Origin of the sequence: Streptomyces cyaneus (assembly GCF_004028635.1) — a bacterium.
Lineage (GTDB): Bacteria > Actinomycetota > Actinomycetes > Streptomycetales > Streptomycetaceae > Streptomyces > Streptomyces cyaneus.
This window is the reverse complement of record NZ_RQJW01000006.1, coordinates 109049-165453: the sequence shown is the minus strand read 5'-3', so window position 1 is coordinate 165453 and position 56405 is coordinate 109049. Positions and strand designations below refer to the sequence as shown.

General features: G+C 69.6%; 51 protein-coding genes, 3 pseudogenes and 1 riboswitch (2 of these 55 running past the window's edge). Of the genes and pseudogenes, 20 read left to right on the top strand and 34 right to left on the bottom strand.

All coding sequences use genetic code 11. The features are described 5' to 3' along the window. The 3 genes from EHO50_RS22845 to EHO50_RS22835 form a co-directional block, all read right to left on the bottom strand. Window positions 1-11 carry the beginning of a LolA family protein gene (locus EHO50_RS22845; RefSeq protein WP_128432996.1) on the bottom strand. 1285 nt of this gene lie to the left of the window's left edge, so the window shows 11 of its 1296 coding nt (coding positions 1-11); it begins with the start codon at window positions 9-11; the stop codon falls past the left edge of the window. Between the two features lie 372 nt (window positions 12-383). Further along, window positions 384-1442: a CHRD domain-containing protein gene (locus EHO50_RS22840; protein ID WP_246101345.1), complete on the bottom strand. Its 1059-nt coding sequence runs from the start codon at window positions 1440-1442 to the stop codon at window positions 384-386. 413 nt (window positions 1443-1855) lie between these two features. Then, on the bottom strand, window positions 1856-2866 hold the full coding sequence (locus tag EHO50_RS22835; RefSeq protein WP_128432990.1) for a polyprenyl synthetase family protein: 1011 nt from the start codon (window positions 2864-2866) through the stop codon (window positions 1856-1858). 228 nt (window positions 2867-3094) lie between these two features. Here EHO50_RS22835 and EHO50_RS22830 point away from each other — a divergent pair. After that, a pseudogene (locus tag EHO50_RS22830) lies at window positions 3095-4251 on the top strand (peptide MFS transporter); the annotation flags it as partial. A 320-nt stretch (window positions 4252-4571) separates the two neighbouring features. After that, window positions 4572-5084: pseudogene (locus EHO50_RS46100) on the top strand (CocE/NonD family hydrolase); the annotation flags it as partial. Here EHO50_RS46100 and EHO50_RS46095 read toward each other — a convergent pair. After that, complete coding sequence (locus EHO50_RS46095) at window positions 4980-5240, bottom strand: hypothetical protein (protein WP_246101344.1); 261 nt, start codon at window positions 5238-5240, stop codon at window positions 4980-4982. The pseudogene EHO50_RS46100 and the gene EHO50_RS46095 overlap by 105 nt on opposite strands. On the opposite strand from EHO50_RS46095, the gene EHO50_RS46090 reads away from it, so the two are divergent. From EHO50_RS46090 to EHO50_RS22820, 3 genes are all read left to right on the top strand, one after another. Further along, entirely contained in the window at window positions 5239-5403 is a 165-nt protein-coding gene (locus EHO50_RS46090; protein ID WP_246101342.1) for a hypothetical protein, read from the top strand. The two genes, EHO50_RS46095 and EHO50_RS46090, sit on opposite strands and share 2 nt — an antisense overlap. Before the next feature lie 13 nt (window positions 5404-5416). Then, entirely contained in the window at window positions 5417-6004 is a 588-nt protein-coding gene (locus EHO50_RS46085; RefSeq protein ID WP_425472248.1) for a CocE/NonD family hydrolase C-terminal non-catalytic domain-containing protein, read from the top strand. Window positions 6005-6157: 153 nt separating this feature from the next. Next, a riboswitch (cyclic di-AMP (ydaO/yuaA leader) is annotated at window positions 6158-6337 on the top strand. Window positions 6338-6342: 5 nt separating this feature from the next. Continuing rightward, entirely contained in the window at window positions 6343-7113 is a 771-nt protein-coding gene (locus tag EHO50_RS22820) for a LysM peptidoglycan-binding domain-containing protein (RefSeq protein ID WP_128432987.1), read from the top strand. A gap of 34 nt (window positions 7114-7147) precedes the next feature. On the opposite strand, the gene EHO50_RS22815 is transcribed toward EHO50_RS22820, so the two are convergent. Continuing rightward, window positions 7148-7978 (bottom strand): HAD family hydrolase, encoded by an 831-nt coding sequence (locus EHO50_RS22815; protein ID WP_128432984.1) that lies wholly within the window; start codon window positions 7976-7978, stop codon window positions 7148-7150. Between the two features lie 144 nt (window positions 7979-8122). Continuing rightward, window positions 8123-8584 (bottom strand): carboxymuconolactone decarboxylase family protein, encoded by a 462-nt coding sequence (locus EHO50_RS22810; protein ID WP_128432981.1) that lies wholly within the window; start codon window positions 8582-8584, stop codon window positions 8123-8125. A gap of 251 nt (window positions 8585-8835) precedes the next feature. Between EHO50_RS22810 and fahA the strand changes: the two genes are divergently transcribed. The 4 genes from fahA to EHO50_RS22790 all read left to right on the top strand — a co-directional run bounded on the left by fahA (window position 8836) and on the right by EHO50_RS22790 (window position 12501). Then, window positions 8836-10059, top strand: a complete 1224-nt coding sequence (gene fahA, locus EHO50_RS22805) for a fumarylacetoacetase (RefSeq protein ID WP_128432978.1) — start codon at window positions 8836-8838, stop codon at window positions 10057-10059. A gap of 123 nt (window positions 10060-10182) precedes the next feature. After that, on the top strand, window positions 10183-10977 hold the full coding sequence (locus EHO50_RS22800) for a hypothetical protein (protein ID WP_128432975.1): 795 nt from the start codon (window positions 10183-10185) through the stop codon (window positions 10975-10977). Continuing rightward, window positions 10974-11351, top strand: a complete 378-nt coding sequence (locus tag EHO50_RS22795) for a GntR family transcriptional regulator (protein WP_128432972.1) — start codon at window positions 10974-10976, stop codon at window positions 11349-11351. Before EHO50_RS22800 ends, EHO50_RS22795 begins: the two co-directional genes overlap by 4 nt. A gap of 211 nt (window positions 11352-11562) precedes the next feature. Further along, on the top strand, window positions 11563-12501 hold the full coding sequence (locus EHO50_RS22790) for a M56 family metallopeptidase (protein WP_128432970.1): 939 nt from the start codon (window positions 11563-11565) through the stop codon (window positions 12499-12501). A 121-nt stretch (window positions 12502-12622) separates the two neighbouring features. On the opposite strand, the gene recQ is transcribed toward EHO50_RS22790, so the two are convergent. Next, window positions 12623-14629: a DNA helicase RecQ gene (gene recQ / locus EHO50_RS22785; protein ID WP_128433474.1), complete on the bottom strand. Its 2007-nt coding sequence runs from the start codon at window positions 14627-14629 to the stop codon at window positions 12623-12625. Between the two features lie 151 nt (window positions 14630-14780). Between recQ and EHO50_RS22780 the strand changes: the two are divergent. Further along, window positions 14781-15299: pseudogene (locus tag EHO50_RS22780) on the top strand (Uma2 family endonuclease). Between the two features lie 79 nt (window positions 15300-15378). Here the strand turns inward: EHO50_RS22780 and nuoN are convergent. The 14 genes from nuoN to EHO50_RS22710 are packed head-to-tail and all read right to left on the bottom strand — an operon-like array spanning window position 15379 to window position 31437. Then, on the bottom strand, window positions 15379-17028 hold the full coding sequence (gene nuoN / locus EHO50_RS22775) for an NADH-quinone oxidoreductase subunit NuoN (RefSeq protein ID WP_128432968.1): 1650 nt from the start codon (window positions 17026-17028) through the stop codon (window positions 15379-15381). Beyond that, window positions 17025-18596, bottom strand: a complete 1572-nt coding sequence (locus EHO50_RS22770; protein WP_128432965.1) for an NADH-quinone oxidoreductase subunit M — start codon at window positions 18594-18596, stop codon at window positions 17025-17027. Before EHO50_RS22770 ends, nuoN begins: the two co-directional genes overlap by 4 nt. A gap of 5 nt (window positions 18597-18601) precedes the next feature. Continuing rightward, window positions 18602-20566 carry an NADH-quinone oxidoreductase subunit L gene (nuoL, locus tag EHO50_RS22765; RefSeq protein ID WP_128432962.1) on the bottom strand — a complete coding sequence of 655 codons (1965 nt, stop codon included), beginning with the start codon at window positions 20564-20566 and terminating at the stop codon, window positions 18602-18604. Between the two features lie 15 nt (window positions 20567-20581). Continuing rightward, window positions 20582-20881 (bottom strand): NADH-quinone oxidoreductase subunit NuoK, encoded by a 300-nt coding sequence (gene nuoK, locus EHO50_RS22760; protein WP_003998919.1) that lies wholly within the window; start codon window positions 20879-20881, stop codon window positions 20582-20584. After that, window positions 20878-21720: an NADH-quinone oxidoreductase subunit J gene (locus EHO50_RS22755; protein ID WP_128432959.1), complete on the bottom strand. Its 843-nt coding sequence runs from the start codon at window positions 21718-21720 to the stop codon at window positions 20878-20880. Before EHO50_RS22755 ends, nuoK begins: the two co-directional genes overlap by 4 nt. Beyond that, window positions 21717-22358: an NADH-quinone oxidoreductase subunit NuoI gene (nuoI, locus tag EHO50_RS22750; RefSeq protein ID WP_128432956.1), complete on the bottom strand. Its 642-nt coding sequence runs from the start codon at window positions 22356-22358 to the stop codon at window positions 21717-21719. The genes EHO50_RS22755 and nuoI overlap by 4 nt, the downstream gene beginning before the upstream one ends. After that, window positions 22351-23715, bottom strand: a complete 1365-nt coding sequence (gene nuoH, locus EHO50_RS22745; RefSeq protein ID WP_128432953.1) for an NADH-quinone oxidoreductase subunit NuoH — start codon at window positions 23713-23715, stop codon at window positions 22351-22353. Before nuoH ends, nuoI begins: the two co-directional genes overlap by 8 nt. Further along, window positions 23712-26216 carry an NADH-quinone oxidoreductase subunit G gene (locus tag EHO50_RS22740; RefSeq protein ID WP_128432950.1) on the bottom strand — a complete coding sequence of 835 codons (2505 nt, stop codon included), beginning with the start codon at window positions 26214-26216 and terminating at the stop codon, window positions 23712-23714. The genes nuoH and EHO50_RS22740 overlap by 4 nt, the downstream gene beginning before the upstream one ends. Continuing rightward, window positions 26213-27562, bottom strand: coding sequence for an NADH-quinone oxidoreductase subunit NuoF (gene nuoF, locus EHO50_RS22735; RefSeq protein ID WP_128432947.1), 1350 nt, complete (start codon window positions 27560-27562; stop codon window positions 26213-26215). The genes EHO50_RS22740 and nuoF overlap by 4 nt, the downstream gene beginning before the upstream one ends. Next, the gene (gene nuoE, locus EHO50_RS22730) at window positions 27562-28434 is read right to left on the bottom strand and encodes an NADH-quinone oxidoreductase subunit NuoE (protein WP_128432944.1); all 873 of its coding nucleotides are present in this window, start codon (window positions 28432-28434) and stop codon (window positions 27562-27564) included. Before nuoE ends, nuoF begins: the two co-directional genes overlap by 1 nt. Beyond that, window positions 28431-29753 carry an NADH-quinone oxidoreductase subunit D gene (locus EHO50_RS22725; protein ID WP_128432941.1) on the bottom strand — a complete coding sequence of 441 codons (1323 nt, stop codon included), beginning with the start codon at window positions 29751-29753 and terminating at the stop codon, window positions 28431-28433. The genes nuoE and EHO50_RS22725 overlap by 4 nt, the downstream gene beginning before the upstream one ends. Continuing rightward, window positions 29750-30511, bottom strand: a complete 762-nt coding sequence (locus EHO50_RS22720) for an NADH-quinone oxidoreductase subunit C (RefSeq protein WP_128432938.1) — start codon at window positions 30509-30511, stop codon at window positions 29750-29752. Before EHO50_RS22720 ends, EHO50_RS22725 begins: the two co-directional genes overlap by 4 nt. Next, window positions 30508-31062: a NuoB/complex I 20 kDa subunit family protein gene (locus tag EHO50_RS22715; RefSeq protein WP_003998928.1), complete on the bottom strand. Its 555-nt coding sequence runs from the start codon at window positions 31060-31062 to the stop codon at window positions 30508-30510. The genes EHO50_RS22720 and EHO50_RS22715 overlap by 4 nt, the downstream gene beginning before the upstream one ends. A 15-nt stretch (window positions 31063-31077) precedes the next feature. Next, window positions 31078-31437, bottom strand: a complete 360-nt coding sequence (locus EHO50_RS22710; RefSeq protein ID WP_033319564.1) for an NADH-quinone oxidoreductase subunit A — start codon at window positions 31435-31437, stop codon at window positions 31078-31080. A gap of 713 nt (window positions 31438-32150) precedes the next feature. Here EHO50_RS22710 and EHO50_RS22705 point away from each other — a divergent pair. Next, the gene (locus EHO50_RS22705) at window positions 32151-32984 is read left to right on the top strand and encodes a C40 family peptidase (RefSeq protein WP_128432935.1); all 834 of its coding nucleotides are present in this window, start codon (window positions 32151-32153) and stop codon (window positions 32982-32984) included. Between the two features lie 125 nt (window positions 32985-33109). Here EHO50_RS22705 and EHO50_RS22700 read toward each other — a convergent pair whose 3' ends face one another. After that, window positions 33110-34936, bottom strand: coding sequence for a hydroxysqualene dehydroxylase (locus tag EHO50_RS22700; protein ID WP_128432931.1), 1827 nt, complete (start codon window positions 34934-34936; stop codon window positions 33110-33112). A 108-nt stretch (window positions 34937-35044) separates the two neighbouring features. Between EHO50_RS22700 and def the strand changes: the two genes are divergently transcribed. Then, complete coding sequence (gene def, locus EHO50_RS22695; RefSeq protein ID WP_128432927.1) at window positions 35045-35671, top strand: peptide deformylase; 627 nt, start codon at window positions 35045-35047, stop codon at window positions 35669-35671. Window positions 35672-35682: 11 nt separating this feature from the next. Here the strand turns inward: def and EHO50_RS22690 are convergent, their stop codons facing one another. Further along, window positions 35683-37005, bottom strand: a complete 1323-nt coding sequence (locus EHO50_RS22690) for a geranylgeranyl reductase family protein (protein ID WP_128433473.1) — start codon at window positions 37003-37005, stop codon at window positions 35683-35685. A gap of 107 nt (window positions 37006-37112) precedes the next feature. Here EHO50_RS22690 and EHO50_RS22685 point away from each other — a divergent pair, with 107 nt between their 5' ends. Both EHO50_RS22685 and EHO50_RS22680 read left to right on the top strand, forming a co-directional pair. Then, on the top strand, window positions 37113-37619 hold the full coding sequence (locus EHO50_RS22685) for a GNAT family N-acetyltransferase (RefSeq protein WP_128432924.1): 507 nt from the start codon (window positions 37113-37115) through the stop codon (window positions 37617-37619). Window positions 37620-37746: 127 nt separating this feature from the next. Continuing rightward, window positions 37747-38085: a PASTA domain-containing protein gene (locus EHO50_RS22680; protein ID WP_281288232.1), complete on the top strand. Its 339-nt coding sequence runs from the start codon at window positions 37747-37749 to the stop codon at window positions 38083-38085. On the opposite strand, the gene EHO50_RS22675 is transcribed toward EHO50_RS22680, so the two are convergent. Genes EHO50_RS22675 through EHO50_RS22660 form a run of 4 tightly spaced genes read right to left on the bottom strand, consistent with a single transcriptional unit; the run spans window position 38072 to window position 42734 of the window. Next, on the bottom strand, window positions 38072-38767 hold the full coding sequence (locus EHO50_RS22675) for a demethylmenaquinone methyltransferase (RefSeq protein ID WP_128432922.1): 696 nt from the start codon (window positions 38765-38767) through the stop codon (window positions 38072-38074). The two genes, EHO50_RS22680 and EHO50_RS22675, sit on opposite strands and share 14 nt — an antisense overlap. A 43-nt stretch (window positions 38768-38810) precedes the next feature. Beyond that, window positions 38811-39986: an acyltransferase family protein gene (locus tag EHO50_RS22670; protein WP_128432919.1), complete on the bottom strand. Its 1176-nt coding sequence runs from the start codon at window positions 39984-39986 to the stop codon at window positions 38811-38813. Next, window positions 39986-42301, bottom strand: coding sequence for a bifunctional polysaccharide deacetylase/glycosyltransferase family 2 protein (locus tag EHO50_RS22665; protein WP_128432916.1), 2316 nt, complete (start codon window positions 42299-42301; stop codon window positions 39986-39988). The genes EHO50_RS22670 and EHO50_RS22665 overlap by 1 nt, the downstream gene beginning before the upstream one ends. Window positions 42302-42320: 19 nt before the next feature. Beyond that, window positions 42321-42734 (bottom strand): hypothetical protein, encoded by a 414-nt coding sequence (locus tag EHO50_RS22660; RefSeq protein ID WP_128432913.1) that lies wholly within the window; start codon window positions 42732-42734, stop codon window positions 42321-42323. A 133-nt stretch (window positions 42735-42867) separates the two neighbouring features. Here EHO50_RS22660 and EHO50_RS22655 point away from each other — a divergent pair, with 133 nt between their 5' ends. Beyond that, the gene (locus tag EHO50_RS22655) at window positions 42868-43857 is read left to right on the top strand and encodes a chitinase (protein WP_128432911.1); all 990 of its coding nucleotides are present in this window, start codon (window positions 42868-42870) and stop codon (window positions 43855-43857) included. 109 nt (window positions 43858-43966) lie between these two features. Here EHO50_RS22655 and EHO50_RS22650 read toward each other — a convergent pair whose 3' ends face one another. The 3 genes from EHO50_RS22650 to EHO50_RS22640 form a co-directional block, all read right to left on the bottom strand. Next, window positions 43967-44572: an imidazolonepropionase-like domain-containing protein gene (locus EHO50_RS22650; protein WP_128432908.1), complete on the bottom strand. Its 606-nt coding sequence runs from the start codon at window positions 44570-44572 to the stop codon at window positions 43967-43969. Between the two features lie 7 nt (window positions 44573-44579). After that, complete coding sequence (gene mqnC / locus EHO50_RS22645; protein ID WP_128432905.1) at window positions 44580-45779, bottom strand: cyclic dehypoxanthinyl futalosine synthase; 1200 nt, start codon at window positions 45777-45779, stop codon at window positions 44580-44582. Between the two features lie 109 nt (window positions 45780-45888). Then, the gene (locus tag EHO50_RS22640; RefSeq protein WP_128432903.1) at window positions 45889-46620 is read right to left on the bottom strand and encodes a prepilin peptidase; all 732 of its coding nucleotides are present in this window, start codon (window positions 46618-46620) and stop codon (window positions 45889-45891) included. A 168-nt stretch (window positions 46621-46788) separates the two neighbouring features. On the opposite strand from EHO50_RS22640, the gene EHO50_RS22635 reads away from it, so the two are divergent. Further along, the gene (locus tag EHO50_RS22635; protein ID WP_128432900.1) at window positions 46789-48303 is read left to right on the top strand and encodes a hypothetical protein; all 1515 of its coding nucleotides are present in this window, start codon (window positions 46789-46791) and stop codon (window positions 48301-48303) included. A 45-nt stretch (window positions 48304-48348) separates the two neighbouring features. Here EHO50_RS22635 and EHO50_RS22630 read toward each other — a convergent pair whose 3' ends face one another. The 3 genes from EHO50_RS22630 to EHO50_RS22620 form a co-directional block, all read right to left on the bottom strand. Then, window positions 48349-50754, bottom strand: coding sequence for a protein kinase domain-containing protein (locus EHO50_RS22630; RefSeq protein ID WP_128432897.1), 2406 nt, complete (start codon window positions 50752-50754; stop codon window positions 48349-48351). Between the two features lie 59 nt (window positions 50755-50813). Next, window positions 50814-52508 (bottom strand): serine/threonine-protein kinase, encoded by a 1695-nt coding sequence (locus EHO50_RS22625; protein WP_128432894.1) that lies wholly within the window; start codon window positions 52506-52508, stop codon window positions 50814-50816. Between the two features lie 73 nt (window positions 52509-52581). Beyond that, on the bottom strand, window positions 52582-53430 hold the full coding sequence (locus EHO50_RS22620) for a menaquinone biosynthetic enzyme MqnA/MqnD family protein (RefSeq protein ID WP_128432891.1): 849 nt from the start codon (window positions 53428-53430) through the stop codon (window positions 52582-52584). A 310-nt stretch (window positions 53431-53740) separates the two neighbouring features. Here EHO50_RS22620 and EHO50_RS22615 point away from each other — a divergent pair, with 310 nt between their 5' ends. After that, complete coding sequence (locus EHO50_RS22615) at window positions 53741-53944, top strand: cold-shock protein (RefSeq protein WP_003992177.1); 204 nt, start codon at window positions 53741-53743, stop codon at window positions 53942-53944. Window positions 53945-54040: 96 nt separating this feature from the next. On the opposite strand, the gene EHO50_RS22610 is transcribed toward EHO50_RS22615, so the two are convergent. Beyond that, complete coding sequence (locus EHO50_RS22610; RefSeq protein ID WP_128432888.1) at window positions 54041-54589, bottom strand: helix-turn-helix domain-containing protein; 549 nt, start codon at window positions 54587-54589, stop codon at window positions 54041-54043. Window positions 54590-54695: 106 nt separating this feature from the next. Between EHO50_RS22610 and EHO50_RS22605 the strand changes: the two genes are divergently transcribed. The 3 genes from EHO50_RS22605 to EHO50_RS22595 form a co-directional block, all read left to right on the top strand. Beyond that, the gene (locus EHO50_RS22605; protein WP_342786972.1) at window positions 54696-55397 is read left to right on the top strand and encodes an AzlC family ABC transporter permease; all 702 of its coding nucleotides are present in this window, start codon (window positions 54696-54698) and stop codon (window positions 55395-55397) included. Then, window positions 55394-55708: an AzlD domain-containing protein gene (locus EHO50_RS22600; RefSeq protein ID WP_128432885.1), complete on the top strand. Its 315-nt coding sequence runs from the start codon at window positions 55394-55396 to the stop codon at window positions 55706-55708. The genes EHO50_RS22605 and EHO50_RS22600 overlap by 4 nt, the downstream gene beginning before the upstream one ends. Window positions 55709-55779: 71 nt before the next feature. After that, a protein-coding gene (locus tag EHO50_RS22595; protein WP_128432882.1) for a class I SAM-dependent DNA methyltransferase crosses the window boundary here: on the top strand, window positions 55780-56405 show its 5' portion. The gene runs 40 nt beyond the window's last position; 626 of the gene's 666 nt are visible here — the first part of the coding sequence; the start codon lies at window positions 55780-55782; its stop codon lies beyond the right edge, outside the window.

Genomic DNA, 56405 nt, shown 5'->3' with positions numbered 1-56405 from the left:
TACGGTGCCATGTGTGCCTTACCTCCGTCGTCGGCGGCGGCTGCTCGTCTCGTTTCCTCGCCCGCGAGTCTCTCGACCCCGCACTCGTCCACCCCTGAGCCGCCATTCTCACCCGAATCGGTGAGGAGTGGTGATTTCCGTGGTTTCCATCTGACCAAATCCGCCACGGAGATTCGTCAGCCTTCGGAGCCAACTCCGCGTACACCTGCGGTATGACACACAACGGCGGCACCTCCCCCGACCCGTAAGGGTTGGGCGGGGAAGACGCCGCCGTGGGTACGCGCCACCGCGCGGATCGGCTGTTGCGGACCGAGCCGCTGCGGATGGAACTGTGGCGGATGAAGCCGTTACAGACGAAGCCGTCGCGGATCAGGCGTGGCAGATCAGCCGTTGATGAACACGTAGTCGGCCTGGTACGGCACGCCGACGATGGCGCCGGGCGCGCAGGATCCGGTCGGTGCGACGCCGCCGACGGTGTTCAAGCGCAGGATCTCGGCGGTGTCGGCGAGGAGGCCGTGGTGCTTGCCGGACTGAGTGGCCTTCAGGTCGAGCTCGGGGATGTTCCCGTCGCCGTTGGGCGTCCTGGACAGGACGGCCCCGGTCACGGCACTGCCGTCACGCGCGATCCATTGCGGCGTACCGGAGTTGGGGGCGACGAAGGAGTGCGCGATACGGCCACCGAGTACGGCGCTGACGTCCCGCTGGGCGAAGGCGTACCCGCCGCCCTCGGCCGGCTTGCACTCGTAGATCTGCTTGCCCTTGATGACGGACGCCTGGAAGTTGTCGAGCGCGTCCCGGAAGTCGAACTCGGCGACGGTGACCTTGTGCAGCTGACCTCGCACGGCGCCGCCCGGGAACTCGGCGGTGTGGAGGTTGGCGTAGAACGAACTCGGGTCGGTCTTGAGGGCGTTGAGCAGGACGGGGTCCTTCACAGTGACGGTGCCGGTGAGGCTGTGGCCCTTGCTCTGCCCCTTGCTCTGCCCCTTGCTCTGGCCCTGGCCCTGCCCCTGGCCCTGACCGAGGAGGCCGCCGAAGTCGACCTTGATGCCGCCGTTGGTGCCTTTGGCACCCTGGTGGATGTGGAGGGCGGTCGGCTTCCCGGTCCCGCGCCAGGTGAGCGCGACGGACACCCGGTCACCCTTGACCTTCACGAACTGCAGGGCGGCACCGTCCTTGTCCCCGACAGCGGGCCCACCCTCGACCGGGACCTCGTTCGCGCCGCGAAGACTGGCGGCGAGGACAGTACCCCCGGCGCCCCCACCCAGGGCCCCGCTCTGGCTCACGATCCCCTGAGCATCGCCTCCGGCGTGCCCCGCGTGGTCAGCGCGGTCACCTCCGGCGGCAAAGGCGGGAATCACCGCGGCGGCGACACCACCGGCGGCGGCCACCGCGACAGCGGTGACGATCAGGCTCTTACGGCGCTTAGAGAACGTCGTCTTCATGCCCATGATTCTGTTTTCTCCCCGTAGTGCAGCTGACGCCCCCTGCGTCAGCTTCTGGGCATTCATACGGAGGCGATCTTAGTTTGGACTCAGTCCAGCTTTGTGATGTGAGTCACAGGACCTACCGGTAAGTCCGGCTGTGCGAGTCGACGCCGTCCCGTGCATCTCAGCCCGTCCGGCGCTTCAGGACGAGTACGACCATCCCGAACCCCCACCCACCCGCTGAGGGCTCTGCCTCGCGGCGCTGCCGGTCACTTCCCGACGCCGGTCCAGGCATTTCAGCCCGTCCGGCGTTTGAGGACGAGGCCCGTTCAGGGCCGATGGGGGTCCAGGGGGCGGAGCCCCCTGGCGGGGTCGAAGGGGCGGAGCCCCTTCAAGGACGGGAAGGGTAGGGGCGGCGGGGGCGAGAAAACCTACCCGGCCCGATGCACCACGGCGTCGCACAACTCCATCAACGCAGCCCTGGCATCAATGTCCCGCAACGGCGCCAACGCAGCCCGCGCATCCTCCGCATACCGCACAGTGTCCCGACGAGCCTGCTCCAACGCCGGATGCACCCGAAGCGCAGCCAACGCCTCCGCATGCCGCCCGTCATCACTCAGATCGGAGTCCAGCAGCTCGCACAACGCGAGATCCTCCGCCAGCCCCAACCGCTCGGCCCGCTCCCGCAACCGCAGCACCGGCAGCGTGGGAATCCCCTCACGAAGATCCGTCCCCGGCGTCTTCCCGGACTCATGGGAGTCACTCGCGATGTCCAGCACGTCGTCCGCCAGCTGGAAGGCGACCCCCAGCCGCTCCCCGTACTGGGTCAGCACATCGACCACCGTCTCGTCGGCGCCCGACATCATCGCCCCGAACCGGCACGACACCGCCACCAGCGACCCGGTCTTCCCGCTCAGCACATCCAGATAGTGCTCAACCGGGTCCCGCCCGTCCTGCGGCCCCGCGGTCTCCAGGATCTGCCCGGTGACCAGCCGCTCGAACGCCTCGGCCTGCACCCGCACCGCCTCGGGCCCGAGGTCGGCCAGGATGTGCGAGGCGCGCGCGAACAGGAAGTCGCCGGTCAGCACGGCGACCGAGTTCCCCCAGCGGGTGTTCGCACTGTCGACACCCCGCCGTACCGCCGCCTCGTCCATCACGTCGTCGTGGTACAGCGTCGCCAGATGGGTCAGCTCCACCACCACCGCCGACGGCACGACCCCCGGCGCGTACGGGTCCCCGAACTGGGCAGCGAGCATCACGAGCAACGGGCGGAACCGCTTTCCACCCGCCCGCACCAGATGCTGGGCGGCCTCCGTGATGAAGGGGACCTCACTCTTTGTGGCTTCGAGCAATCCCTCCTCGACAGCCGCCAATCCGGCCTGGACATCGGCTTCCAGAGCCTGGTCCCGCACGCTCAGCCCGAACGGCCCGACGACGGTCACGAGGGGTCTCCTGTCTGCTGGTGTCTTCTGGCGGTTACACGGTTTGTCGATAGGTCGCTGCCATCACTCAAGTCAGCGTATCCGGTCACGTTTCGATCACCGATGCCGCCCACCCGTCCACCATGGGCGGTATTGGATCACGACCGGTATGTTTTTGATCACGTGATAAGGCCGGATATCCATCGACTTATAGGGAAGTAGCGGCCTGTATCCCGAACCGAAGGCGACATCGAGCCCGAGAGCGGCCCCCCGGCCCGCGATGACCAGGCCTTCTTCGGCCAGCCCAGAGGCCTGCTCACGCTCTCCGGCCTCGAGGTCTGGGAACGCATCTCGTTCCTCGGCACGCAGGCCATCCTCGTGCGGCGCTTCGCCGACACGGTCGCCCACGGCGGCATGGGCATGTCGCCGAAACCGCCGCCTCCGTCTCCGCCTCCGCCGCTTCCCTCTCCGCCACCTACGGCACCCTCATCCATCTGGCCTCCGTCCTGGTCTCCGTCGCCGGCGGCTGACTCGCCGACCGCATCCTCGGCTCGTCCCGCGCGGTGCTGTGTGGCGGCATCCTGATCGCTTGCGGCCACTACGCCACGTCGGTGCCGACCGCCGGTATGACCCGGGTGGGCCTCGGCCTGATCAGCGCGAGCACGGGCCTGCTCAAGCCCGACGTCGCCACCATGGTCGACAAGCTCTGCCGCACCGACGACGACCGCCGTGACGCCGGCTTCGCGCACTACTACATGGCCATCAACATCGGCGCCTTCACGGGCCCGCTGATCACCGGCCGGCTCTGCGACCACAGGGGCTGGCACTGGGGTTCCTCGGCGGCCGCGATCGGCATGACGTTCGGTCTGGGCCAGTACGCAGGCGGCCGCCGTCACCTGGCCGGACGGAAGCACGCCGCCGAGTTCGCGCCGGCCCCGGCCTCCCCCACGCTCGAACAGGCTCGCGCGGGGCGCCCCCCATCGCGCCGGGCGAGCCGCCTGATGATCGCGGGCCTCGCGGCCACCGCCGCGGTCACCGTCCTCCTCACCACCGCCGACCGGCTCACCATGGACCGCGGACGCCTGCACCCATACCTCGTCCTCTTCCTCGCCTTGACGGTCTTCAACGCCTCGACCGTCTTCAACTTCATCCTCGTCCAGGCGTACTCGACGATGATGCTGCCGGCCTCGACGAACGCCGAGACGTCGATCCTCGGCTTCGGCTTCCCCGCCGACTGGTACGCCTCCGCCCTGGCAGCCTTCGAGGTCGCCCTCGCCCCGGTCGTCGCCGCGCCGTAGGTCCGGATGGGGCACAGACAGCCACACGCGTCCAACAAGATCGCGACCGGGGTCGTACTCAACGGCCTGTCCTTCCTGCTCACGGCGCTGCCGACCGCCGGGCACTCCTCCGCCGACCCAGTGCACTGACCGGGCGCGTTGCACCCGAGGCACCGACCGGACGGGGATCCCGCTCATGCACATCCGTACGCCCTTCCCCCACGAGACGACTCACGAGGACTCTGGATCCCGCTCCCGGACGGGACTCTGCTGTACGCGCGCGTGTGGCGCCCGCTGACGAACGAGCCCATACCAGCGCTCCTCGAATACCCGCCGTACCGCCTGACCGACTGGACCGCCCCGCGACCACCAACGCCACCCCTGGTACGCCGGCCACGGCTACGCCTCCGCCCGCGTGGACATCCGGCGGGCACGGCGACAGCGGGGGCATGCCGACGGACGAGTATTGGGCGGCGGAGCTCGCAGACGGGGTCGCGGTGGTCAACTGGCCGGCGGCCCAGCTCTGGTGCAACGGCAGGGTCGGCATGTTCGGCATGTTCGGCATCTCCTGGGGCGGCTTCAGCTCCCTCCAGATCGCGGCCCTCGCGCCCGAGCCGCTCAAGGCGATCGTCACGGTCTGTTCAACGGACGATCACTATGACAACGACGTGCACTACACAGGAGGTTCCGTCCTCGCCGTAGACATGCACGCCCGGCCGTCGACCATGCTCACCTTCGCCTCCCGCCCACCGGATCCGCGGTACGTCGGACGAGGCCTGGCGGGACATACGGCCGGGGCGGCTGGAGGCCCTCGCCCCGTTCATCCATACCCGGCTCGACCACCAGAGTCGCGACGCCTACTGGCGCCCCGGCAGCCTCTGCGAGGCTACGGCGCGATCGACGCCACCGTCCTCGCGGTGGGCGGCCGGCAGGACCCGTACCGCGACACGGTCCTGCGCCTGATCGAGCACCTGCCCGCCGACCGCGTCCTCGGCCTGATCGGCCCCTGGTCGCACCAGTACCCGGACCGGGGCCTGCCGCGGTCCGGCGCTCGGCTTCCTCCAGGAGACGCTGCGCTGGTGGGACCGCTGGCTGAAGAACGAGGACACCGGCGTCATGTCCGAGCCCCTGCTGCCCGCCTACGTCAGCGACTCCCACCGCCCGGCCACGGTGTACCCCACGCCGCCGGGCCGCTGGGTCGGCGAGCCGGCCGGGCCCTCTCCCCACGTGCGCAGCATGACGTACGCCTGCTTCGAGTCCGAAGTGGGCGAGGAGACCTGAGTCTTGGGCCTGAGTGTTGGGGCGGCCGAAGGTGCGGCTACGGCTGGCCTCGGAGGTGCCGCGCGGGCAGGTCGTCGCCCGGCTCTGCGACGTGGCACCCGACGGCTCCTCGACCCTGGTCACGCGGGGCGTGCTGAACATGTCGGCGCGCCATGGGCGGGACCGCGCGCTGCCGTGGCCCTTTAGCTGGCGGGGAGCGCACTGGAACTCCCGGTACGCGCGCGTGCGTTGGACGAATCAGCGGACTAGCGGACTACACATCGATCACTTTCGAGGAACCGGAGCAGGCGGAGCCGCTCGGCGTGAACTCGGCACGCGCGCGTGCCCCGACGGCCTGGGGTTCACGGAGGACGCACTGGAGACGTACACGCGCGAAAGGGGCATTTCATCACCTGCAACGAGGTCACTTGCACGGAGGGCGAAGAGGTTCTTTTCCGCCGGATACGGGAGAAACAGACTCAACGGACAGCCGATTAGCAGCGAGTTGGAGCCATTGCCCGATTTGCCGCTCTTGCGGATGCCAGTGAATTGGGTCACGCACACCCGGGCATGCATCCGGCCGGACGCACCCCCTTCCCCCCTTGCGTCGAGCGCAAGTTGAGGGTTGGCAACCGCAAAGGATCAAGCACCCCATACGCACCAGACCATGGTCAACCGGCACGACGGGTGACCATGGCACTTGTTCCGGGCATGTGCTCTCGCATACGTTCCCGCTCAGTCGGGCGGACGCCGAATCCTGCCGCCGCCCGAGTCATCCATCGACGCACTCACTCACGCACGGCAGGAGCGGGGGACCCAGGTAAGTCGCCGCACCGGACGCCTTGATGGCGCACCGGACCGGCTCGGGGTGAAGTTCGCGCTGCCACACGGCGGCGCGGCCGGGCATCTCCCGCCCGAACCCGACAGCTCACCTCGCAGGCGTCGGAGAGGAACAGCGCCATGGCCCGAGGCAAGCACCGTCGTCCCAGAACCAACCCGCTCACCCGCCACGTCGTCGCAGCCGGAACCGGCACCGCCGCCCTCGCCCTCCCGCTCCTGAGCGCGACCACCGCGAGCGCCGCAGCGCCGGCCCAGGCCCCCGCCGTCGCACAGGCGGCACCGCAGTCCGCGCCGTCCGCGGCGAAGGCCAAGACCGTCGCGTACACCACAAAGAAGGGCGACTCGCTCTACGGCATCGCGGACCGGTACGACGCGCAGGGCGGCTGGCGGCAGCTCTACAAGGACAACCGCAAGGCCGTCGGCGACAACCCCCGACTGATCCACCCGGGCCTCGACCTGAAGGTCCGGGCGACGAAGACCGGCACAGCGAGCAAGACGGCCGACAAGGCGTCCGCACCGGCCAAGAAGTCCGCCGTCGCCCACGCCACACCGGCCTCGGTGAAGTCGTACCCGGACAACCTCGACGGCTGGATCCGCAATGCGCTGGACATCATGGCGCAAAACGGAATCCCCGGGTCATACGACGGCATTTACCGCAACGTCATGCGCGAGTCGTCCGGCAACCCGGCCGCCATCAACAACTGGGACTCCAACGCCGTGGCGGGCACCCCGTCCAAGGGCCTCCTCCAGGTCATCGACCCCACCTTCGCGGCCTACCACGTGCCGGGGACGGTCTACGACCCCTTCGACCCGGTCGCGAACATCACGGCCGCGTGCAACTACGCGGCCGCGCGGTACGGCTCGATCGACAACGTGAACGGCCCCTACTAGGCGAAACCATTCCTTACCATTCGAAGAACGGGCACTACTGGGCGAAGTCGGCCAGGCTCCCCGCGAACAGTCGCTCGAGGACGACGGCGATGCCGTCGTCCTCGTTCGAGAGGGTGATCTCGTCGGCGACCGCCTTGAGTTCGGGGTGCGCGTTGGCCATCGCGACGCCGCGCGCGGCCCAGTCGAACATCGGGATGTCATTGGGCATGTCACCGAAGGCGATGGTGTCGTGCGCGCCGAGGCCGAGATGCTCGGCGGCGAGCGCGAGACCGGTCGCCTTGGTGATGCCGCATGGCTGGAGTTCGACGGTGCCCGGCCCCGACATGGTGACCGTCGCGAGGGAACCGACCACCGCGCGCGCCGTCGCCGCCAACTCGTCGTCGGACAGCGTGGGATGGCGCAGCAGCACCTTGCTGATCGGCTCGCACCACAGGTCGTCGCGGTGCCGGACGCGTACGGCCGGCAGGGTGGGATGGGGCATCAGATACCCGGGTTCGATGAGCGTGAGCCCGTCGACGCCGTCCTGGTCGACGGCCGCGTACACCTGCCCCACCTCGGCCTCGATCTTGCCTAGCGCGGTCTCCGCCAACTCCCGGTCCAGGGTGATGGACCACAGCAGACGGTCCGCGCCGGCGTCGTACAACTGCGCGCCCTGTCCGCACACCGCGAGCCCCCTGCTGCCCAGGACGTCGAGGAGCGGCCGCACTCTGGGCGCCGGCCGTCCCGTCACGACGAGGTGCTGGGCGCCGGCCGCCGCCACCTGCGCGAGCGCGTCGAGGGACCGGTCCGAGAGCGTGTCGTCGCCGCGCAGCAACGTCCCGTCCAGGTCAGTGGCGATGAGTGAATATGCGATGGGTGGGGCCATGATCAGAGAATACGGACAGGACGCCCCATCGACTCGATGTGAACCGGACGGCTGCTGTGTTCACATGTGTTGACACCAGTTCCGGTTCCGCTGCTGTTTCCGTGTTCGCTTCCGCGCCGCAACTGCCCTGCTTCGACTGCGATTTCACTCCCACGTGGTGCCCGCGGGCTCCTTGATGGTGGTGTTGACGCGGTTGAACATGTTGGTGACGGCGATGGTGAGGATCAGCGCCGACAGCTCCTTCTCGTCGAAATGATCGGCCACTTCGTCCCACAGCGCGTCCGGCACCGACTCGTGCGAACGGTCCGCGAGTCTCGTCACCGCCTCGGTCAGCTGCAGCGCGGCCCGCTCGGCGTCGGTGAACCAGGGCGCCTCACGCCAGGCGGACACGGCGTCGATCCGCTCACCGCTCGCCCCTGCCTTGCGCAGATTGGCGATGTGGCCGTGGACACAGGCGCTGCACCCGTTGACCTGACTCGCCCGCAGTCCGACGATCTCGACCAGTTCCTGGGGCAGGCCGCCCTCGCCGATCGCCTGGAGGAGCGTGCCGACCCCCTTGATCGCGTTCGGAAGGACGTACGCCGGGTTGGTCATCCGTGCCCGCATGATGCTTGCCTCCTGAGTCGTGTTTCCGTCTTCACTGCACTGACGGAGCGGGGGCAGCGGTTGTGACCGACCGCGCGAAAAGATTCCGACGCACCTGGGGGGCGTAAGGGCGGCCGAGTGCGACGACCTGGCGATTCGCCTGCCTTGGCGACGCGAACTCCGCACTGCCCAAGACCGGCGACTCACCCGTAACGTGTGCCCCGACCACATGGCAATGGCACACGGAGCGGATGAGAGTGAGGCAGCACCCCATGCCCCCCTTCGATCTCCCCGAGGGCGACCCCTTCGGCACGCACAACCTTCCGTACGGCGTCTTCTCCCTCCCCGGCTCGGACTCCGCACGCCGGGTCGGCATCCGGCTCGGCGACCACGTCCTCGATGCGGGCAAGGCGGCGTACGCGCTCGGCTCGCCGTACGCCCCACTGCTCGCGCAGGACTCCTTGAATCCGCTGCTCGCCGCAGGCCGCACCACGTGGTCGGACGTACGGCGCGCACTGACGGCGTGGGTGACGGTCCCGGCGCACCAGGAGGCCATCGCGGACCTCCTCCACCCGCTGTCCTCGGTCACCCTCCACCTGCCCTTCGAGGTCGCGGACTACGTCGACTTCTACGCCTCCGAGAACCACGCCCGGAACGTCGGCCAGATCTTCCGCCCCGACGCGGCGGACTCCCTGACGCCCAACTGGAAGCACCTGCCGATCGGTTACCACGGCCGCTCGGGCACGGTGGTGGTGTCCGGCACGGATGTCGTACGACCGTCCGGCCAGCGCAAGGCCCCCGCCGATCCGGCCCCGGTCTTCGGCCCGTCGATCCGCCTGGACATCGAGGCCGAGGTCGGCTTCGTGGTCGGCATGCCGTCGGAGATGGGCGAGCCGGTGGCGCTGGGCGACTTCCGGGAGCACGTCTTCGGCCTCTGCCTGTTGAACGACTGGTCGGCACGCGACCTCCAGGCCTGGGAGTACGTCCCCCTCGGCCCGTTCCTCGGCAAGTCCTTCGCCACGTCGGTGTCGGCGTGGATCACCCCGCTGGACGCCCTGGAGGAGGCACGGGTGGCACCGCCTCAGCGGACGTACCCGCTGCTGCCGTACCTGGACGACTCCGGCTCCGAAACGGAACCCGGCGGCTACGACCTGCGGATCTCCGTTTCGATCAACGGCCACGTGGTCTCCGAGCCCCCCTTCTCCACCATGTACTGGACGGCCGCCCAGCAACTCGCCCACATGACCGTGAACGGCGCCTCGCTACGCACCGGCGACCTGTATGGCTCGGGCACGGTGAGCGGCCCGACAGAAGGCGAGCGTGGGTCACTGCTGGAGCTGACGTGGAACGGACGCGACGCCCTCGAACTCCCGGACGGCAAGCGGACGTTCCTGGAGGACGGCGATGTGGTGACGCTGTCCGCCTGGGCTCCCGGGCCGGGCGGGGTTCGAGTGGGGCTGGGGGAGGTCACCGGGCAAGTTGTAGCAAGCAGTTGACACAAAGCTCCAGGAGGCCGCATCTTGTACTCACCACTTGATACAAGTGGTGAGTACAAATCTGCGTACAAAACTGCGCACACGACTGCGTACAAGTCGTCTCCACGGGGGTCTGTGTCTCTCATGCTCAAACTCGGTTCGCGCCCTTCCGCGTCGGCGCCCGCGTCCCGCGTACCCGTCGACCGCTACGCCCGCTGGACAGGCCTGGCCGTCGGAGTGCTGGCCTCCCGGCTGCTGGCCCTGAACGACGGGGAGGGCACCCTCTACGCCATCCTCGTCTTCGGCCTGTGCGCGGTGGCCGGAGTGCTGCTGGGCGACGCCCTGACCGCGCCGCACCGGGGCGCCGTACGCACGGCGGGCCTCACTCCACGCCGGGTCCGCGACTACGTGCCGCCCCGGATGACCCTCCTGCTGCTCGGCCTCGCGGCCGCGCTGGTCGTCCTGCTGACGGCCGCGGCCGTGGTGGCGTCGCCGGACGACCTGGGCCGTGCGGGGCGCGCGTTCACGGTGACCTGCCGGGGTGTGACTCAGTCGCTGACCCCTTGGCCCGGCATCTACTACGGCCTTCCCATCCTGGCCTCCCTCGCCCTGTCCACGGCCGCCTGCGGCTGGTCCCTGCGGCGCATCGCGACCCGCCCCGGCGACGAACAGTCCCGCCGCGACCGGACGTTGGCGATCGTCGCCGCCTGGGGCCTGGTGGTCTCGTCCTCCCTGCTTGGCGCGGCATCGACGGCATCGGGCGCGCTGATGAGCACGAACTGCGACGGTGCCGTGGGGACCGCCGCGAACGTGGTGCTGTGGCCGCTGGCCCTGCTGGCCCTGCTCATGGCGCCGTGGTGCCTGTTCACGATCATCTCGCCGCGGGCGACGGCATGGCGGGGCCGTCGGGCCGGCGCCGGCGGAACCGACCGCCGATGAGCGGGGCAGGCCTGCGCGTCGACACGACCAGCCCGGTCCCGCCGTACGAACAGATCCGGGCTCAGCTCGCCGCCCTGATCTCCACCGGCCGCCTTTCGGAGGGCGAACGCCTGCCGACGGTACGGCAGTTGGCCGCCGACCTGGGGCTGGCCACGGGGACCGTGGCACGGGCGTACCGCGAGCTGGAGGCGGCGTCCCTGATCCGCACCCGGCGAGGCGCGGGCACCCGCGTCGCCCCGCTCCCGGAGGGCGTCCACCGTCCCGATCGCGCCGAACTGGCCGCCCTGGCAAGGCGGTTCGCAGACCAGGCGCGTGCGCTGGGAGCGGACGACACAGAGGTGGTGGCGGCCGTCCGGGAGGCGCTGCGCGCCTAGGCCGGGGCGCAGACGCACGGCGACGCCAGGCTGTCGGACGACGACCATGTCGGCGTACACATGATGCCCGGTGGCGAGTTCGGCGGCTCTTTCCCGCTGACTCCGGCGACAGTCACCGTCATACTGGCTGGCGGCGGGAGGTGTGTTCATCGCCCACCGCCCCGTACAGCCGCCCCCGCACCTTCCCTGACCAGGATCCGGAGCCCTCGGCATGACCGTCTGCCTGCTCCTGTTGAGCGTCGTCGCCCTGACGGCCGCCGTACCCGTCCCCCGGGCGCTGACCCGGGCCACCTGGCCCGAACAGGAACCCGTGGTCGCGCTCTGGGTGTGGCAGTGCCTGGTCGCCACGGTCCTGCTGTGCTGCCTGACGGCCCTGGCCCTTGGCACCGCCGCCGTTTTCGGCACGGTACGCGCCCAGCTCTTCGCTCCCGCGCCGCCGTCGGTGACCGAGGCGTACGACCTCTCGGCCGCGCCCGCCTGGGCGGCCACCTTCACCGTGCTGCTGGCCTGCGGTGCCGCCTGGACGACCGCGATGCTGGCCCGCGAGCTCGTCGAGGCGCGTCGGCGACGCGGCCAGGCCAGGGCCCACCTGCGCGAACGCGCCCCCGATCTGCCCGCGGGCCTCGGCTCGGCGCGCGGCCCGCTCCTGGTGCTGGAGGACGAGTACCCCGACGCCTGGTGGATGCCCGGCAGCCAGCCCCAGCTGATCGTCACCACGGGCGCCCTGCATCGCCTGACCGACCACCAGCTCGACGCCGTCCTCACCCATGAGCGTGGCCACGCCCAAGCCCGCCACGACTGGCTGCTGCACCTCTCCACCGCGCTTGCCACCGGCTTCCCCCGCATCCCGTTGTTCGCCCACTTCTGCGACCAGACCCACCGCCTGGTCGAACTGGCCGCCGACGACACGGCGTCCCGCCGCTGCGGTCACCTGACGACGGCCCTGGCCCTGATCGAACTCAACCAACACCGGGGCGTTCTCTCCTGCGCCTCCACCCACCGCCTCCTGGGCGAACGCGTCAACCGCCTCCTCCAGCCCCCGCCACGGCTGGGCCGCCGCCACCGGGCCCTCACGACGGCGCTGGCAGCGCTGGTCCCGCTGCTCCCGCTGCTGATCACGTTCGCGCCGGGGCTGACGGCACTGGCCTGACCGTCGCCGGCCTGACCGTCGCGCCGGGGCTGGCGTTCCTGCGCGGCACCTCGCGCCCAGCCTCAGCGCCGGGGACTCGCCGCGGAGCACACGGCAATTGCCGAGCTCCGCTGCCGACCCCCTAGGCCCAGTCCTCCGGTTCCGGCTCCACCTCAGGCCACTCGTCCACCCCGTGATCGGCCCCCGCATCCGCGTCGGCAGCCACCCCCGCGCCGGTCTCCCCACGCACCGAGGCCAGCACCTCAAGCACCCCCTCCCCATACGTAACCAGCTTCTTCTCCCCGACCCCGCTGACGCTCCCAAGCTCCCGCACCGACGTCGGCGACACCGTCACGATCTCCCGCAGCGTCGCGTCATGGAAGATCACATACGCCGGAACACCCTGCTCCCGAGCCTGCTCGGCACGCCACGCCCGCAGCGCCTCGAAGGCCGGCACCAGCTCCTCCGGCAGCTCGGCCACCGCGGCCTTCGCCTTGCGCTCGCCACGCCCGGAGCCCGCGGAACCCGACGCCGACCGCGAGGTAGCCGCCTTCTTCGGCTCCTTGCGCAGCGGCACCTCCCGATCCCGCCGCAGCACCGACCCACTGGCCTCCGTCAGCACGAGCGTCCCGTACTCCCCCTCGACCGCGAGCAGGCCCTGGGCCAGCAACTGCCGGATGACGCCCCGCCATTCGCCCTCGCTCAGCTCCTCGCCGATGCCGAACACGGACAGCTGATCGTGATCGAACTGGATGACCTTGCCCGTGCGCTTGCCCAGCAGGATGTCGACGATCTGCAGGGCCCCGAACTTCTGCCCCCGCTCCCGCTGCAGCCGCACCACCGTCGACAGCACCTTCTGTGCCGCGATGGTGCCGTCCCAGGTCTCCGGCGGTGTCAGGCAGGTGTCGCAGTTTCCGCAGCCCACCGGATCCGGGTCCTGACCGAAGTAGGCCAGCAGCTGACCGCGCCGGCACTGCGCCGTCTCGCACAGGGCCAGCATCGCGTCCAGGTGCGAGGCGGCCCGGCGCCGGAACGCCTCGTCGCCCTCGCCCGACTGGATCAGCTTGCGCTGCTGTATGACGTCGTTCAGGCCGTAGGCCATCCAGGCCGTGGAGGGGAGCCCGTCACGGCCGGCGCGGCCCGTCTCCTGGTAGTAGCCCTCGACCGACTTGGGCAAGTCGAGGTGGGCGACGAACCGCACGTCCGGCTTGTCGATGCCCATCCCGAAGGCGATGGTCGCCACCACGACCAGGCCCTCCTCCCGCAGGAACCGGGACTGGTGCGCCGCGCGCGTGCCAGCGTCCAGGCCGGCGTGGTACGGCACCGCCTCGATGCCGTTGCGGCTCAGGAACTCGGCCGTCGCCTCCACCGACTTGCGCGACAGGCAGTACACGATGCCCGCGTCGCCCGCGTGCTCCTCCCGCAGGAAGCTCAGCAGCTGCTTCTTCGGGTCCGCCTTCGGAACGATCCGGTACTGGATGTTGGGCCGGTCGAAGCTCGCCACGAAGTGCCGGGCAGTCGGCATGTTCAGCCGCTGGGTGATCTCCTGGTGCGTCGCATGCGTGGCCGTCGCCGTGAGCGCGATCCGCGGCACGTCCGGCCAGCGCTCGCCGAGCAGGGAGAGGGCCAGATAGTCGGGGCGGAAGTCGTGGCCCCACTGGGACACGCAGTGCGCCTCGTCGATCGCGAACACCGCGATCTTGCCGCGCGACAGCAGGTCCAGCGTCGAGTCGAGCCGCAGCCGCTCCGGTGCGAGGTAGAGCAGATCCAGCTCACCCGCCAGGAACTCCGCCTCCACCACCCGCCGCTCGTCGAAGTCCTGCGTGGAGTTCATGAACCCGGCACGCACACCGAGCGCCCGCAGCGCGTCGACCTGGTCCTGCATCAGCGCGATGAGCGGGGAGACGACCACACCCGTACCGGGTCTGACCAGGGACGGGATCTGATAGCACAGCGACTTCCCGCCTCCGGTCGGCATGAGCACGACGGCGTCACCGCCGGCCACCACATGCTCGATGACCGCTTCCTGCTCGCCGCGGAAGGCGTCGTACCCGAAGACCCGGTGCAGCGCGGCCAGCGCCTCGCTACCGCTCGCCTGTGCCGCCTCGGTCACCCTTGGCATCTCACTGATCCCGCCCGTCGCACCCATCGCCATGTCCCCCGTACGTCGTCCCTCGACCACTGCACCCACGATAGGGGCCACCGCCGACAGTGCCGGAGTTATCCACAGGCTCACACCCCAGCCATCCGTAATCGATCGATAACGTTGCGCGATCGACACCACTCTGCCCGGAGCCCTGGTGAACGCGACAAACGATGCGCTGGAGCCCGACTGGCCGATTCCGCCCGACGGTGGCTGGACGGCAGACGACCTGGACCGCATCCCGAACCTGCCACCGCACACCAAACTGATCGACGCGACCCTGGTGTCCCCGTGCCGTCAGTCGGTGTTCCACGAGCGCGCCATGGATTTCTCAGCCGACAGCTGGACAGCGCTGCACCGTCGGAGTTCGCGGTCCTGTGCCGGTTCACCATGGACATCGACCAGCAGAACAGGCCGGAACCGACGTGATCGTCGCCCGGCGAGAAACCTTGGCGAGTTTCGATCTGACCCGCCTTCCGGCGGCCGCCGTCGTACTGGCAGTCGAGGGGTCGAGAACGAGGACGGTCACGCCGCTGTGCACGCCTTCGAGCTGGAGCCCGCCGCGGGCACCTACACGGGCGTAGGCATCTTCCGCGAGCGGATGACGCTGACCGCCCCCTTCCCCATGGACCTCGACCTCACCCAGATCAAGACGCACCGCGGCAAGGACCAGTAGCCGCCCGCCCCGCACACCACGACGGCCCGGCACCCCCGAGAGGTGCCGGGCCGCGTCGTACAGGCAGGTGAGTGCCGTGTCAGCGCACGAACACTCCCGCCTGGCTCGCCAGATCCAGGAAGTACTGCGGCGCCACACCCAGCACCAGCGTGACCGCCACACCCACCCCGATCGCCGTCATCGTCAGCGGCGACGGCACGGCGACCGTCGGCCCCTCCGGGTTCGGCTCGCTGAAGAACATCAGCACGATGACGCGGATGTAGAAGAACGCCGCGATCGCGGACGAGATCACACCGACCACGACCAGCGGGCCGGCCCCGCCCTCCGCCGCCGCCTTGAACACGGCGAACTTCCCGGCGAAGCCGGAGGTCAGCGGAATGCCCGCGAAGGCCAGCAGGAACACCGCGAACACGGCCGCGACCAGCGGCGAACGGCGTCCCAGACCGGCCCACTTGGACAGGTGCGTCGCCTCGCCGCCCGCGTCGCGCACCAGCGTCACCACCGCGAACGCGCCGATCGTGACGAAGGAGTACGCACCCAGGTAGAAGAGGACGGACGACACTCCGGACGGCGTGGTCGCGATGACACCCGCGAGAATGAAGCCCGCGTGCGCGATCGACGAGTACGCCAGCAGCCGCTTGATGTCGGTCTGTGTGATCGCGACGATCGCACCGCCCAGCATGGTGACGATCGCCACGCCCCACATGACCGGCCGCCAGTCCCAGCGCAGGCCGGGCAGGACGACGTACAGCAGACGCAGCAGCGCACCGAACGCCGCCACCTTCGTCGCCGCCGCCATGAACCCGGTCACCGGCGTCGGCGCGCCCTGGTACACGTCCGGCGTCCACATGTGGAACGGCACCGCACCCACCTTGAACAGCAGACCCATGACGATCATCGCGGCGCCGACGAGCAGCAGCGCATCGTTGCCCATCGTGTCCGCGAGCGCCGGGCTGACGTCCGGGACCGTGCCGTCGACGACCTGCGCGATCGCCGCGTACGACACGGAGCCCGAGTAGCCGTACAGCAGCGCGATGCCGAACAGCGTGAACGCGGACGCGAAGGCACCCAGCAGGAAGTACTTGACCGCTGCCTCCTGCGACATGAGCCGCTTGCGGCGGGCCAGCGCGCACATCAGGTACAGCGGGAGCGAGAAGACTTCCAGGGCGATGAACAGCGTCAGCAGGTCGTTGGCCGCCGGGAAGATCAGCATGCCGGCGACGGCGAACATCAGCAGCGGGAACACCTCTGTGGTGGTGAACCCGGCCTTCACCGCGGCCTTCTCACTGTCGCTGCCCGGCACGGAGGCGGCCTGCGCGGCGAAGGAGTCGACCCGGTTGCCGTGCGCCGCCGGGTCGAGTCGCCGCTCGGCGAAGGTGAACAGGCCGACCAGGCCCGCCAGCAGGATCGTGCCCTGCAGGAAGAGGGCCGGTCCGTCGACGGCGATCGCACCCATCGCGGCGATGCCCGCCTTGGTCGTGGCGTACCCACCGGCCGCCAGCGCCACGACAGCGGCGAAGGCCGCGACGAGCGCCACGACGCAGACGAACACCTGCGCGTAGTAACGCGCCTTGCGTGGGACGACCGCCTCGATCAGCACCCCGACGATCGCCGCGCCGACGACGATCAGGGTGGGCGAGAGTTGTCCATACTCGATCTTCGGCGCGTCGATCTTCGAGATCGGGTCGGCCGCGGTTGTCCACAGGCTGTGGACGGCTGATGCGCTCACTTGGCCGCCTCCACCTCGGGCTGGGGGTCCTTCTTCTGTACGTCGGACATGGTCTGCTGGACCGCCGGATTGACGATGTCCGTGACGGGCTTCGGGTAGACGCCCAGGAAGATCAGCAGTACGACCAGCGGAGCGACGACCACGAGTTCGCGCACCCTGAGGTCAGGCATCGCGGAGACCTCCGGCTTCACCGGGCCCGTCATCGTCCTCTGGTAGAGGACGAGGGTGTAGAGCGCGGCGAGCACGATGCCGAAGGTGGCGATGATGCCGATCACCGGATAACGCGTGAACGTGCCGACCAGGACCAGGAATTCACTCACGAACGGTGCCAGTCCTGGCAGCGACAGCGTCGCCAGGCCGCCGATCAGGAAGGTGCCGGCGAGCACCGGGGCGACCTTCTGCACACCGCCGTAGTCGGCGATGAGCCGCGAGCCGCGCCGCGAGATCAGGAAGCCGGCCACCAGCATCAACGCGGCCGTGGAGATGCCGTGGTTGACCATGTAGAGCGTGGCACCGGACTGGCCCTGGCTGGTCATCGCGAAGATGCCCATGATGATGAAACCGAAGTGCGAGATCGACGCGTACGCGATCAGGCGCTTCATGTCGCGCTGGCCGACCGCGAGCAGCGCCCCGTAGACGATGCTGATCACCGCCAGCACGAGGATGGCGGGCGTCGCCCACTTGCTGGCCTCCGGGAACAGCTGGAGGCAGAAGCGGAGCATCGCGAAGGTGCCCACCTTGTCGACGACCGCGGTGATGAGGACGGCAACCGGTGTGGTGGCCTCCTGCATGGCGTTGGGCAGCCAGGTGTGCAACGGCCACAGCGGCGCCTTCACCGCGAAGGCGAAGAAGAAGCCGAGGAACAGCCAGCGTTCGGTGTTCGTCGCCATGTCGAGCGTGCCGTTGGCGCGGGCCTCGGCGATCTCCTGGAGGCTGAAGTTCCCGGCGACGACATAGAGGCCGATCACCGCGGCCAGCATGATCAGACCGCCGACCAGGTTGTACAGCAGGAACTTCACGGCCGCGTACGACCGTTGCGTCGACGCCACCTTCTCGCCGTGCTCGTGGGCACGGTCCCCGAAGCCGCCGATGAGGAAGTACATCGGGATGAGCATGGCCTCGAAGAAGATGTAGAAGAGGAAGACATCGGTGGCCTCGAAGGAGAGGATCACCATCGCCTCGACGGCCAGGATCAGGGCGAAGAAGCCCTGCGTCGGCCGCCAACGGCTGCTGCCGGTCTCCAGCGGGTCGGCGTCGTGCCAGCCCGCGAGGACGATGAACGGGATCAGCAGCGCGGTCAGCGCGATCAGCGCCACCGCGATGCCGTCCACGCCCAGCTCGTAGCGGACCCCGAAGTCCGCGATCCAGGCGTGGGATTCGGTGAGCTGGTAGCGGTCGCCGTCCGGGTCGAAGCGGACCAGGACCGTGATCGCGAGGGCGAGTGTGGCGAGCGAGAAGAGCAGCGCCAGCCACTTCGCGGCGGTGCGCTGGGCGGCCGGTACGGCGGCCGTGGCGATCGCCCCGATCGCCGGGAGCGCCGCCGTCGCTGTCAGCAGAGGAAAGGACATCGGTATCAGACCGCCCTCATCAGCAGGGTCGCGGCGATGAGGATCGCCGCACCGCCGAACATCGAGACCGCGTACGACCGCGCGAAGCCGTTCTGCAGCCTGCGCATCCGTCCGGACAGGCCGCCCATCGAGGCCGCCGTGCCGTTGACGACGCCGTCGACCAGGGTGTGGTCGACGTACACCAGGGAGCGCGTGAGGTGCTCGCCGCCGCGCACCAGGACGACGTGGTTGAAGTCGTCCTGGAGCAGGTCGCGCCGGGCGGCCCGGGTGAGCAGCGACCCGCGCGGGGCGACGGCCGGGACCGGACGGCGGCCGTACTGGGCGTAGGCGATGGCGACGCCGATGACCATGCACGCGACGGTGGCGCCGGTGACCGCTCCCGCGCTGATGGGCGGGTTGCCGTGGGCGTGCCCGGTGATGGGCTCCAGCCAGTGCACGAAGCGGTCGCCGATGCTGAAGAACGCACCGCCGGCCACCGACCCGACGGCCAGCACGATCATGGGGATCGTCATGACCTTGGGCGACTCGTGCGGATGCGGTTCCGCGTGCTCGCCGTGCGTCTCGGCGGCGGGCTCCACACTCGGCTCGGCCGGTGACGCGGTCTTCGCGTGACGCCAGCGCTCCTCGCCGAAGAACGTCATCAGCATCACGCGCGTCATGTAGAACGCCGTGATGGCCGCGCCCAGCAGCGCGCAGCCGCCCAGGATCCAGCCCTCGGTGCCGCCCTTGGCGAACGCCGCCTCGATGATCTTGTCCTTGGAGAAGAAGCCGGACAGCCCCGGGAAGCCGATGATGGCGAGGTAGCCGAGGCCGAAGGTGACGAAGGTGACCGGCATGTACTTGCGCAGGCCGCCGTACTTGCGCATGTCGACCTCGTCGTTCATGCCGTGCATGACCGAACCGGCGCCGAGGAACAGCCCGGCCTTGAAGAAGCCGTGCGTCACCAGGTGCATGATCGCGAAGACGTAGCCGATGGGGCCGAGACCCGCGGCGAGGACCATGTAGCCGATCTGCGACATGGTCGAGCCGGCCAGCGCCTTCTTGATGTCGTCCTTCGCGCAACCGACGATCGCACCGAAGAGGAGCGTGACGGCACCGACGATGGTGACCACCAGCTGCGCGTCCGGCGCGGCGTTGAAGATGGCGCCGGAGCGGACGATCAGGTAGACGCCCGCGGTCACCATCGTCGCGGCGTGGATGAGGGCCGAGACCGGGGTCGGGCCCTCCATCGCATCCCCGAGCCAGGACTGCAGCGGCACCTGGGCGGACTTGCCGCAGGCGGCGAGCAGCAGCATCAGGCCGATGGCGGTGAGCCTGCCCTCGCTCGCGTCGCCGACCAGGCCGGGCTCCCCCTCGCCGCCGAGCACCGGCCCGAAGGCGAAGGTGCCGAACCACAGGAACATCATCATGATCGCGATCGACAGGCCCATGTCGCCGACGCGGTTGACCAGGAAGGCCTTCTTCGCTGCGGTGGCGGCGCTGGGCTTGTGCTGCCAGAACCCGATGAGGAGGTAGGAGGCGAGACCGACGCCCTCCCAGCCGACGTACAGCAGGAGGTAGTTGTCGGCGAGGACGAGCAGCAGCATCGCCGCGAGGAACAGGTTCAGGTAGCCGAAGAAGCGGCGGCGCCGCTCGTCGTGCTCCATGTACCCGACCGAGTACAGGTGGATCAGCGAGCCGACGCCGGTGATCAGCAGCACGAACGTCATCGACAGCTGGTCGAGGCGGAAGGCGACGTCCGCCTGGAAGCCCTCGACCGGGACCCAGCTGAACAGGTGCTGGGTGAGGGTGCGGTGTTCGGCGTCCTTGCCCAGCAGGTCGGCGAAGAGGATCACGCCGAAGACGAAGGAGACGAACGACAGGAGCGTGCCGATCCACTGGCCGACGGCGTCGAGACGCCGGCCGCCGCACAGCAGTACGGCCGCTCCGAGCAATGGCGCCGCGATCAGCAGCGCAATCAGGTTCTCCACGATTCTTCCGACCCCTTAGAGCTTCATCAGGCTGGCGTCGTCGACCGAGGCCGAGTGGCGGGAACGGAACAGCGACACGATGATCGCGAGCCCGACCACGACCTCGGCGGCGGCGACGACCATCGTGAAGAAGGCGATGATCTGGCCGTCGAGATTGCCGTGCATCCGGGAGAAGGCGACGAGCGTGAGGTTGCAGGCATTGAGCATGAGCTCGATGCACATGAAGACGACGATCGCGTTACGCCTGATCAGCACGCCGGTGGCGCCGATCGTGAACAACAGGGCGGCGAGGTAGAGGTAGTTGACGGGGTTCACTTCGACGCCTCCTCGGGCCGCTTGAAGGTCGACGGCTCGATCGCGGTCCGCTCCAGCCGTTCCTCCGCGCGCTGTTCCAGGGCCTTGAGGTCGTTGAGCGCCTCGGTGGACACGTCACGGATCTGGCCGCGCTCGCGCAGCGTCTTGCTGACCGTGAGGTCGGAGGGGGTGCCGTCGGGCAGCAGGCCCGCGATGTCGACCGCGTTGTGCCGGGCGTACACGCCGGGCGCCGGCAGCGGCGGAACGTGCTTGCCTTCGCGGACGCGCTGTTCGGACAGCTCGCGCTGCGTCTTGGCGCGCTCGGTGCGCTCGCGGTGGGTGAGCACCATGGCACCGATGGCGGCCGTGATCAGCAGGGCACCGGTGATCTCGAAGGCGAACACGTACTTGCTGAAGAGGAGGACCGCGAGGCCCTCCACATTGCCGTTCGCGTTCGCCTGGGCGAGGCCGTTGAACTCCGTGATCGAGGCGTTGCCGATGCCCCCGACCAGCAGGATGCCGAAGCCCAGGCCGCACAGAAGGGCCAGCCAGCGCTGGCCCTTGATGGTCTCCTTCAGGGAGTCCGCGGCGGTGACGCCGACGAGCATCACCACGAACAGGAACAGCATCATGATCGCGCCGGTGTAGACGACGATCTGCACGATTCCCAGGAAGTAGGCGCCGTTGGCGAGGTAGAAGACCGCCAGGACGATCATGGTGCCGGCCAGGCAGAGCGCGCTGTGCACGGCCTTCTTCATGAAGACGGTGCACAGGGCGCCGATCACGGCGACGGTGCCGAGGATCCAGAACTGGAAGGCCTCTCCGGTGGAGGTGGAGTAGGCGGCGAGCTGCTCGGTCATCGCCCGATCACCTTCTCGGACGCCGGTTCGTCCTCGCCGAAGGTCGTCGCGGCCTCCTGCGGGACCTCGCCCTTGGAGAGGGCCACTTGGCGCTCGGTCCCCGGCGCGGCCTCCGTCACCAGACCCCGGTAGTAGTCCTGCTCGTCCGTCCCCGGGTAGATGGCATGGGGGGTGTCGACCATGCCGTCCTCGAGTCCGGCGAGCAGCTGCTCCTTGGTGTAGATCAGGTTGGCGCGGCTGGAGTCCGCGAGCTCGAACTCGTTGGTCATCGTCAACGCGCGCGTGGGACACGCCTCGATGCACAAGCCGCACAGGATGCAGCGGGCGTAGTTGATCTGGTACACGCGGCCGTACCGCTCGCCCGGCGAGTAGCGCTCCTCGTCGGTGTTGTCGGCGCCCTCCACATAGATGGCGTCGGCGGGGCAGGCCCAGGCACACAACTCACAGCCCACGCACTTCTCCAGGCCGTCCGGATGGCGGTTGAGCTGGTGCCGTCCGTGGAAGCGGGGAGCGGTGGTCTTCTGCTGCTCCGGGTACTGCTCGGTCAGCCGCTTCTTGAACATGGCCTTGAAGGTCACGCCGAAGCCTGCGACGGGGTTCATGAAACCGGGCTTGGTCTCCTTGGGCTCCTCAGCCATCGGACGCCTCCTTTCCATCCAGAGATCCGTCACTCTGAGTATCGGGCCCACCACTGACAATCAGCTCACGCTCGCGGCGCGGGCGGCGCCGAGGCACCGGCGAAAGCTCCTGTCCGGGCAGTGGCGGTACGGGGAATCCGCCCGCCATCGCGTCGAAGCCGGCGGGCTCCTCGACGGGTTGCGCGCCCGCCTTCGTCCGCTCGCGGAACATGTCCGCGACGAAGGAGAGGAGCAGCAGCGCGAGGACGCCGCCGCCGACGTAGAGGGCGATGTCGGCGAAGTCGTAGTTCTCGTTCCGAAGAGTCCGCACGGTCGCGACGAGCATCAGCCAGACGACGGAGACCGGGATGAGGACCTTCCAGCCGAGCTTCATCAGCTGGTCGTAGCGGACGCGCGGGAGCGTGCCGCGCAGCCAGATGAAGAAGAACAGCAGCAGCTGGACCTTGATCACGAACCAGAGCAGCGGCCACCAGCCGTGGTTCGCGCCCTCCCAGAAGGCGCTCACCGGATACGGGGCCCGCCAGCCGCCCAGGAAGAGCGTCACGGACACGGCCGAGACCGTCACCATGTTCACGTATTCGGCGAGCATGAACATCGCGAACTTGATCGACGAGTACTCGGTGTTGAAGCCGCCGACCAGGTCGCCCTCGGACTCCGGCATGTCGAACGGGGCGCGGTTGGTCTCGCCGACCATCGTCACGATGTAGATCAGGAAGGAGACCGGCAGCAGGACGATGTACCAGCGGTCCTGCTGCGCCTCGACGATCGCCGAGGTCGACATCGACCCGGAGTAGAGGAACACCGAGGCGAAGGCGGCGCCCATGGCGATCTCGTACGAGATCATCTGCGCGCAGGAGCGGAGGCCGCCGAGCAGCGGGTAGGTGGATCCAGAACTCCAACCCGCCAGCACGATGCCGTAGATGCCTACCGAGGCGACCGCGAGGATGTAGAGCATCGCGATCGGCAGGTCGGTGAGCTGCATGGTGGTGCGGTGGCCGAAGATCGAGATCTCGTTGCCGGCCGGCCCGAAGGGGATCACCGCGATCGCCATGAAGGCCGGGATGGCCGCGACGATCGGTGCGAGGACGTAGACCACCTTGTCCGCGCGTTTGACGATGACGTCTTCCTTGAGCATCAGCTTGATGCCGTCGGCGAGCGACTGGAGCATGCCCCACGGGCCGTGCCGGTTGGGGCCGATGCGCAGCTGCATCCAGGCGACGACCTTGCGCTCCCAGACGATGGAGAACAGCACGGTCACCATCAGGAAGGCGAAGCAGAACACCGCCTTGATGACGACCAGCCACCAGGGGTCGCGGCCGAACATCGAGAGGTCTTCAGCGGCGAGGAACGGGCTCATGCCTCCACCTCCTGAGGGGCCTCGGTCGCGAGGGTCGCCGGGCCGATGCGGACGAGTGAGCCGGGCAGCGCGCCGGTGTCGGAGGCGACACCACCGCCCACGGAGTTCAGCGGGAGCCACACCACACGGTCGGGCATCTCCGTGATCTGCAGCGGGAGTTCGGCGACTCCGGCGGGGCCGCTCACGGCAAGGACGTCGCCGTCCTTGACGCCGGCCTCGGCGGCCGTGGCGGCCGACAAACGCGCGTGGGCGGCGTGCCGGGTGCCGGCGAGCGCTTCGTCGCCCGTCTGAAGGAGGCCCTGGTCGAGCAGCAGCCGGTGCCCGGCCAGGACGGCCTCACCGACGGCCGGCCGCGGCAGCTGGGCTGCGATCTCCAGGGGGTCGGTGGCCCGCGGTCCGTCCCAGGCGCCGAGCCGGTCGATCTCCGCGCGCGTGGTGCGCAGATCCGGCAGACCCAGGTGTACGTCCATGGCGTCGGCCAGCATCTGCAGCACGCGCGCGTCGGCCGGGGCGAGGCGACCGGTCATCTGGTCGGGCTTGAGCGCGGCCTCGAAGAACCGCACCCGGCCCTCCCAGTTGAGGAAGGTGCCGGCCTTCTCGGCGACCGCGGCGACAGGCAGCACGACATCGGCGAGCTCGGTCACCTCCCCGGGCCGCAGCTCCAGCGAGACCACGAAGCCGACCTCGGCGAGCGCCTCACGCGCGCGTGCCGGATCGGGCAGGTCGGCGACCTCGACGCCCGCGACCAGCAGGGCCTGGAGTTCGCCGGTCGCGGCGGCCTCGACGATCTGGCCGGTGTCGCGGCCGTAGCGGTGCGGGAGTTCGGCCAGGCCCCAGACGGCGGCGACCTCCTCACGCGCGCGCGGGTCGGTAGCGGGACGCCCACCCGGCAGCAGCGACGGCAGCGCACCGGCCTCCACGGCGCCGCGCTCACCCGCCCGGCGTGGGATCCACACCAGCCGGGCGCCGGTCGCGGCCGCGGCCCGTACGGCGGCCGTCAGCCCGCCCGCCACAGCGGCCAGCCGCTCGCCTACGACGATCACCGCGCCCTCGGCGCGCAGCGCGTCGGAGGCCTGCGCACCGGCGCCGTCCAGGCCGACGCCGCTCGCGAGCGCGTCCAGCCACTCGGTCTCGGTGCCGGGGGCGGCGGGCAGCAGCGTGCCGCCGGCCTTCTCCAGACCGCGCGTGGAGTGCGTGGCGAGCGAGAAGACCTTCTGGCCGTGCCCCCGCCAGGCCTTGCGCAGTCGCAGGAAGACGCCGGGGGCCTCTTCCTCGGCCTCGAACCCGGCCAGCAGAACGGCCGGCGCCTTCTCCAGGAAGGCGTATGTGACGCCCGTACCGTCCAGGTCACGGCCGTGACCGGCGACCTGCGCGGCGAGGAAGTCGGCCTCCTCGCCGCTGTGCACGCGCGCGCGGAAGTCGATGTCGTTGGTGTCGAGCGCCACGCGCGCGAACTTGCTGTACGCGTAGGCGTCCTCGATGGTGAGCCGACCGCCGGTCAGGACTCCGGTGCGGCCGCGTGAGGCGAGCAGCCCCTGGGCCGCGATCTGCAGCGCCTCCGGCCAGGAGGCCGGCTCGAGGTCTCCCTCGGCGTTGCGCACGAGAGGCGTCTGAAGCCGGTCGCGCTGCTGCGCGTACCGGAACGCGAACCGCCCCTTGTCGCAGATCCACTCCTCGTTGACCTCGGGGTCGTTGGCCGCCATGCGCCTCATGACCTTGCCGCGCCGGTGGTCGGTGCGCGTCGCGCAGCCGCCGGAGCAGTGCTCGCACACCGACGGCGAGGAGACGAGGTCGAAGGGGCGGGAGCGGAACCGGTACGCCGCCGAGGTCAGCGCGCCGACCGGACAGATCTGGATGGTGTTGCCGGAGAAGTACGACTCGAAGGGGTCGCCCTCACCGGTGCCGACCTGCTGGAGCGCGCCCCGCTCGACCAGCTCGATCATCGGGTCGCCCGCGATCTGGTTGGAGAACCGGGTGCAGCGGGCGCACAGCACGCAGCGCTCGCGGTCGAGCAGCACCTGCGTGGAGATCGGGACGGGCTTCTCGTACGTCCGCTTCCTTCCCTCGAAGCGGGATTCGGCGTGCCCGTGCGACATGGCCTGGTTCTGCAGCGGGCACTCGCCGCCCTTGTCGCAGACCGGGCAGTCCAGCGGGTGGTTGATGAGCAGGAGCTCCATCACACCCTTCTGGGCCTTCTCGGCGACCGGTGAGGTGAGGTGCGTCTTCACGACCATGCCGTCCGTGCACGTGATGGTGCAGGACGCCATCGGCTTGCGCTGGCCCTCGACCTCGACGATGCACTGGCGGCAGGCGCCGGCCGGGTCGAGGAGGGGGTGGTCGCAGAAGCGGGGGATCTCGATGCCGAGCTGCTCGGCGGCCCGGATGACCAGGGTGCCCTTGGGCACGCTGATCTCCGCGCCGTCGATGGTCAGCGAGACGAGATCTTCCGGCGGGACCGCCGCCTCGCCCCCTCCGGAGGGAGCGCTGGTGGTCACAGTCATGCGTGTACCTCCGTGCGGTGGTCGGCCCAGGCCGTCGACTTGGCCGGGTCGAAGGGGCAGCCGCGGCCCGTGATGTGCTGCTCGTACTCCTCGCAGAAGTACTTCAGCGAGGAGAAGATCGGCGAGGCGGCACCGTCGCCGAGGGCGCAGAAGGACTTGCCGTTGATGTTGTCGGCGATGTCGTTCAGCTTGTCGAGGTCACTCATCACGCCCTTGCCGGCCTCGATGTCGCGCAGCAACTGCACGAGCCAGTACGTGCCTTCGCGGCAGGGCGTGCACTTGCCGCAGGACTCGTGGGCGTAGAACTCGGTCCAGCGGGTGACGGCGCGTACGACGCAGGTCGTCTCGTCGAAGCACTGGAGCGCCTTCGTTCCGAGCATGGAACCCGCGGCACCCACTCCTTCGTAATCAAGGGGGACGTCGAGGTGCTCGTCGGTGAACATCGGCGTCGAGGAGCCGCCCGGTGTCCAGAACTTGAGGCGATGGCCGGGGCGCATCCCGCCGCTCATCTCCAGGAGCTGGCGGAGTGTGATGCCGAGCGGCGCCTCGTACTGCCCGGGGCTCGCGACATGGCCACTGAGCGAGTAGAGCGTGAAGCCCGGGGACTTCTCGCTGCCCATCGACCGGAACCAGTCTTTGCCCCGATTCAGAATCGCGGGAACCGACGCGATCGACTCGACGTTGTTCACAACAGTCGGGCAGGCATAGAGACCTGCCACCGCAGGGAAGGGGGGACGAAGCCGCGGTTGACCACGGCGGCCTTCGAGCGAGTCGAGCAGCGCGGTCTCCTCACCGCAGATGTACGCGCCAGCGCCCGCGTGCACGGTGAGTTCGAGGTCGAGTCCACTGCCCAGGATGTTCTCGCCGAGGTAGCCGGCCGCGTAGGCCTCGCGCACGGCCTCGTGCAGCCGCCGCAGAACGGGGACGACTTCACCACGCAGATAGATGAAGGCATGCGAAGACCTGATGGCATAACACGCGATGACAATGCCCTCGATGAGGCTATGCGGGTTCGCGAAGAGGAGCGGAATGTCCTTGCAGGTTCCGGGCTCCGATTCGTCGGCGTTGACAACTAGATAGTGCGGTTTTCCATCACCCTGGGGAATGAACTGCCATTTCATTCCCGTCGGGAATCCCGCGCCGCCGCGCCCGCGCAGACCGGAGTCCTTGACGTACGCGATCAGGTCGTCCGGCGTCATGGCGAGCGCCTTGCGAAGTCCCTCGTATCCTTCGTGCCTTCGGTAGACGTCCAGCGTCCAGGACCTGTCCTCGTCCCAGAAGGCCGACAGCACGGGTGCGAGCAGCTTCTCGGGGCTGGTGTCTTTCAGCTCGGGTGCCAAGGTCATCACTCCCCCTCCTCGGCGGTAGGCCCTGCCGGGTGGGCCGGGTCGGATGCCGATGTGTCCTGCGGCGCGTCATGCGAACTGAGGTGCTCGGTCGGAGACGGCTCGTGCACCGCGCTGCCCTGCGGCTCGTCATGCGGGCCGCCGTCCCGCGGATGGACCACGCGCGCGGGTGCGGTCTCTCCCTTGGCCAGGCGGAGGCCCACCAGCGAAGCCGGTCCCGCACTGCCGCTTGCCTCGACGGCCCCGGGCCGCTCGTCGGGGAAGCCGGCGAGGATCCGCGCGGTCTCCTTGAAGGTGCACAGCCGCGCCCCGCGCGTCGGCTCGACATCCCGTCCCGCGCGCAGGTCGTCGACGAGGCTCTTGGCGCTCGCCGGGGTCTGGTTGTCGAAGAACTCCCAGTTGACCATCACGACCGGGGCGAAGTCGCAGGCCGCGTTGCACTCGATGTGCTCCAGGGTGACCTTGCCGTCGTCGGTGGTCTCGCCGTTGCCGACACCCAGGTGCTCCTGGAGCTCCTCGAAGATCGCGTCACCGCCCATCACCGCGCACAGGGTGTTGGTGCAGACGCCCACCTGATAGTCACCGCTCGGCTTGCGCCGGTACATGGTGTAGAAGGTGGCGACCGCGGTGACCTCGGCCGTGGTCAGGTGCAGCATGTCCGCGCAGAACTGCATCCCGGTGCGCGTGACATGGCCCTCCTCCGACTGCACGAGGTGCAGCAACGGCAGGAGGGCGGACCGGGAGTCCGGGTAGCGGGCGATGAGCTCGCGCGCGTCCCGCTCGAGCCGTTCTCGAACGTCGTCCGGGTATGCGGGCGCGGGCAGTTCGGGCATGCCCAGGCTGACGCCCCGCTCGGAAGAAGAGGTGGTCACCGGTCGACGCCTCCCATCACGGGGTCGATGGACGCGACGGCGACGATGACGTCGGCGACCTGGCCGCCTTCGCACATCGCCGCCATGGCCTGCAGGTTGGTGAAGGACGGGTCGCGGAAGTGGACCCGGAAGGGGCGGGTGCCGCCGTCGGACACTGCATGCACCCCGAGCTCGCCCTTGGGCGACTCGACGGCCGCGTACGCCTGTCCCGGCGGGACGCGGAAGCCCTCGGTGACCAGCTTGAAGTGGTGGATCAGGGCCTCCATGGAGGTGCCCATGATCTTCTTGATGTGGTCGAGGGAGTTGCCCAGTCCGTCCGGTCCCAGGGCGAGCTGGGCGGGCCAGGCGATCTTCTTGTCGGCGACCATGACCGGGCCGGGCTGCAGCCGGTCCAGGCACTGCTCGACGATCCCGAGCGACTGGCGCATCTCCTCCAGGCGGATCAGGAAGCGCCCGTAGGAGTCGCAGGTGTCGGCGGTCGGGATCTCGAAGTCGTACGTCTCGTAGTCGCAGTACGGCTGTGCCTTGCGCAGGTCGTGCGGCAGGCCGGTGGAGCGCAGGATCGGGCCGGTGGCGCCGAGGGCCATGCAGCCGGCCAGGTCGAGGTAGCCGATGTCCTGCATGCGGGCCTTGAAGATGGGGTTCCCGGTGGCGAGCTTGTCGTACTCCGGGAGGTTCTTCTTCATCTTCTTCACGAACTCGCGGATCTGGTCCACCGCACCGGGCGGGAGGTCCTGGGCGAGTCCGCCGGGGCGGATGTACGCGTGGTTCATCCGCAGGCCCGTGATGAGCTCGTAGATGTCGAGAATCATTTCACGATCACGGAATCCGTAGATCATGATCGTGGTGGCGCCGAGTTCCATGCCGCCGGTGGCGATGCACACCAGGTGGGAGGAGAGCCGGTTCAGCTCCATCAGGAGCACCCGGATGATTTTGGCGCGCTCGCTGATCTGGTCCTCGATGCCGAGGAGCTTCTCGACGGCGAGACAGTAGGCGGTCTCGTTGAAGAAGGACGTCAGGTAATCCATGCGCGTCACGAACGTGGTGCCCTGCGTCCAGGTCCGGTACTCGAGGTTCTTCTCGATGCCGGTGTGGAGATAGCCGATGCCGCAGCGGGCCTCGGTGACGGTCTCGCCGTCGATCTCCAGGATCAGGCGGAGCACTCCGTGGGTGGAGGGGTGCTGCGGACCCATGTTGAGGACGATGCGCTCGTCGTCGGCGCGGGCCGCGGCCTGGACGACCTCGTCCCAGTCGCCACCGGTGACCGTATATACGGTGCCCTCGGTGGTTTCGCGGGCGGATGCTGACTGCGTGCTCACGAGTACGACCTCCGCTGGTCCGGAGCCGGGATCTGGGCGCCCTTGTACTCGACGGGGATGCCGCCGAGGGGGTAGTCCTTGCGCTGCGGGTGGCCCTGCCAGTCGTCCGGCATCATGATCCGCGTCAGGGCCGGGTGACCGTCGAAGACGATGCCGAAGAAGTCGTACGTCTCGCGCTCGTGCCAGTCGTTCGTGGGATACACGGAGACCAGCGACGGGATGTGCGGGTCGCTGTCGGGGGCGCTGACTTCGAGGCGGATCAGCCGGTTGTGGGTGATCGAGCGCAGGTGGTAGACGGCGTGCAGCTCACGGCCCTTGTCGCCGAGGTAGTGGACGCCACTGACGCCGGTGCACAGTTCGAAGCGCAGGGCCGGGTCGTCGCGCAGGGTGCGGGCGACGCGGACCAGGTGCTCGCGTTCGATGTGGAAGGTGAGTTCGCCGCGGTCGACGACCGTCTTCTCGATCGCGTTGTCGGGGAGGAGGCCCTGTTCCTCCAGCGCGCCCTCGAGCTCGTCGGCGACCTCGTCGAACCAGCCCCCGTAGGGGCGACTCGCCGGTCCCGGGAGCCGGACCGAGCGGACCAGGCCGCCGTAGCCGGAGGTGTCGCCGCCGTTGTCGGCGCCGAACATGCCGCGCTGGACGCGGATCTCCTCACCGCCCTGGCCGCGCTGGCCGGGGAGGTTGGAGGCGCTGAGGTCCTTCTCGGGGTTGACCCCGTTCGACCCGTTCGCCCCGTTGGTGCCGTTCGCGTCGCTCACCGCAGCAGCCCCTTCATCTCGATCGTGGGCAGGGCCTTGAGCGCCGCTTCCTCCGCTTCCCGGGCAGCCTCCTCGGCGTTCACGCCGAGCTTGGAGGTCTGGATCTTCTGGTGCAGCTTGAGGATGGCGTCCATCAGCATCTCCGGCCGTGGCGGGCAGCCGGGGAGATAGATGTCGACCGGGACGATGTGGTCGACGCCCTGGACGATCGCGTAGTTGTTGAACATGCCGCCCGAGGAGGCGCAGACCCCCATGGAGATCACCCACTTGGGGTTCGGCATCTGGTCGTAGACCTGCCTGAGCACCGGCGCCATCTTCTGGCTGACCCGGCCGGCGACGATCATCAGGTCGGCCTGGCGCGGGGATCCGCGGAAGACCTCCATGCCGAAGCGCGCCAGGTCGTAGCGGCCGGCGCCGGTGGTCATCATCTCGATGGCGCAGCAGGCGAGGCCGAAAGTGGCCGGGAAGACAGACGCCTTGCGCACCCAGCCCGCGGCCTGCTCGACGGTGGTCAGCAGGAATCCGCTCGGCAGCTTTTCTTCGAGTCCCATGTCGTTAAAGGCCCCTCAGTCCCATTCCAGGCCGCCGCGCCGCCATACGTACGCGTACGCGACGAAGACGGTGAGCACGAAGAGCAGCATCTCCACGAGCCCGAAAACACCCAGGGCGTCGAAGGTGACGGCCCAGGGGTAGAGGAAGACGATCTCGATATCGAAGATGATGAAGAGCATCGCCGTCAGGTAGTACTTGATCGGGAAGCGCCCGCCACCGGCCGGCGTGGGGGTCGGCTCGATACCGCACTCGTAGGCCTCGAGCTTGGCCCGGTTGTACCGCTTCGGACCGATCAGCGTGGCCATGACCACGGAGAAGATCGCAAAGCCTGCCCCGAGGGCTCCCAGTACGAGGATGGGCGCATAGGCGTTCACCGCTCCTCGCTCCTCTCAGTCGGCACTGACTGCTGGCGGTTGCACTGGGCTCACAGCCGCCTCACCGGTCCCACGAGCCCCGCTCGTCCCGGCGAAGATCGAGAACATGTGAAGCAGGTCACAAGCCCAACTGCCTCGCATCTTATGCCCGCCGCTCTGTGATCTGCGACACGGGGTATTACACAAGCTTTGTGATCTCCACCACCTGACGAAGGATCATGAAGCCGGATGAGCGGTGATCTTCGCACGAGAAGCGTTCAGGTGATCACCAGAGGTGACATTTCCGCTCGTTGATGCAGCTCGGAGGGGTCGTCTCAATATCAAGATGGTTCCCTTGCATGCAAATTGGTGCTGGACGGGATGTCTTGATAGAGGCATGCGTTCACACATGAGAGGGAGCCTCGGAGTGGGATGTGGACGCGTGCACGCATTCACGAGCGACACGAGGCGGGATCCGGGCACGGGACGCGCACATCGCCGTAACCGTTGCGTGACCTCTGCCACACCGATGCGAGACCCAGAGAACCGGGCTTGGCCACCGGTTCCAACAAGTGGTAAGCGATGGGCAATTCGGACTTAATGATGAAAGTACGTGATCACGGGCGGGATCGAGGGGGTCCGCAATGTCCGTTACGGCGTCAATAAAGGGCGGCAGGCCGGGAAATTGGGGCGGCGATTGAGTAACTGTGGCGCAGCACACGTTTCTTGAAGGTATGGAGGAGCCCCTGATACCGGTTGTTCTCATGTCCCACACCGCTCACATACGTAGCCACCGGAAGCCCCGCCGCGGCGCATCGACGACCATCGCGATGCGTGCCGGAGTTGCCGGTGGCGTCCTCAGCATGGCAGCGGCAGGTGCTGCGGCCACGGCGAACGCCGCCGAGCCGGTTACGCAGACCCTCGAACTGCCCACCCTCACGGGTGACCTGGCGGACCAGCTCGCCCAGTCCGCGGACGCCACTCAGCTGGCGGCCGCGAACTACGAGCTCGACGCCGAGCGTGACGCGGCCGCCGCCGCTGCGGCCAAGGAAGCCAAGAAGGACCTCGCGGAGGCCAAGAAGAAGGCCGAGGCGAAGAAGAAGGCCGAGGAGGCCCGTCGGGCCGCCGCAGAGGCCGCCGCCTCGCGCAGCGCCGAGCGGGCCACCCTGTCCGCTTCCGCGAGCACCAGCACGAGCGTGGCCGCTCCCGCCAGCGGCAGCGTCGCGACGGTCATGTCCTTCCTTGAGGCGCAGCTGGGCGACGCGTACGTCCTGGGTGCCACCGGCCCCAACGCGTGGGACTGCTCCAGCCTGGTCCAGGCCGCGTTCAAGCAGGTCGGCGTCGACCTGCCGCGGGTCTCGCAGGACCAGTCGATGCAGGGCACCGAGGTGTCGCTGTCCAACCTTCAGGTCGGCGACATCCTGTACTGGGGCGGCAAGGGCTCCGCGTACCACGTGGGCGTCTACTACGGAAACGGTCAGTACCTGGACGCGGCCAACCCGTCCAAGGGTGTCGTCGTCCAGGACCTCTCCGGCTATCCGGCGTCGGGTGCGGTGCGCGTGCTCTGAGCCGTACGGTTTCGGAAGGGCCGCAGCCGCTCGGGGGCAGCGGCCCTTCCGTCTCCTCCCGGAGCGAGCTCATCCCGGGTCGAGGGCTCACCCCGAGGCAAGCCCTCATCCCGGGGCGAACCGTCTCATCCCAGGTCGAAGGTGTTGGGCAGGCCCAGCTTGTAGCGCACCTCGTCGATCCGCTTCAGCGGCTCCAGCTCCGGGGGCCGGTACAGCTCCCAGATCCGGCAGCGCTCGGCGTCCGAATCGTCCGCTTTCAGGAGGGCGTTGACGGCGAGGCGGGCGGATTCGTTGGCGCCCTCCATCGTTGCCAGGTCGACGTCCGTGCGGACGTAGTCGCCTGCGAGGAAGAAGTTCGGGACCTTCGTGTGGGCCGTGGGGCGGTCGTAGAGGGTGCCCGTGGGGTGGATGAGGAGCTGTTCGCGGTTGCGCGGATCGGGGCCTCCGAGGCCCGTCACCGCCGGGTCCATGAACCAGCCGAGGCGGTCCTCGTCCCGGAGCGTGGTCTTGCCGGCGTCGTTCAGGCCGTCCTTCAGCTGGGCCCAGAGTTCGGCGACGACCTCCTCCTTGGTGCACTCCTTGGCTGTCTTGCCGTACAGGATGCCGGGCTTGTCCCATTCCGAGATGATCGCGGAGAGGCAGTCGTGGGCCCGGCCGTCGCCGTAGTCGCGCGAGAAGTCCCGTCCGTCCCAGAACTGGGCCTGGCCGATGCCGGTCACCGACCAGGGTGAGTCGAGGCAGTTGATGTGGCCGTGCACGACCGGGGTGGGTGTGCGCAGGTAGAACATCACGCCGGTCATCCAGTCGGTCTGGAGGGCGTCGCAGCGCGCGAGCTGCGGGTCGGCCGCGCGCAGGGCGGGGCCCCACGTCACGCGGGCGTGCTCGACGGGCAGCGCGGAGATGTAGTGGTCGGCGGTGACGGTACGTTCGTCGGCGCCGTCGCGGGCGGAGACGCGGACGCCGGTCACCCGGCCGCCGTCGTAGAGGATCTCGTGGGCCTGGGTGCCGAGGACGAACCGGACGCCGAGGGAGCGCAGGTGGGCCTCCCAGGGGTCGATCCAGGCCTCGCTGGTGGGGGCGTTGAGGATGCGGTCGATGTCGGCGTCGCCGTCCATGCCGCGGCCGAGCAGGCCCCACAGGAGCAGGGCCTCGATGATGACGCGGCCGACGGTTCGGGTGGACGCCACCTCCGCGCGGGTGGCGACCAGATTGCGGGTCTGGCCGATGCCCAGGAGCGTGCGGTACTCCTCGCTCATCTCCTCGGCGCGTATGAAGTCCCACCATGCGACCTTCTCCCACACCTCCTCACGGCGGGCGTCGCAGCTGGTGAGGTGGACGAGGAGCCGGTCGGCGAAGTAGGCGACCTCGTGGGCCGGGAGGCGGGTGCCGAGGTCCAGCACCGAGAGGATCTGGTCGCGGATCCAGCTGAGGGTGAGATCGCCGGGGCGGGGCGGGGTGGTGGCGCGGCGGAGCGGGAAGTGCAGGTCGGGGCGGCCGGCGGCGCGGGCGAACAGGGCCTCGGTGCCGCTGCGGAGGTTGTCGTGGACGCCGTTCGCGTTGCCGGGGACGGGGATGCGGCGCATGGTGTCCGGCAGGTTCCGGTAGAAGCCGGGGAAGAAGCGGAAGCCGTGCTCGGCGGGGAGGTCCGCGCGGCCGCCGGCCGCCGTGCCGGGGACGGGCATCGAGCGGGCCTTGCCGCCGAGGGTGTCGTAGTACTCGTAGACGGTGACCGCGTAGCCGCGTTCGGCGAGTTCGTGGGCGGCGCTCAGGCCGGAGACTCCGCCGCCGAGGACAGCGACCCGCTTGCCTGCCGCGGCCCGCGCGCTGCCGGCCGGCCATAAGGCGAGGGTGCCGGCCACTCCCCCGGCACCGGCCAGAAAGCGTCTGCGGGTGTGGCCGGATCGCGTGTGACCTGTCTTCTCCTGGGGCTCGTGCGCGTGTTCTGTTGTCATGAATCCGTGAGGGTAGGGAGGGTCTGCGGAGGTCGGAAGCCCGTTTCTCGGCCGACCACAGCATCCTCACAACACGCAACAGCCCAAGGACAACAAGGAGACACAGCGATGCCCAGCGTTTTCGTGCAAGGCAGGCCCGTCGAGTCGTATCCGCCGCTCGCGCCCGAGGCCCGGCGTGGGTCGGTGCGCAGGATCACCGAGGTGGGGGAAGAGGTGCTGCACAAGCCGTGCCGGGACGTCACCGAGTTCGGGCCCGATCTCGCCGCGCTCATCGACGACATGTTCCTGACGATGTACATCGCCGACGGGGCCGGACTGGCGGCGAACCAGGTCGGCGTCGATCTACGGCTGTTCGTGTACGACTGCCCGGACGACGACGGGGTCCGGCATGTCGGGCACATCGTGAACCCGGTGCTGGAGCCGCTCGACCCGGCCGGGCGCAGGCTGCTCGACGACAGCGAGGGCTGCCTGTCCGTGCCGGGCGCGGTGATGGACGTGCCGCGTCCGGACCGGGCCGTGGTGCGCGGGTACGACAAGGACGGCGAGCCGCTGGTGATCGAGGGCACGGGGTACTTCGCCCGCTGTCTCGCCCATGAGACCGACCACGTGGGCGGCCACGTCTACCTGGACCGGCTCTCCAAGCGCGAGCGCAAGGACGCGCTGCGGCAGGTGGCGGACCGGCGCGAGGAGGTCTTCGCACGCCGGGCCGCCAACATCGAGGCCCTCAACGGGTAGTCGCCGCCGGGTCAGGCCTTCGGCGCCACCTTGCTCAGCCCGTTGATGATCCGGTCCATCGCGTCGCCGCCCGTCGGGTCGGTGAGGTTGGCCAGGAGCTTCAGGGTGAACTTCATCAGCACCGGGTGGGTCAGGCCGCGCTGGGCCGCGATCTTCATGACCTTCGGGTTGCCGATGAGCTTCACGAAGGCGCGGCCCAGCGTGTAGTAGCCGCCGTAGGTGTCCTTCAGGACGCGCGGGTAGCGCTGGAGGGCGAGTTCGCGCCCGGCGGGGGTCGAGCGGGCGTGGGCCTGGACGATGACGTCGGCGGCGATCTGGCCGGACTCCATGGCGTAGGCGATGCCCTCGCCGTTGAAGGGGTTCACCAGGCCGCCGGCGTCGCCGACCAGCAGCAGGCCCTTGGTGTAGTGGGGTTGGCGGTTGAAGGCCATGGGGAGGGCGGCGCCGCGGATCGGGCCGGTCATGTTCTCCGGCGTGTAGCCCCAGTCCTCCGGCATGGAGGCGCACCAGGCCTTCAGTACCTCGCGCCAGTCCAGCTCCTTGAAGGAGTCGGAGGTGTTGAGCACGCCCAGGCCGACGTTCGACGTGCCGTCGCCCATGCCGAAGATCCAGCCGTAGCCGGGCAGGAGGCGGTCCTCGCCGGGGCCGCGGCGGTCCCACAGCTCCAGCCAGGACTCCAGGTAGTCGTCCTCGTGGCGGGGGCTTTCGAAATACGTCCGTACGGCCACGCCCATCGGGCGGTCCTCGCGGCGGTGCAGGCCCATCGCCAGGGAGAGGCGGGTGGAGTTGCCGTCGGCGGCGACCACCAGGGGCGCGTGGAAGGTGACCTCGCGCTTCTCCTCGCCGAGCTTGGCGTGGACGCCGGTGATGCGGCCGGTGCGGTCGTCGATGATCGGGGCGCCGACGTTGCAGCGCTCGTAGAGGCGGGCGCCTGCCTTCTGGGCCTGGCGGGCGAGTTGCTCGTCGAAGTCGTCGCGCTTGCGGACCAGGCCGTAGTCGGGGAAGGAGGCGAGGTCGGGCCAGTCCAGCTGGAGGCGCACGCCGCCGCCGATGATCCTCAGGCCCTTGTTCCGCAGCCAGCCGGCTTCCTCGGAGATGTCGATGCCCATGGCCACCAGCTGTTTGACCGCGCGCGGGGTCAGGCCGTCGCCGCAGACCTTCTCCCGCGGGAACTCGGTCTTCTCCAACAGCAGGACATCGAGGCCGGACTTGGCCAGGTGGTACGCCGTCGTGGCGCCGGCCGGCCCCGCGCCGACGACGATCACATCGGCGGTGTTCTCGGAGAGGGGTGAGGAGAGGGGAGAGGAGTGGGGCGAGGAGACGGGCTCGGTCACGTCGGTCACGTCGGGATCTCCCCAAGTTCGAAATCTGTGTGCCGACCGGCACTGGACATGGGCAGTCTATTCAGCAGCGTTGATCACCCGGCTGAAGGGCTGCCCCCGTGAACCGAGTTCTGCCTGTCGTACGGCTCCGTGTCCCCACCGACGAGGACGCCGTCGCCTGGCACCGGGTCTTCGCCCACCCGGATGTCATGGAGTTCCACGGCGGCAGGGCCGCGGAGCTGTCCGTCTACGAGGAGCTCACCGCCCGACAGCGTCGGCACGACGCCGAGCTCGGGTTCTGCCTGTGGACCATGCTCGACGAGAACGAGCAGGTCATCGGCTTCACCGGCGCCCAGCCGTGGGAGCGGGCCTGGGGGCCCGCGGGGGAGATCGAGATCGGCTGGCGGCTCGGGCGGGAGTACTGGGGCAAGGGGTATGTCACCGCGGCCGCGCGGTTGACGCTGGAGCGGGTTCGGGCGGCCGGGGTGCCGAGCGTGGTGGCGATGGTCGACGCCCGCAACGAGCGGTCGATCGCGGTGACGCGGCGGCTGGAGATGCGGCTCGCCGAGGTGTTCACCACACCGGACGCTCGGCAGCAGGGGCACTGCTACCGGCTCGATCTGTGACGCCGGTTTCGCGAATTCGCAAAGCCTTTCGTGACCCTGAGTAACCGACTGCTACAGAAAGATACTTGACGCTTCCGGGCGGTACCCCCGGGCGGTTACCCTGCCAGTACCGCTGGGGGTGACATCTGTGCGTATAACACCCAAAACGCCCGAGGTGCGCGTACCGAGGTTCGTCGGACTGATGGCCATGGACGCGCGCGAGGCAGCGAAGTCGCACGGCCTGCTCCTCAACGCACCGGACCGGCCGGACTTCCACCTCACCGTCGTCGACTACGTCGTACGCCAGTATCCCCAGCCCGGTGCCGAGGTGCCGCGGGACTCTCTGGTCTACGTCTGGTTCGACTTCGGCGAAGGTGAGGGCGGCGGAGGCGTACGCGAGCCACGCATCCCGCGGCCGCCGAAGGGCGGGCTGGAGCGCGAGCTCGACGAGCCAGGAGACCCGTACCCCGTCGTCAGCTCTGCTTGAAGCCCCGGTGCAGGGCCACCACTCCGCCCGTCAGGTTCCGCCAGGCCACCTTCGACCAGCCGGCCTTGCGCAGGCGTTCGGCGAGGGCCGGCTGGTCGGGCCAGGCGCGGATGGACTCGGCGAGGTAGACGTACGCCTCGGGGTTCGAGGACACCGCGCGGGCGACCGGGGGCAGGGCGCGCATCAGGTACTCGGTGTAGACCGTGCGGAAAGGCGCCCAGGTCGGGTGCGAGAACTCGCAGATCACGACCCGGCCGCCGGGCCGCGTCACCCGGTACATCTCACGCAGGGCGGCGTCGAAGTCCTGGACGTTGCGCAGTCCGAAGGAGATGGTGACCGCGTCGAAGGTGTCGTCCTTGAACGGCAGCTTCGTCGCGTCGCCCGCCGTCAGCGGCAGCCACGGGTGCTTCTTCTTGCCGACCTGGAGCATGCCGAGGGAGAAGTCGCAGGGGACGACATACGCGCCCGTCTGCGCGAAGGGCAGGGACGAGGTGGCCGTGCCGGCCGCCAGGTCGAGGACCTTCTGCGCGGGGCGGGCATCGACCGCCTTCGCCACCTCCTTGCGCCACACACGGTCCTGGCCGAGCGACAGCACGTCGTTCGTCAGGTCGTACCGTTCCGCCACGTCGTCGAACATCGAGGCGACTTCGTGCGGCTGCTTGTTCAGGGAAGCGCGGGTCACGCGCTCATTCTTGCAGCCGCCCTGACGGAAGCGGCCGAGGCCCTCACGGAACGAGCTTGGGCTTCTTCTTCCCGGCCACATCCTCCACCCAGCCGCACAGCAGGACGAACCCCGCGATCAGGATCCAGCCGATGCCGAACATGAACCACTGGCTCTCCAGCGGCAGGTACTTCTCGAACGCGGGCACGTTCCAGAACTGGTCGATCAGCGGGACAGCGAGGATCAGGGCGATCTCGTGCCAGAGGTAGATCGTGACCGCACGCGCGTTGAAGAGCGTCACGAGGTGGTCCAGGGCGGCGATGGGGGTCCCCCCGCTCGAGCGAAGCCGAGAGTGGGGGAGGGTCAGCCAGGCGAAGTCGATCCGGAAGAACTCCTTGGCGTACATCAGCAGCGTCACATAGCCCGCCGACCAGAACGCCTGGGCGAGGGGGATGTCGTCCAGGTCGTAGGAACCGGTTTCGGCCTGGTGGGTGAAGGCGTACCAGCCGCCGTACGCGATCGCCGCGAGGGAGAGGGCGGCGACGGCGAACGGCTTCAGCCGCCGCAGGACACCGTCGCGGTGCGCGAAGCCGAGGATCCAGCAGAAGAGGAACGTGGCCAGGTCGGTGAGCGCGCTGCCGAAGCGGTCGTCCGGGGGCTCCCACGCGAAATGGAGGACGAGGATCGGGCCCAGCGAGAGCAGCAGCACCGCCACCGGGGCCAGGCGGAACACCCGCAGCAGCAGGGGGGACAGCAGGACGAACCAGAGGTACGTCCGCAGGTACCAGAGGATCTCCCAGGCCTGCTGGCCCCACGCGTTGCCCGGCGGGTCGCCCAGCGGCACGATCCAGTAGACGATCTGCCAGCCCGGCATCCAGTCGTGGATCAGCATCGCCACGACCACGAAGAAGCCCCAGAACCAGAAGGGTGGCAGGAGCCGGCGCATCCGGCTGCGGATCACCTTGAGCGCGGGGCGTTCCAGGGACTTCGCCATGAGGGTGCCTGCCAGGGCGAACATGACCCCCATCGAGGGGAAGACCATGCCCGCCCAGGCCCAGCCGAAGGTGTGGTAGGCGACGACCCGTACCAGGGCGACGGCGCGGAGGGTGTCGAAGTAGCGGTCCCTCACAGGGGGGTTGGGGCGTGAATCGAGGTCGGTTTCCGTGGCGTCCGCTGCATCGGGACCCGGCGCTGCAGGCTGTGCGGTAGCGGAAGACCCCCCTCTCCTGTGCGCTCCCATCAGCTCACCCCCGCCGGCGTCCCGACCTCGCCCGTGCGCTTCAGCTTCTGCCAGCGCAGGCGGCCGCCGGTCAGGGCCGTGATGCAGGAGTGGATGAGGACGAGGTACATCATCTGGCGGTAGGCGAGCTGCTGGAGCGGCATCATCAGCAGGTAGCGGTACTTCTCCCGGTCCAGGCGGAAGGCGTACGCCGCGCACAGGAGCTGCACCCCGAGCACCGCGAGCCAGGCCAGCAGGGCCGCCTGGAAGTCGACGAAGATCATCGAGTAGACGGTGAAGACGTCGATGAGCGGGGCGAAGACCGGCGTGAGGATCTGGAAGATCACGACCAGCGGCATGCCGACCCGGCCGAAGCGGCCCGAAGGCCCCTTGTCCGTCAGCGACTTGCGGTGCTTCCACAGCGCCTGCATGGTGCCGTACGACCAGCGGTAGCGCTGCGACCACAGCTGCTTCAGCGAACCCGGCGCCTCCGTCCACGCGCGTGCGTGCTCCTGGTAGACGACCCGCCGGCCCTCGCGGTGCATGGCGATGGTGATGTCGGTGTCCTCGGCGAGGGTGTCCTCGCTCATGCCGCCGACCTCCAGCACCGCCTCACGGCGGAACGCGCCGATGGCGCCGGGGATGGTCGGCATGCAGCGCAGCAGGTCGTACATGCGCCGGTCGAGGTTGAAGCCCATCACGTACTCGATGTGCTGCCAGGCGCCGATGACGGTGTTGCGGTTGCCGACCTTGGCGTTGCCGGCGACCGCGCCGACCTCCGGGTCGGCGAAGGGCTGCACCAGCTGCCGTACGGTGTCCGGCTCGAAGACGGTGTCGCCGTCCATCATCACGACGATGTCGTAACTGGCGCTGCGCACGCCGTTGTTCAGCGCGGCCGGCTTGCCAGCGTTCTCCTGGCGGATGACGCGGACGTTGTTCATGCCGAGTTCGTAGGCTGCGCTGCGGGCGATCTCGGACGTACCGTCCGTCGAGCCGTCGTCGACCACGATGATCTCGATCGGATGCGTGCTCTTCGACAGCGACTCGAGGGTGTTGGCGATGCACTCCTTCTCGTTGTACGCCGGGACGATCACGCTCACCGGTTGGTGGACCGGCGGTCCCCAGCTGAACCGGCGTTTGTTGCGCTGCCGGTAGTGGCGGCGGGCGAGGATCAGCATCATGCCGAAGCGGCCCATGACGGCGACGCCGACGACCAGGAGGCCGAACGACAGCACCGGCACTGCCCATTCGGCGACGGCCACGGCCCCGATGAGGGCCTTGCCCTCGTAGAGGGTCGCGCCGGTGGCCTCGCGGTGGGCGGCCTGGAGGTTCGAGCCCCCCGCGCCGGACTGCCCACTCTGCCCAACCTGCCCGGCCTGACCGGCTTGCCCCGCTTGCCCGTTGGGGTCCTGCTGGGTTTGCCCACCGGGCTGCTGACCGCCCGGCTGTTGACCGGAGTCCCCCTGGGTGACCCCGCTGATCGTGGTGAAGGTGTACCCCTTCGCCCGCATCTTCTCGATGTACGTCGGCAGCGCCTTGATCGTCTGCGATCGCTCGCCGCCCGCGTCGTGGAAGAGCACGGACGCGCCCTCGCCGTCCTCCGGCGTGGCCCACTTGATGATCTTCGAGACGCCCGGCCGCTTCCAGTCGTCGCTGTCGGTGTCGACGAAGACGCTGGTGTAGCCGTCCTCGCCGAGCTTCTTGTAGACGGGCCAGCTGTAGTTGTCGATGGCGTCCGTCTCCGAGGAGTACGGCGCCCGGAACAGCGTGGTCGTGATGCCTGCCGCGCCCGCCAGCGCGAGCTGGGTCTGCTGCATCTCGCGGTTGACGCGGGCGTCGCTCTGGTAGGAGAGGTCGACGTGGGTGAAGGTGTGGATGCCCACCTCGTTGCCCTGCTCGACCATGTCCGCGACGATCCCCGGGTAGCGCGAGACCATCGAGCCGACCACGAAGAACGTGGCGGGTACGTCGTACTTCTCAAGGATCCGAAGGACTTGCGGCGTCCAGGTCGGGTTCGGTCCGTCGTCGAAGGTGAGGGCGATCGTCTTGTCCGGGACGGAGACGGTGGTGGCCTGACCGCCCCGGAAGGTGAGGATCGGCCCGCCGTCGAGGACCTTGTCGGGGACCTGGCTGGAGCTGGCCCCGGTGCGCACACGCTGGTCGCCACCGACCTCGGCGCGCAGATAGCCGTCGAGCAGCATGATGCTGGTCAGCGCGAGCAGGAGCAGTCCGGCGAGGATGACGCGCGGTTTCTGCAACGCCGCGGCCTTGCCCGCCGCCCGCTGGATTCGGGTGGGTGCGCGGCGGCGGCCGCGTGAGGGAGTCGTCGTAGTCATGGGTGTGGATGCGTCCCGGTCAATTGGCGGCGGCCGCAGAGGCGGAGGCGGACACGGTCGGGGCGGAGGCGGGCGGCTCGCCGGTCGCGGTGCCCGTCGGCGGCATCCCCGTGGGCTTCACGGGCGGGGTGCCGACGCCGCCCTGCGGCTGGGCGCCGCCGGGGCCCGAGTTCGGGGCACCGGCAGGGCCGCCGCCGCCGAAGGGCAGCAGCTCGGACGGCGTCAGTGAGGTGCCGACGCCCATGAAGGCCATGCCCAGCACGACCGCGTAGCCGAGGCAGGTGACGCCGACCAGGAGGCCGAGACGACGCAGCAGCTTGGAGCGACGTCCGGAGTTGTCAACGAAAACGGGCCCCTCGGCGGAGGCCTTGCCACGCCTGCGGCGGCGACCGCGCACGTCGGCTTGCTTGTCGATGGCAGTCTCGGATTGCATTCCCCGGACGTTACGGAGCCTTTATGTGCCCCGAACTCGCTCTCTATGTGAGACGCATATGAGAAATGCCTGAGTCTGTCCTTTGCCTGAGAGTTTTCGGCTACGGCTGGGGAATGATGAGAGATTTGCCGGCATGCATACGTACCCAAAGAAATCGGCGGCCGCACTCACCTGCGCAATTGCACTGGCCATCACGGGGTGCTCCGCGGGCTCCGCTGACGGTACGGCGGAGGCAACTCAGGCGGCGGGCACGTCGTACGCCCCCTACGTCAGCTCCACCGAGGCCTCCGACAACGACTCCGCCGGCTCCCCGGCGACGTACAACCTGGCCTTCGTGATCTCGGACGGCAGCGACTGCACACCCAAGTGGAACGGCACCGACGCCATCACCGACTCGGCCGCGAAGTCCCGTATATCGCAGCTCACCCAGGACGGCGCCGGCGTCCGTGTCTCCTTCGGCGGCGCCTCCGGCAAGGAGCTGGCGGCGAGTTGCGACAGCGCGTCCGAACTGGCGGCGGCGTACGGGAAGGCACTGGACGCGGCCGGTTCCTCGCAGGCCGACTTCGACATCGAGGGCGACGAACTGACCGACTCCGACGCGGTGGGCCTGCGTTCGGAGGCGATCGCGCTGCTGCAGCAGGAACGCGGCGATCTGGAGGTCTCCTTCACACTGCCGGTGATGCCCTCAGGACTCGACGACGACAGCGTGGCGCTGCTGGAGTCCGCCAACGAGCACGACGTCCAGGTCTCCACCGTCAACATCATGACGATGAACTACGGCGAGTCGTACGCCGATGACATGGGCGACTACGCCCTCACCTCGGCCAAGGCCACCCACACGCAACTCAAGGAGATCTTCGGCACGTCGGACGCCACTGCGTGGCGGGCCATGGCGCTCACTTCGATGCTCGGCGTGAACGACGTCGACAACGAGACATTCACGCTTGACGATGCGGCGCAGGTGCGGGAGTTCGCCGAGGAGAAGGGGATCGGGTGGGTTTCCATGTGGGCGACGTTTCGGGACCGGCAGTGTGACGACGGGTCTTCTTCGGATGACGCCCTGACGAATTGCAGTGGGGTGGATCAGGAGGACGGGGCGTTTGCGGAGGCCTTTTCGGGTTGAGCTCGGGTGATTCCGTTGTACGCGGGCTGCGGGTGGTCGGTGGTTGATCGCGCCCACGCGGCGGAGCCGCATTATTGATACAGCCCCGCGCCCCTAAGGGGGCGCGTCCTCACCGTCGGCGGTAGACCAACCGGCCGTCCACCACCGTAGCCACGCACGTCCCTGCCCCCCGCTCCGCGAGTTCCGCCTCGTCCCTCACGTCGAACACGGCGAACCGGGCGGCGGAGCCGCGCTCCCGCGGGGGCGGGAACTGCACCGGCCACCCGGAGGCGTACGGGTCGAGGGAGGGAACGCCGTCGGGGCGCCCGATGCGGCCCATGACCGCCAGACCGGTGCGCCGCACGGCGTCCCGCACCGCGCGGTTGCGCAGTTCCTCACAGGCAGCGCGGACCGTGCCGTACGCCAGCATCCGCTGCACCCCGCGCCGGGCGCTCGCGCCCCAGCGGGCGTCGTCCATGGTGAGCGCCGCCAGCGCGTCCCCGGTCAGCGGCTCGGTGCCCAGTTCGTCGGCCTCGCGCGGATCGGGGTGGTAGGCCTCCTCCAGCAGCTCGTTGCCGTGGATATTGATCAGCCCGGGCGTCAGAATGCCGGGCCACTGACGCACCCGTGCCCGCGGATGGGCGGCGACGAGTTCCTCCAGCGGCCCGGCGTCGGCGATCCAGTCGCCCTTGACGACGAGTGCGTGGCCTCTGGAGTCGGCGTGAATCGTCAGCACGGTCAGGTCAGTTGGAGGCGAGGATCTTCAGCTCGGGGTGGGCCGTGCCGCCCGCGATCGCCGTGGACGAGATGTGGGACGCGACACGCTCGTCGACGGGGTCGTTCGCCGGGTCGTCGTGCACCACGATGTGCTCGTACGTCGTGGTCCGCTGGGCCGGGACCCGCCCCGCCTTGCGGATCAGGTCGATGATCTCCAGCCGGTTGGAGCGGTGCTTGGCGCCGGCCGAGGAGACGACGTTCTCCTCCAGCATGATCGAGCCGAGGTCGTCGGCGCCGTAGTGGAGCGACAGCTGGCCGATCTCCTTGCCGGTCGTCAGCCAGGACCCCTGGATGTGCTGGATGTTGTCCATGAACAGCCGCGCGATGGCGATCATCCGCAGGTACTCGAAGATCGTGGCCTGCGTACGGCCCTTCAGGTGGTTGTTCTCGGGCTGGTAGGTGTACGGGATGAAGGCCCGGAAGCCGCCCGTCCGGTCCTGGACGTCACGGATCATCCGCAGGTGCTCGATGCGCTCGGCGTTGGTCTCGCCCGTGCCCATGAGCATCGTCGACGTCGACTCGACACCGAGGTTGTGCGCGGCCTCCATGATCTCCAGCCAGCGCTCGCCGCTCTCCTTCAGCGGGGCGATGGCCTTGCGCGGCCGCGCGGGCAGCAGCTCGGCGCCGGCGCCCGCGAAGGAGTCGAGACCGGCCTCGTGGATCCGGGTGATGGCCTCCTCGACCGACACACCGGAGATCCGGGCCATGTGCTCGACCTCGCTCGCCCCCAGGCTGTGGATGACGAGCTGCGGGAACTCCTTCTTGATGGCGGCGAAGTGCTTCTCGTAGTACTCCACGCCGTAGTCCGGGTGGTGACCGCCCTGGAACATGATCTGGGTGCCACCCAGCTCGACGGTCTCGGCGCAGCGCCGCAGGATGTCGTCCAGGTCGCGGGTCCAGCCCTTGGCCTGGTCCTTGGGCGCCGCGTAGAAGGCGCAGAACTTGCACGCCGTGACGCACACGTTCGTGTAGTTGATGTTGCGCTCGATGATGTACGTCGCGATGTGCTCGGTACCCGAGTACTTGCGTCGGCGTACGGCGTCGGCGGCGGTGCCCAGCGCGTGCAGCGGGGCGTCGCGGTAGAGGTCGAGCGCTTCCTCTGGGGTGATGCGTCCGCCCGCTGCGGCACGGTCGAGCACAGACTGGAGGTCGGCCTTCTCGGTCACCGGGGCGTCCCTTTCGTCAAGGGGTTGAACGGACCGAACCAGCCTACGCCAGGCGTTTCGGATGACGGACGTCAGGCCACGGAGGCCGGTCGTCCACCTGGACCTGGCGTCAGGCCGCGTACGCCCCGATCAGCAGCCCCACGAACGCCCCGCCGATCAGGAACGGCCCGAACGGGATCGCCGACTTGCGCCCGGCCCTGCGCAGGAGCACCAGCGCCCAGCCGTACAGCGCCCCGAACAGGAACCCGGCGAAGGTGCCGAGCATCACCGTCGACCAGCCGTACCACCCCAGCACCGCCCCCGCCCCGAGCGCCAGCTTCACATCGCCGAAGCCCATGCCGCCGGGGTTGATGAGATAGAGCACGTAGTAGCCGGCGCCGAGCGCGAGCGTGGCCCACAGGGCGGTGGGCCAGTCACCGGCGTGCTCGGGGACGAGGGCGACCAGGCCGAGCAGTGCGAGCGCGGCGCCGGCCAGCGTGAGGGTCAGCGGGTTGGGCAGCCGCCGTACCCGGAAGTCGACGACCGTGAGCAGTACGCCGACGGGTGCCAGCAGCAGCCAGACGCCCAGCTCGGGCCGGGTGTCCGTGGCGGCGGCGAGGGCGGCGCAGACGAGGGCGGTGACGATGGCCATGAGGGCCGCGCTGGGGCCGTACGTCCGCTCGCCCGCGCACTCCCCGCACCGGCCCCGCCCGATCCACCCCCGGATCGGATGCCCTCCTGGGCACCGGTCCCGCCACGCCTCCTCCTCCGGCACGGAGAACCGGTAGGCGGCCCGAGGCAACAGCACCCCGGCCGCCGCACCCCAGAGCGCGGCGCTGAGGATCAACAGGGCGGTGCTCATCCCGCCGTACCACTCGCTGTGCTCATGAACGTGGCACCGTAGCAGCCGCCGCGGACAGGCCCCCAGGGCATACCGGAACCCACCCTTGATCCGTTTCGCACCAGCGAAGCCGTGCTCAGTAGAGTGCCGGGGTACGGCAGTTCAGCGCGACACGGGGGGACAGCAGCAGTGCGTACAGGCAGGGCATACGGCATACGCGGAACCCGGCGCGTCCTTCTCCTCTTCTGCGCCCTGGCCGCCCTGTTCGCAACCGCCACCACACCGGCCCGGGCGGCCACCGACAGCGCCGCCCAGGCCGCGTACCTCGCAGACCGCCTCCGCACGAACCCGGTCCACGTCACCGACCAACTCCCCCGCGAGGTCCCGCGGTCCACGGCCCCCGCCTTCGCCGAGGTGGCCGAGCGCACCGGCGTCCCGACGTACGTCATCGTCCTCCCGAGCCCCAGCGCCACGGACCCGGGCCTGCTCGACGCGGTCCACGAGCGACTCGGCCGGGACGGGCTGTACGTGCTCATCGACGAGTCGAACGTGGCGGATGCCGCCGCGTACGGAGTCGATGCCCCGGCGGACGACGCCTGGACGGTCGCCCTGTACGAAGTCCCCTATGACGCAGGCCCGTTGCGCCGCTTCGAGCGCTTCGTCGAGGTCGTCGCGCAGGGCGATGAGAAGGCCGCGGCGCGGGCGGAGGCGGCGCGGGCGAAGTACGACGACGGCGAGGAGCCCGCGGCCCTGTACATCGGTCCGTCCGACCGCAGCGACCAGTCGTCGCTCACCGGAGTCCTGCTCACCGGCGTACCGCTGCTGATTCTGCTGCTGGTTCCGTACGTACGACGCTGGTGGCACCGCCTCCCGAGGGCCGCCGGGACCACGGGGGCCACCTGGCGAAAGGAGGTCAAGGCGAGCCGCGCCCTGCGCTGGTCCCTCCCGGTGCTGGCCCTCGCCTGCGCCGTCGCGATCGCCGTGACCGCCCCCCTCGTCTTCGACGAGACCAGGTCGAGCTGGTCTCCCAGGCCCAGGGCGATCGAGCTCAACGCCCGGCTCGACCGGGTGGCGGAGGGCCTGGCACAGGACCCGGTGTACGCGGACCCGGAGAGCCCACGGGTCCTGGACTCCGCCCAGTCGGCCCGCCTGCACGACCGCATCCGTGCGTTCGAACGCTCCCGGGACGGCGGCCCGGTCTTCGTCTCGCTCGTCCCGCAGCTGACGGAGGACGAGTCCGGCGGCGACGAGGAGGCGTTCGCCGCGGCGGTCCACGACAAGCTGGGCGTGGACGGGGTGTACGTGGTCGCCGACCCGGCGAGCGGCTACATCAACGTCTTCAACCACGGCCTGCGGCTGGACGGTTACAGCCTCCTGTTCGACCTGCCGGAATCCATCACCTACGGCGACGACAAGGCGGACGAGGCCGAGGACCACTTCCTGGGCGAACGCCTGGGCGCCCTGATGACGATCCTCGACAAGACCCCGCGCACGGACGAAGCCACCTCCCCCGGCGACCCGTACCCGGTGACGGATCCTGTCAGGGAGGACGAACTGCCGCCGCTCTTCGGCGCCGACTTCTGGCCGGCCCTGTTCATGGGTGTACTCGCGGCCGGGCTGGCGTTCGGGCTGGTCGCGGGTCTGCTGGGGATCGTCCGCAGGCTGCTGCTGCGGCGCCGGAATCCGGCGCCACTGCAGACGTAGGCCCTGCCGGGTGGCGCGGCCCGTAGAGGTCCCGCCCGGCCGGGCTCAGACGGCCGGCAGTGCGTAGATCGCCGGACCGTTCGTCACCATCAGGCGGTTGCCGGCCAGGGCGATCTGCCAGGTGTCCCCGTGGTACTCGCTGGTAGTGAAGGTCCAGCGCAGTTTGCCGGTCCTGGCCTGGAGGGCGACCACGCCGCCGTCCAGGGAGCCGGTGGCGCCGTAGAGGGTGGCACCCGCCTTCAGGAACGTCTCCGGGCCCTCGACGTCGAGTTCGTCGCAGAGCCAGATCCGCTTGCCGGTCTTCACGTTCACGGCCCAGACGCCGTCGTCGTAGTCGCTCGCGTAGAGCACGCCGTCGATGACGGTCGGGTTCTTGAAGCCGCGGCGGCCGTTGGGGGACAGCGTCCAGACGGTGGCACCCGTGTCCGCGTCCAGGGCGGTGAGCCTGGCGCCCGGCAGGAAGACCAGGCCACCGGCGACCGTGGGCCGCCAGCTCCAGTCGTCGCCGATCTTCCTGGTCCACAACTGCCCGCCGGTGGCGGTGTCCCGGACGGTGAGGTTCTTCTTGGAGTCGGTGTAGACGAGGTACTTGCCGGAGGCGGTGCCCTCCACGTCGTAGTCGTCGGTGCCCCAGTCGCGCTTGTGCACCCACACCTTCTTGCCGGTGGTGTGGCTGATCGCGGCGACCGCCGTGCGGTAGTCGGTGGCGCTCTTGGAGTCGCTGTAGTCGGTGGCCGTGACGTACACGTTTTTGTCGTCGATGGCGAGCGTGTCCTCGACGTTCAGCTGCTTGCCGAGTCGGCTGCGCCAGGCCTCCTTGCCGGTCTGCACGGCGTACGCGACGAGTACGCCGTCGTAGTCGCCGTCGGACAGGAACACCTTGCCGCCGTGGAAGAGGAGCGGGGCTCCGGGGCGGCAGATGTCCGGCCTGGACCAGCGTGCCTTGCCCGTCTTCACGTCGTACGCCACCAGCGGGTCGCCGCTGACCAGGAGCAGGCCGCCCTGGACGAGCAGCGGTACGTCGGGGTTGGTGCTGTCGTCCGCGACCGTCTTGTGCCACAGCGGCTGGGGCGCCACTCCGGCCGGCGGGGTGGAGAAGTTCTCCGCTGCGGGCCGGGCCGAACCGCCCCCGCCGCCCTCGCCGTCCTCCGTCGTCGATCCGCCGGACGCCTCGGTGTCCCGCCCGAGCCACAACGCCGTGCCCCCGCCCACCACCGCGACCGCCGCCGCCCCGCCGAGCGCGAGGCCCAGGGCGCGGCGGCGGGAGGGGGCGGCAGGCGAACCGGCCTGGGGGGAGCCCAGTTGGACCGTGCCGGGTTGCGGGGTGTCGGCAGCGGGCGGGTATCCGTATCCCGGCGCGGGTGTGCCGCCTGAAGGGGTGCCGTATCCCGGAGCCGGTGTGCCGTAGGCCGGAGCCGGAGTGCCGTAGCCCGGCGCCGCTGGATACCCGTACCCCGGCGTCGGAGCCGAGGCGCCCGCCGACATATCCCCCACCGTCGGCGGCGGCCCGAAGGACACCGCCGGCCGCGGCGGTTGCGGCTGCTCCGGCCGCTCGGGCGCCTCCAGATCCAGGATCCCCGCCGCATGCGTGGCGATGGTCGACGCCACCGCCGACGGCAGCCAGTCGCTCAGCACTCCTTCGACGCCCTCCGGCGCCAGCGCCGCGACGATCTCCGCGGGAGCCGGCCGCTGCGCCGGGTCCTTCATCAGACAGGCACGGATCAGCCCGAGCAGGGACGGCGGTACGTCCGTCAGGTCCGGCTCCCCGTGCACGACCTGGTACAGCAGCGCCGCGTGCGAGGCGGCACCGTCGCCGAACGCGCTGCGCCCGGTCGCGGCGAAGGCCAGCACCGCACCCAGCGAAAAGACGTCACCGGCAGGCCCCACGTCCTGCCCCAGCGCCTGCTCCGGCGGCATGTAACCGGGCGAGCCGACCACAACTCCCGTCTGTGTCATACGACTTGCGTCCACCGCACGAGCGATGCCGAAGTCGATGACACGCGGGCCGTCGGCGGCCAGCAGGACGTTCGAGGGCTTGAGGTCACGGTGGATCAGGCCCGCGGCGTGGACGTCCTGGAGGGCGGCAGCGAGCCCGGCGGCCAGGGCGCGAACCGTGCGCTCCGGCAGCGCCCCGTGCGCGGCGACCACATCGGTGAGGTCGGGGCCGAGGACGTACGACGTCGCCAGCCACGGCAGCGAGGCGTCCGGGTCGGCGTCCACGACGGGGGCGGTGTAGCGGCCGGAGACCGCCCTGGCTATCTCCACCTCGTGCCGGAAACGGCCCCGGAAGTCGGCGTCCGCCGCCAGATCCGGGCGGATCACCTTCACGGCGACGGTACGGCCACCGGGAGAACGGGCCAGATACACACGCCCCATGCCGCCGGCACCGAGTCTTCTCAGCAGCCGGTAGCTGCCCAACTCCCGTGGATCGTCGGGCTGCAGTGTCTCCATGGTGGGCCTTCCCCGTCGTCAAGCTCGCCTGAGCAGACACAGTAGAGGGTCCCCCGCGGCTACTTGACCTTCGACAGCCGCGCCTCGGGACGCCCCTCCGCATCGCTCTCCGAGCGGTACACCAGATCGTCGCCCGTCGGCGTGATCCGGACGGTGTGCGGGGTCGGGACGCAGCCTCCGTGGTTGGTCTTGTCGCCCACGGACGTCACGACGAGCTCTTTCGCCGTCACCTTCTTCAGGGTCAGCACGTCGTTGCAGACGAAGCCGAGCACGTCCGTCTGCCGGAGTGTGCCCAACTCCCCGCCCACGTCGGCCTTGTGCACCGTGAGCCGATACGTGCCCCCCGGCACCGCACCGTCCAGGGCGGCGGCCCGGCCCTCCCAGGTGCCGAGGTAGCGGACGGGCACGGAACCCCCGACCGGGCTGTCGGCGTCCGCGCCCGGCGGCTGCGACGAGACGGCGCCGGAACCCGCGCTGGTGTCCTGGTCCTGCTCCCCTCCCGGCAACAGCTCGAACACGAACACCGATCCCACCGTCACCGCCGCCAACGCCCCCGCCACCGCGAGCGCCACGGTGCAGCTCAGCCTCCGCCCGCGACCTCCCTCCCCCGGCGTCGAGGCCGCCGCGACGGAGAGGGAGAGCTTGCCGGGAGGGTGGTCGGATGCCGGGCCGGTGTCATGGGAAGGCCGGGCGTCGCGCGGTTCGGGGACGATGACGGGCGCGTCCGCCGGAACCGCGGGCAACACCGGCACGGATGCCGCCCCCGACCCGGCCCCCGGCATCACCGGCGGCGGCCCGAACACCCCGCCTGCCGCCTGCCCGCCGAATCCGACCGGCCCCGACAGGACGTCCGCTCCCGTCTCCAGATTCAGCAACTGCACGGCACTACGACTGACCTGCTCGACCAGCGCCCCCGGCAGCCACCCGCCCGAAACCAGCCGAGCCGCCCCGTCCGGAGCCAGTCGCCGCGCCACCTCACCGGGCGTGGGCCGCGCACCCGGCTCCTTGGCCAGACAGGCCTCCACCAGTTCCCGCAACTCACCGTCCAGCGAGTCGAGTTCGGGCTCCTCGTGCACCACCTTGTACAGCAGCGCCGCCGACGAGTCCCCGCGAAACGGCGGCTCCCCGGTCGCCGCGTACGCCAGCACCGCACCCAGCGAGAACACGTCCGCGGCCCCCGTGACCCCCTTGCCCAGGATCTGCTCGGGCGACATGTAGCCGGGCGAGCCGACGGACACGCCGGTCGAGGTCAGGGACGCCGTGCCGTCCGTGGCCCGTGCGATGCCGAAGTCGATCAGCAGGGGGCCGTCCAGCGTCAGCAGCACGTTCGACGGCTTCACGTCCCGGTGCACCAGCCCCAGCTCGTGCACCGCCACCAGCGCCTCGGCCAGCCCGGCCCCCAGCGCCCGTACGGTGTGCGCCGGCATCGGACCACCCGAGTCCGTCACCGCGGCGGTGAGCGAGGGGCCCGCCGCATACGCCGTGGCCACCCACGGCACCGCGGCCTCAGGATCCGCGTCCAGCACGGGCGCCGTCCAGGCACCGCCCACCCGGCGGGCCGCCTCCACCTCCCGGCGGAAGCGCGCCCGGAACTCCTCGTCGAGGGCGAAGTGCGGATGCACGATCTTCACAGCGACCGTACGACCGCCGGGGCTGCGGCCCAGATACACCCGCCCCATCCCGCCGGAGCCGAGCCGGCCGAGCAGCCGGTACGGCCCGACGACGGTCGGCTCGTCGACTCCGAGCGGCTGCATGGCGTCCACCCCTCCCCCGTAGAACTCCCCGAACTCCCCAGCAGGTTAGTGCGGAACCGGCGGGCCCCACCCTTTACGGCTGCAGCAGATCCACCTTCACATCCGCCGGAAATCCCGTCGTCGGCCCCACCCGCCGCGCGAACTCCGCGACCGCCGCCAGCTGCGGGCCACCGAAACGGAAGTCGAGGGTCGTGAAGTACTGCTCCAGGATCCGCTCGTCGAAGGCCTCCCAGCGGGCCGCCTGCTCGGCGACCTTGCCGACCTCCTCCAGGGAGAGGTTGCGGGAGGCCAGGAAGGCCTCGTGGACCTTGCGGGTGATGACCGGCTCGCGCTCCAGGTAGTCCCGGCGGGCCGCCCAGACCGCGAAGACGAAGGGCAGTCCCGTCCACTCCTTCCAGAGCGCGCCGAGGTCGTGCACCTCCAGGCCGTAGCGCGGGCCGTCGAGGAGGTTGGCCCGCAGCGCCGCGTCCCCGATGAGTACGGCCGCCTCCGCCTCCTGCATCATCAGGCTGAGGTCGGGCGGGCAGGTGTAGTAGTCGGGCCGTACGCCATAGCGCTCGGCGAGCAGGAGCTGGGCCAGGCGGACCGACGTGCGTGAGGTGGAGCCGAGGGCGACCCGGGCTCCGTCCAGCTCGTCCAGCGGGACCTGGGAGACGATCACGCAGGACATCACCGGGCCGTCGCAGCCGACCGCGATGTCGGGGAAGGCAACCAGGTCGTCGGCGTTGCGCAGGAACTCGACGAGGGTGATCGGCCCGATGTCGAGGTCTCCCCGCACCAGCTGCTCGCTGAGTTTCTCCGGGGTGTCCTTGGTCAGCTCGAAGTCGAGGAGCGTGCCCGTTCTCGCGAGCCCCCAGTACAGGGGCAGGCAGTTGAGGAACTGGATGTGGCCTACGCGTGGCCGGGTGCGAGAATTGTCCACATCGCGAGGCTAGACCCTATGAGGTACCGTGCAGGCTTCAGGGTCGCGCCCAGGTGGCTCACCCGCCCCGTCAACCCCGACACGCGACCTTCAAACGTCCGAGTGACGTGATCTTGACCTCTATTGCTTTCGGCTGCCCGCGTGCTAGGCTCGCCGCAAGTTGCAGTTTGGTTTCCCTTGCAGTACAGAGCCTGCGGAGCATGTAACCGCGGGCTCTCGTCGTTTTCAGACGTATGCAGTTGTGCGGCATCTTGTTTTCACACTTGCAGGGTTCTGGAGCAGGGCAACCCTTTGGGCCCAAGGAGGGCTTATGGCTACCGGAACCGTGAAGTGGTTCAACGCCGAAAAGGGCTTTGGCTTCATCGCCCAGGAAGGCGGCGGCCCCGACGTCTTCGTTCACTACTCCGCGATCAACGCGAGCGGCTTCCGTTCGCTGGAGGAGAACCAGCAGGTCTCCTTCGACGTGACCCAGGGCCCGAAGGGTCCGCAGGCGGAGAACGTCACCCCCGTCTGATCCGAGGGATGCCCCTCTGAAGACGTCTGAGAGCAGTACCCAAGGAGCCCCTCGCCAGCCGGCGCAGGGGCTCCTGCCTTTCCCTCGCCCGGCGCCCTACACGTGCTGCATGACCAGCACGAACGTCGTCCCCGGCGCCAGCGCCTCGTACGAGTGCGGCACATCTCCGCGATACGACATGTAGTCGCCGGGCCCCAGATCGACCTCTTCGCCCCGAGGCCCCGCCTTCACCCGCCCCGTGCTGACGACCAGATGCTCCACGGACCCTGGAATGTGCGGCTCCGACTCGCGGGCCGGGCCCGGTTCCGCGCGCAGATGGTAGATGTCCCGCCGGGCGCCGGGCGGACTGGCGGAGAGCAGCGTGGCCACGTAGTCCGCCCGTTCGGACGCGACCGTGGGCCCCTCGCCCGCCCGGATCACCTGCACCGCCGGAGTCGGCGGTTCCACCAGCGCGCTGAACGGCACCCCCAGCGCCACCCCGAGCGCCCACAGCGTCTCCACGCTGGGGTTCCCGCTGCCCGCCTCCAGCTGGGACAGCGTGGACTTCGCGATCCCCGCCCGTTTGGCCAGCTCGGACAGTGACAGCCCGGCCCGGGTGCGCTCGCGCCGCAGCGAGGCGGCGATCCAGGTGAGGGGCTCGCTCATACGGTTTCACTTCCCGTCGTTCGCTCTGCGAGTACGTTCGTTCGCCTTGACGAACGGCCGTCGCGTGTTCATTCTGGAAAACATGCGTTCGCTACTCCGAACACCCATGATGGCACCCCTGATGGCGCCCCTGAGGACACCCCTGATCGCAGCTCTGGTGCGCGACAGTGCACTCGTCTGGCTGGCGAGCGGTGTCGTCGGCGTCTCCTTCGGCGCGATCTCGGTGGCCGGTGGGCTGCCGGTGTGGGTGCCGGTGCTGATGTCGCTGGTGGTGTACGCGGGATCGGCGCAGTTCAGCGCGGTGGGTGTGCTGCTGGCCGGGGGTGGACCGTTCGCGGCGGCGGCCACCGGGCTGCTGCTCAACACGCGTACGGCGGCCTTCAGCCTGGCGGTGGCGGACGTCATCGGCCAGGGCCGCCTCGCCCGCTTCCTCGGCGCGCACCTGGTGACCGACGAGACGGTGGCCTTCGCCCTCGCCCAGCCGGATCCGGCACGGCGGCGGGCGGCCTTCTGGATCTCCGGGCTCGGCCTGTTCGCCGTGTGGAACCTCGGCGTCCTGGCCGGAGGGCTGGCCGGCGGCGCGCTGGGCGACACCGGCGCCTACGGTCTGGACGCGGCCTTCCCCGCCGTCCTCGCCGCCCTGGTGCTGCCCGCCCTGCGCGAGGGTCCGGCCGTCCGGCGGTCCGCGCTGCTCGGTGCGGGGCTGGCACTGGCGGTGACACCGGCCGTCCCGGCGGGGGTGCCGGTGCTGCTGGCGCTGGCGGGGCTCGCCGTGTACGGGCGCGGCGACGGGAGGCGTACGGCATGAGCGCGACGGTGGCCATGATCCTGACGCTGGCGGTCGGGACGTATGCCTTCCGGCTGGCCGGGCCGCTGCTCCACGGGCGCGTCGAGCTCTCGCCGCGGGTGCAGGAGTTGCTGTCGGCGGGCGCGATCGTCCTGCTGGTGGCCCTGCTGGCCACGGGCGCACTGACCGAGGACGGCGGCTTCGCGGGGTGGGCCCGGCCGGCCGGAGTGCTGGTGGGCGGCGTACTGGCGTGGCGGCGAGCGCCGTTCCCGGTGGTGGTGCTGGCGGCGGCGGGGGCTACCGCGGTACTGCGGGCGATGGGGGTGGCATGAAGGGCTCATGGACAACGGACGCGCAGGAAAACGAAGGCGAGTAGCCACCTGCTTCGCTAGGGTCCCCGGCCATGACCGAAGCCGACTTCCTGACCACCACCCGCACCTTCTACGACGCCATCGCCGAGGACTACGCGGACCTCTTCCGGGAGGAGCTCGCGCACAGGCCCCTGGAGCGGGCCTTGCTGGGCGTGTTCGCCGAACTCGTCGAGGGGGACGGCCCGGTGGCCGACCTGGGGTGTGGTCCCGGCCGGACGACCGCCCGCCTCGCCGCACTGGGGCTGAACGTGTTCGGGCTGGACCTGTCGGAGTCGATGCTCGCCATCGCCCGGCGCGAGAATCCGGGGCTGCGGTTCGAGCAGGGTTCGATGCTGGAGCTGGACGTCCCGGACGGCGCGCTGGCCGGTGCGCTGTCCTTCTACTCCTCCATCCACACTCCTGTGGATCAACTCCCCTCCCTCTTCGCCGAGTTCCACCGCGTTCTGGCGCCCGGCGCGCCCCTGCTCGTCGCCTTCCAGGCCGGCGACGAACACCGGCACCACGACCGGCCCTTCGGTCACCCGGTCGCGCTCACCTTCCAGCGCCGCCGCCCGGAACACATCGCCGACCTGCTGACGACGGCCGGCTTCGCCCTCGTGTCCCGCACGGTCCGCGAACCGGACCCGGCGCTCGACGAGACCTCCCCTCAGGCGTTCCT

Excerpts from the sequence above, each read along its gene's own strand:
- EHO50_RS22660 (WP_128432913.1), bottom strand. The coding sequence starts at position 42,734 with ATGCAATCCGAGACTGCCATCGACAAGCAAGCCGACGTGCGCGGTCGC.
- EHO50_RS22625 (WP_128432894.1), bottom strand. The coding sequence starts at position 52,508 with ATGCAGCCGCTCGGAGTCGACGAGCCGACCGTCGTCGGGCCGTACCGG.
- EHO50_RS22605 (WP_342786972.1), top strand. The coding sequence starts at position 54,696 with ATGATGGCACCCCTGATGGCGCCCCTGAGGACACCCCTGATCGCAGCT.
- EHO50_RS22615 (WP_003992177.1), top strand. The coding sequence starts at position 53,741 with ATGGCTACCGGAACCGTGAAGTGGTTCAACGCCGAAAAGGGCTTTGGC.
- EHO50_RS22715 (WP_003998928.1), bottom strand. The coding sequence starts at position 31,062 with ATGGGACTCGAAGAAAAGCTGCCGAGCGGATTCCTGCTGACCACCGTC.
- EHO50_RS22640 (WP_128432903.1), bottom strand. The coding sequence starts at position 46,620 with ATGAGCACCGCCCTGTTGATCCTCAGCGCCGCGCTCTGGGGTGCGGCG.
- EHO50_RS22705 (WP_128432935.1), top strand. The coding sequence starts at position 32,151 with ATGGAGGAGCCCCTGATACCGGTTGTTCTCATGTCCCACACCGCTCAC.
- EHO50_RS22770 (WP_128432965.1), bottom strand. The coding sequence starts at position 18,596 with ATGTCCTTTCCTCTGCTGACAGCGACGGCGGCGCTCCCGGCGATCGGG.
- EHO50_RS22840 (WP_246101345.1), bottom strand. The coding sequence starts at position 1,442 with ATGAAGACGACGTTCTCTAAGCGCCGTAAGAGCCTGATCGTCACCGCT.
- EHO50_RS46095 (WP_246101344.1), bottom strand. The coding sequence starts at position 5,240 with ATGACGCCGGTGTCCTCGTTCTTCAGCCAGCGGTCCCACCAGCGCAGC.
- EHO50_RS46090 (WP_246101342.1), top strand. The coding sequence starts at position 5,239 with ATGTCCGAGCCCCTGCTGCCCGCCTACGTCAGCGACTCCCACCGCCCG.
- EHO50_RS22630 (WP_128432897.1), bottom strand. The coding sequence starts at position 50,754 with ATGGAGACACTGCAGCCCGACGATCCACGGGAGTTGGGCAGCTACCGG.
- EHO50_RS22790 (WP_128432970.1), top strand. The coding sequence starts at position 11,563 with ATGACCGTCTGCCTGCTCCTGTTGAGCGTCGTCGCCCTGACGGCCGCC.
- EHO50_RS22800 (WP_128432975.1), top strand. The coding sequence starts at position 10,183 with ATGCTCAAACTCGGTTCGCGCCCTTCCGCGTCGGCGCCCGCGTCCCGC.
- EHO50_RS22755 (WP_128432959.1), bottom strand. The coding sequence starts at position 21,720 with ATGACCGAGCAGCTCGCCGCCTACTCCACCTCCACCGGAGAGGCCTTC.
- EHO50_RS22820 (WP_128432987.1), top strand. The coding sequence starts at position 6,343 with ATGGCCCGAGGCAAGCACCGTCGTCCCAGAACCAACCCGCTCACCCGC.
- recQ (WP_128433474.1), bottom strand. The coding sequence starts at position 14,629 with ATGGGTGCGACGGGCGGGATCAGTGAGATGCCAAGGGTGACCGAGGCG.
- EHO50_RS22600 (WP_128432885.1), top strand. The coding sequence starts at position 55,394 with ATGAGCGCGACGGTGGCCATGATCCTGACGCTGGCGGTCGGGACGTAT.
- EHO50_RS22610 (WP_128432888.1), bottom strand. The coding sequence starts at position 54,589 with ATGAGCGAGCCCCTCACCTGGATCGCCGCCTCGCTGCGGCGCGAGCGC.
- def (WP_128432927.1), top strand. The coding sequence starts at position 35,045 with ATGCCCAGCGTTTTCGTGCAAGGCAGGCCCGTCGAGTCGTATCCGCCG.
- EHO50_RS22665 (WP_128432916.1), bottom strand. The coding sequence starts at position 42,301 with ATGACTACGACGACTCCCTCACGCGGCCGCCGCCGCGCACCCACCCGA.
- EHO50_RS22795 (WP_128432972.1), top strand. The coding sequence starts at position 10,974 with ATGAGCGGGGCAGGCCTGCGCGTCGACACGACCAGCCCGGTCCCGCCG.
- EHO50_RS22815 (WP_128432984.1), bottom strand. The coding sequence starts at position 7,978 with ATGGCCCCACCCATCGCATATTCACTCATCGCCACTGACCTGGACGGG.
- nuoH (WP_128432953.1), bottom strand. The coding sequence starts at position 23,715 with ATGAGCCCGTTCCTCGCCGCTGAAGACCTCTCGATGTTCGGCCGCGAC.
- nuoF (WP_128432947.1), bottom strand. The coding sequence starts at position 27,562 with ATGACCTTGGCACCCGAGCTGAAAGACACCAGCCCCGAGAAGCTGCTC.
- fahA (WP_128432978.1), top strand. The coding sequence starts at position 8,836 with ATGCCCCCCTTCGATCTCCCCGAGGGCGACCCCTTCGGCACGCACAAC.
- EHO50_RS22810 (WP_128432981.1), bottom strand. The coding sequence starts at position 8,584 with ATGCGGGCACGGATGACCAACCCGGCGTACGTCCTTCCGAACGCGATC.
- EHO50_RS22655 (WP_128432911.1), top strand. The coding sequence starts at position 42,868 with ATGCATACGTACCCAAAGAAATCGGCGGCCGCACTCACCTGCGCAATT.
- EHO50_RS22700 (WP_128432931.1), bottom strand. The coding sequence starts at position 34,936 with ATGACAACAGAACACGCGCACGAGCCCCAGGAGAAGACAGGTCACACG.
- EHO50_RS22670 (WP_128432919.1), bottom strand. The coding sequence starts at position 39,986 with ATGGGAGCGCACAGGAGAGGGGGGTCTTCCGCTACCGCACAGCCTGCA.
- EHO50_RS22740 (WP_128432950.1), bottom strand. The coding sequence starts at position 26,216 with ATGACTGTGACCACCAGCGCTCCCTCCGGAGGGGGCGAGGCGGCGGTC.
- nuoI (WP_128432956.1), bottom strand. The coding sequence starts at position 22,358 with ATGGCTGAGGAGCCCAAGGAGACCAAGCCCGGTTTCATGAACCCCGTC.